Here is a 56,665-nt window from a genome sequence, read left to right on the forward strand (position 1 = left end):
GCGCTTCCGGATCGCACAATCGCTCCAACGCTGTCTCAACCGGTTTCATCTCGGTATAGTGCAGCACCACCATATTAATCGGCAGCGCGCGATCGTTAAAATTTGGCGAGAGCTGCTCGCGATGGACCAGCTCGTCACGCATTTTAGCCGATCATCCCTTCAGGCTGCGGCAGCACCGCGCCCATGACCAGGCTAGTATCGGTCTTCTTATACTGAAGCCCACCGCCCATTTCCTCAGCCAGCGTTGCGATCATATGCGCAGCGGCAGTTCGGCTGGAGAGTTCGCCTGGCGCAAGCTCGCCTTGAATCGCGCGACCGATGTTGTCATCGAATGCAAGCCGGTCCCCACTCGCCCGGACAACGATCTCTACATTGCCGCCTTGCAGCTCAGCACCAATATCGAGTGTCCCGCCACGGATGAGCGCATCAAGTGCAATATGCGCGAGATTGAGCATCACCTTTACCGCGGGCTTCGGAAGGCTGGACTCACTGATCGCCCAATTCTGCGTCACGCCTTTGGCGTCCGATACCAGCGCGTCGATTACGCTTTGCGCCTCTTCCACCGGAACAGCTCCGCCAAAACCACCAGCCGCGCCGAACGCGAGCCGGAAGAACTTGAGTTTGTTCGTGCTGATCTTTGCGCTTTGTTCGAGCAGCTCTATGCAGCGCGCGCGCATCTCCGGGTCTTTCTCGTCAGCGAGCAATTCCAGCCCGTTGGAGAGAGCTCCTACAGGTGACAGCATGTCGTGGCACAGCCGCGAGCACATCAAAGCGGCAAGTTCAGTTGAAAAGGTCATCGAGGCCATTAAAGTCCTACAGAATGGAACACTTGGAACGCTGTCCTACTCAGAAAATCGCTACCAGACCAGCCGTGTCGAATCCGAATGCGCGAAAAGGTTATTCGCCAAAGGCAGACCAGTCGAGCACAGGTCGCTTCTAGTCGTCCACCACTGCGTAGGAAACTTCCGTGAATCCGTCTGGATCATCCCGCCACAAGCCAATCTCCTGCCCCGCGATAATCACCCAGATGCTGCCGTCACCAGTGGACATGACCCGATCCGTCTTTGATGGTCGCGCATCACCCACCGGATGCGAATGGTAATAGCCGATGACTTGAGGCCCGCCTTTGCGGGCAGCGCGATGCGCATCGATCAGTGCTTGCGGATCAATTTCGAAATGGGTTGCAGGTGCCGGATGGACATTGCGGGTCGCAACACAATCGGAAATTCGATCGCCCTCGCGCAGCATAATTCCGCATGCCTCGAGCGGATGGGCTTTTCCCGCCTCCCGCAAGATCCGATCGATCACTCCACTTGCCACTTTGATGTCCATCGCGCATGCCTCTAGCATGACCGAAAGCGAAGTCATCATCGGATCAATCGGAACGTCAGACCGCCTCGACAAGGCGTTGGCTGACGCGAGCGATTTTTCGCGAGCGCGAATTCAGGCGCTAATCGCGGAAGGTCGTGTTGCCATTTCCGGTCAGATCATGACGAGCGCAAAAGCCAAGATTCCAGCTGGTGCGCGGTATGAAATCCGCGTCCCGCCTCCCATCGAAGCCGAAGCCCGGCCGCAGGATATCCCGATCAATTTTGTGTTCGAGGATGAGCATCTGATCATCGTGAACAAGCCTGCCGGCATGGTGGTTCATCCCGCAGCCGGAAATCCTGACGGGACTCTGGTCAATGCGCTGCTCCACCATTGCAAAGGCCAGCTTTCGGGCATTGGCGGCGTCGCGCGGCCGGGCATCGTCCACCGGATCGACAAGGACACGTCCGGCCTGTTGGTGGTCGCAAAGTCCGATAAGGCGCACGAAGGTCTTGCCCGGCAGTTCAAGGACCACTCGATCGAGCGGCGATATCTGGCGGTTTGCGGGGGGCATCTGCGCAATTCCGAAGGCACGATTTCCACGCGAATCGGCCGTTCTGATGCCAATCGCAAAAAAATGGCTGTGCTCGCCAAGAATTCCTCGCGCGGCAAAGATGCTGTGACCCATTATAAGCTTTTGAAGAAGCTCAAATCCGCTTCGTTAATCGAATGTCGGTTGGAAACGGGGCGAACCCACCAGGTTCGCGTTCACTTTGCGTCAATTGGTCATCCGCTAGTAGGTGATACGATATATGGACGCACTCCAGCCGAATTACGTAATATTCTGAAGGCTTTGGGTTTCGAAAGGCAGGCCTTGCATGCGGCATCGCTTGGCTTTGAGCACCCGATAAGCGGAGATTGGCTCGAATTCCGATCGGAACTGCCGGAGGATATACAGGAACTAATCGACCAAACCACGCGTTGAAATCGATGAAATACACTGCAAATCTCTGCAAACGCGTGTATGTGTAACCATGTGACCCGCACCAACGGATGCCCATTAGGGGTCCAGATACCGTCGGGTTGACGCAAGAAAGGTTAGGGAAAGAGTGACCAATACCAAGTCTATGAGCGTCCCGGCGCTCGGCGGAGAGCAAAGCCTCAACCGCTACCTCTCGGAAATCAAGAAATACCCCGTTCTCACCGCTGAGCAGGAATATATGCTCGCCAAGCGTTATGAAGAGCATGAGGACCCCGAAGCTGCGGCGCAGCTCGTGACCTCGCATCTGCGCCTGGTTGCGAAGATTGCGATGGGTTATCGCGGCTATGGCTTGCCGGTCAGCGACCTTATTTCAGAAGGCAATGTTGGCCTGATGCAGGGCGTCAAGAAGTTCGAAGCCGATCGTGGCTTCCGCTTGGCGACCTATGCGATGTGGTGGATCAAGGCTTCTATCCAGGAATACATTCTCCGCAGCTGGAGCCTCGTAAAGATGGGCACCACCGCCGCGCAGAAAAAATTGTTCTTCAACCTGCGACGGATGAAGAAGAACCTCGACGCTTACGAAGATAGCGATCTTCATCCTGACGACGTGGCGAAGATAGCGACCGATCTGGGCGTGCCGGAGCAGGAAGTCGTCAATATGAACCGCCGGATGATGATGGGCGGCGACGGTTCGCTGAACGTCCAGATGCGCAATGGCGAGGAAGGTTCTGGCGAATGGCAGGACTGGCTGACCGATGATCGTCCGCTGCACGACGAAACGGTTGCCGAAGCTGAAGAAGCCCAGGTCCGCCACGAAATGCTGGCTGAAGCCATGGATGCGCTGAACGATCGCGAGAAGCACATTCTGACCGAGCGCCGCCTGACCGAAAACCCGCAAACGCTAGAAGAGTTGTCGCAGGTTTACGATGTCAGCCGCGAGCGTATTCGCCAGATCGAAGTGCGTGCATTTGAAAAGCTGCAGAAAGCGATGCAGCGGATTGCCGGTGAAAAGCTCTTGTATGCAGGGGCTTAACTAGCCCGGCAGACGGTCCAAGAGATCATCGAGAACCGAAACATCGAAACGCCGGGGTTTTCCTCCGGCGTTTTGCTTTTCATCTCGCACAGCACATCTCCCGGCTCTGGCCACTGGAATTGGACCTGCTCGGGAATGACACCGACCAGAGCTTCGAACCATGCGATCAGGTGGGGCTGTAGGGCCAGGTGCATGTCAAACCCTCAGCGGCTACGCGTCTTGTCACCTTCCTTTTGCGCGCGGGCAACGTCAGGTTCGATGTGCTGTATGAAATAGCGATCCGCGAAGCCGATCGCCTCTCGAGCCAAAGGCATCGTCTCGTTGAAGACGTCCATCGTTTTGAACCCGGCGCGGGCCATGCACCAGTCAAAGTGTGATTTGAACGGCTCTGTGTCGCAGATCGCGAAACCGTGCTTTGCCTCTATCGCCTGAGCTGGCCTGAACCGCCGGATATTGTGCTGAAACCAGTATTCGGCGTGAACGGCAGGCGCATCAGCAGCGCCCAGAACCTGGCCTTCTGCCTCAAACTCGGGCACGTAATACTGCTCGCCAAAACGGCGCGAATATGTGGTCTTTCCCGCGGCGCTGATGCCTTCGATGACAATAATCATACTACACCAGTCAGTGTCGCCGGGTGACCCGTTTGATTACTCGCTTGGCGCAAGATCCAGCACAGCTGCGATCATCGCTCGGGTGCCCACAGTCACACTCTCGCGCGGGGCGATCTTGAATAGCGGTGAGTGGTGCGAAGGCACTGCAGGGCCGCCATTCGCCGCCGCGTCGAACGCCTCCTGAGGCGTACCACCAACGGCGAAGTAATATCCCGGAACGCCGGTGTCCTCAGCCACGAAGAAAGCAAAATCCTCTGCCCCCATCCCCTGCTGACGGAATGCAGGAGTCGCTTCTTCGCCAAAGGTTTCACGCATCACACCGTTGAGGCGGCGCGCCAGCTCGGGATCGTTGTAAGTCACCGGCGTGCCTTCGGTCACGGTGACCTGCACCGGCATGTCGTCCGGCAGGCCATGGGCCTTGCCGATGTTCACCGCCACCCGTTCGATCGTGGAAAGCAGCTGTTCGCGAACGCGCTCGTCATTGGAACGCACCGTCAATTGCAAGTCAGCGCGGTCTGAAATGATGTTGTGCTTGGTACCTGAGTGGAACGCGCCGACAGTGATGACGGCTGGCGACAATGGCATGACTTCGCGGCTGATGATCGATTGCAGCGCAGTGACGATTTGCGATCCGATATAGACCGGATCACGCCCAGCATGCGGGCTCGCGCCGTGCGCGCCAATACCCGGCACCATGATGTCGACCGAATCCGCGCTGGAGTACTGAATGCCTTCCGACGCGCTGACGGTGCCGGTCGGGATCACAGAAGCGACGTGGAACGCGACTGCGTAATCGGGCTTGCCAAAGCGTTCATACAGCCCGTCTTCCATCATCGCTTTCGCCCCGCCCACACGCTCTTCAGCGGGCTGGACCACGAACATAAGCGTGCCCGACCATTGGTCCTTCATCGACGCCAGCAAGCGCGCCGTGCCGACCATAGAGGTGATATGCACATCGTGCCCGCAGGCATGCATGACCGAGTATTCCTCGCCATCCTGCCCGACCTGCTTGGCCTTGGACGCATAATCGAGCCCCGACTTTTCTTCAACCGGCAGCCCGTCCATATCTGCGCGCAACAGGATCAGCGGACCGTCGCCGTTGCGCAGCATGCCGACCACGCCGGTTCCGCCAACATTCTCTGTTACTTCAAGCCCGGCATCACGCAGTTCTGCCGCCATACGCGCGGCGGTTTTGGTCTCCAGAAACGAAAGCTCGGGGTTCTGGTGGAAATGCACAAACAGATCGTCGAGATAGGCGTCATAATCGGCTTCGACTGCCGCTGCGATCTCGCCGCTATCCGCCATAGCCGGCATTGCCAGCATTGCTGTGCTGAGGGCTAGCGACATTGCTATATTGCGCATGAACTTCATCGATTCTCTCCCAATCCCCGTGTTGATGACTTCCAAGCATCTTCGCGCCCAAGTCGCAAGCGCGTTCCTGATTGCGCACGCGTCACCGCGCGCCTATTTGCACCAACATGCGTCTCGCAATCCTTCCCCGCATCCGTGATGGCTTTGGCAATCTGCGCCGCTCGCCCGGACGCACCCTGCTGCGCTGGACGGCCATGGCGATCCTTGGCTTTGTGTTTCTCAGCTTCGTGCTGGTCATATTCTACAAATGGGTACCCGTACCGATCACCGCGACAATGATCCTTGACGAAGAAGTGTGGGAGCACGGGCTTAGCAAAGACTGGGAATCGCTCGACTCTATCGACCGTAATCTGGTCAGTGCCGTGATCGCGGCGGAAGATGGCAAGTTCTGCAGCCACAACGGGTTCGATGCAGAAGCCATCGCCAAGGCCGCCGCGCGCAATGCCCAAGGGGGGCGCATTCGAGGCGGCTCGACCATCACGCAACAGACCGCCAAGAACGTCTTCCTGTGGCAAGGCGGTGGCTATTTCCGCAAAGGTATCGAAGCCTGGTTCGCGTTCCTGATTGAGCAAATCTGGGGCAAGCAGCGGATCATGGAAGTTTATCTGAATGTCGCTGAAACCGGCATTGCAACCTATGGCGCAGAGGCTGGCGCGCAGCGTTACTTCGGACATTCCGCGGCAAGGCTGCCCCAAAGCGAAGCTGCGCGCATGGCGGCGGCGCTGCCGCTCCCCAAGCAACGCCCGGTTGTCAATCCGACCGGTTTCACAAGGCGTTACGCAAACACGATATCCGCACGAATGGGAGTTGTAAGGCGTGACGGGCTTGATTCGTGCGTCTATGACTAGAAGCCATGGGAGGGGCGCATAGCCATTCACACTCGCATTCGCATGGCCACATCCATGGGGCTGGCGGTCATTCTCATGCACCGGCCGATTTCGGGCGCGCCTTTGCAATAGGCATCATTCTAAACAGCGCCTTCGTTATAGTCGAAGCGACCTACGGCTTTCTGTCCGGATCGATGGCATTGGTCGCCGATGCAGGCCACAATCTGTCAGATGTGCTCGCATTGATGCTCGCCTGGGGCGCAAGCGTCGCGGCGAAGAAACCAGCCTCCCCGCGCTATACCTATGGCTTCAAGAGCTCGACGATCCTGGCTGCGCTGGCCAACGCGATGTTGCTGGCGATCGCCATTGGCGCGATCCTGTTCGAAACAATCCACCGCATTCTTGAGCCTGCTCCGGTCGAAGGCATGACCATGGTGGTGGTTGCCGGGATCGGGATCGCGATCAACACATTCACGGCGCTGATGTTCATGCGGGGACGCAAGAATGACCTCAACATTCGCGGAGCCTTCCTGCACATGGCGGCTGACGCGCTGGTATCATTGGGCGTGGTGATCGCAGGCGTTGCAATCCTCTATACCGGACAAATCTGGATCGATCCGGTCACCAGCCTGATTATTGTTGCAGTGATCGCGTGGGGCACATGGGGTCTGGCAAAAGACAGCATAAAGCTGGGCCTGCACGCAGTGCCCGAAAATGTGGACGAGACCAAGGTGCGTGCTTTCCTTGCGAAATGCGAAGGTGTGAGCGAGGTGCATGATCTGCACATCTGGCCAATGTCGACAACCGAGACCGCGTTGACCGTGCATCTGGTCGTGCCCAATGGCCATCCGGGCGACAGCTTTCTGCACTCAATCAGCCACAAGCTGGAACACGAGTTTGGTATCAATCACTCGACGATCCAGATCGAGCGCGAGCGGGATTGTGCGACCAGCGGCTGCTAGACTAGCGCAGCATCGACTGCTGCCAGCGCATGCAATCCAGTCGTATCGAACAGCGGGATCTCACTGTCTTCCTGTCCAACCAGCAGCATAATCTCGGTGCAACCGAGGATGACCGCCTCTGCGCCGCGATCGACCAGACGCGCGATCACTGCGCGGTATATCTCGCGGGACTCTTCGCGTGCGGAACCATTGACCAGTTCTTCATAAATAATGCGGTGCACTTCGACCCGGTCGGCATGCCGGGGGATCAGGACTTCCAGCCCGTGCCTGTCCTCCAAGCGCCCCCGATAGAAGTCCCGCTCCATGGTGAAAGCGGTGCCCAGCAAGCCGACCTTCGTGAAACCCTGCAGCTTAATCGCTTCAGCTGTCGGGTCCGCGATATGCAGCAGTGGCAGGTCGCAGGCTGCTTCGACTTCGGGCGCTAGCTTATGCATGGTGTTGGTCGCGATAATGAGCAGGTCTGCACCGCCTGCCTGCAATGAACGCGCGCTTTCGCCGATCATTCTCCCCAGCGCTTCCCATTCGCGTGCGTGCTGCAACCTCTCGACCTCGCCGAAGTCGAGCGAGTGCATCAGGATTTTGGCGCTATGCGGCGCACCCAGCCGTTCGCGAACCGCGCGATTGATGATCGTGTAGTACTGGGCCGAGCTTTCCCAGCTCATCCCGCCGATGATGCCGATGGTTCTCATGCTGGTAACCAACGCCGCATTTTCGATTCGATCAAGCGGACCAGTTCAGTGTCCATGAACTGGTACTCGTCGGGAATGCCCAGCACGATGATGCGCATGTCCTTCAACGCCGCGCGGTGCCGGTTTTGCAGCTTGGTTCGATGGGCTCGCTCCATCACGAAGATGAAATCGGCCCATTCGACAAGCTCGTCCGAGAGCGGATATTCAGCGTCGCGTTTGGTCCCTGCCGAGATTGTGGCGATGCCCTGGACTTCAGCGAAGAGATGTTCAGCTGTCGGACTACGCAAGCGGTTCTGGCTGCATACGAACAGATAGTTGCGATCAGCCAAACAGAGCGATGCGGTTGCTAAGCCGCTTCGTCGTTCTTGCCCTTCTTGGAAGAGCTGCTGACCACGCGGACCGGGTCCTTGCGGCCATGGACCACATCGGCATCGACCACGATCTCACTAACATCTTCCATGTCAGGCAGATCGAACATCGTGTCGAGCAGAATGCCTTCAACGATTGAGCGAAGTCCGCGTGCACCGGTTTTGCGCAAGATCGCTTTCTCGGCGATTTCCTTCATCGCTTCGGGCGTAAAGGTCAGCTCGACATCTTCGAGCTCGAACAGTTTCTTATACTGTTTGACCAGCGCATTTTTTGGCTCTTGCAGAATAGTGACAAGCGCATCGACATCCAGATCGTGCAGCGTTGCGATCACCGGCAGACGACCGACGAATTCGGGGATCAGGCCGAATTTCAGCAAATCTTCCGGTTCGCTCTTTTCGAGCAGTTCGCCCACTTTGCGCTTGTCCGGATCGGCGACATGGGCTCCGAAACCGATCGAGCGTTTCTGCAAGCGGTCAGCGATAATCTTGTCCAACCCAGCGAATGCGCCGCCACAGATGAACAGGATATTGGTCGTGTCGACTTGCAGGAATTCCTGCTGCGGATGCTTGCGGCCACCCTGCGGTGGAACGCTGGCCGTGGTGCCTTCCATCAGCTTCAAGAGAGCTTGCTGCACACCCTCACCCGACACGTCGCGCGTGATCGAAGGATTTTCCGCCTTGCGCGTAATCTTGTCGATTTCGTCAATGTAGACGATGCCGTGCTGTGCCTTCTCGACATTGTAGTCCGAGCTTTGCAGCAGTTTGAGAATAATGTTCTCGACGTCTTCGCCAACATAACCCGCTTCGGTCAGAGTGGTCGCGTCAGCCATTGTGAACGGCACATCGAATGTGCGCGCAAGTGTTTGCGCGAGCAAAGTTTTACCCGATCCAGTCGGGCCCACCAGCAGGATGTTCGACTTGGCCAGCTCTACATCGCCAGCCTTGTTCGAATGCTTCAAACGCTTGTAATGGTTGTGCACCGCAACAGCGAGAACGCGTTTCGCGCGATCCTGCCCGATGACATAATCATTCAGCGTCGCAAATATCTCTGACGGCGCAGGCACTTCGCCTTCTTTGCGTCCGGTCAGACCAGCCTTGGTCTCTTCGCGGATAATATCATTGCACAGCTCAACGCATTCATCACAGATGAACACGGTCGGCCCCGCAATCAGTTTACGCACTTCGTGCTGCGACTTCCCACAGAAGCTGCAGTAGAGAGTGCTTTTGCTGTCAGTTCCGCTCAATTCGGTCATTCCTAAGGCTTCCTAGCCCCTGAAAATCAGGGGTTCGCTGACTTTATAGCCGCGTAATGATGAATCAACCTATAGCGCAGCGATTTTGGATGCTGCCCTAGTGAATCTGTGCAGATTCGCGGTTGATGTGGTCTTAATGTCCCGCAAAGGGGCGAAATCCGGCAGAATTCCTTACTCTGGCGCGCCGCCAGAGCCTTCTTCGTCGCCAGTTTCTTCGCTTTCCGGACGGGTTTCGAACACTTTATCGACCAAGCCGAATGCCTTCGCTTCCTCTGCTTCGAGGAAGGTGTCGCGATCCATCGCCTTTTCAATCTCTTCCAGGCTCTGCCCGGTGTATTTGACATAGAGGTCGTTCATACGCGCCTTGATCCGCAGGATTTCGCGCGCCTGGATCTCGATATCCGAGGCCATACCACGCGCCCCGCCAGATGGCTGGTGGATCATGATGCGCGCATTGGGCAGCGCGACTCGCATGCCGGGTTCACCTGCGGCGAGAAGGAAGCTGCCCATCGACGCTGCCTGCCCCATGCACACGGTCGAAACGCGCGGCTTGATGTATTGCATCGTGTCGTGGATCGCCATGCCGGCCGTCACCACGCCGCCGGGCGAATTGATGTACATGCTGATCGGCTTGGACGGATTTTCGCTTTCGAGGAACAGAAGCTGCGCTGTGATCAGCGAAGCCATGCCATCTTCGACCTGACCGGTTACGAACACAATCCGCTCGCGCAGCAGACGGCTGAAAATGTCGAAGCTGCGCTCGCCACGGCTGGTCTGCTCGACAACGACCGGTACCAGCGCGCCCGTTAGTGGATCGTGCGTAAACTGGCCTTGGGTAGAATGGGCGTCTGAGCCGAACAGGTCGATCATAGTGTGTCCTTGTGAATCTGAATGATTCCCTATGTCGGACGCAACGCCGCGATGTTCAAGGGGATTAACCTATGCATCTCGACAAAAAACTGGAACCGATGCGGCGACCAATGATTTCAACCGCAGCGGGCAGCGCATGCACGCCATCGCCGTTCGTCGGATGGCGAGAACTACCGGTCGACGGTGGGTTCAATAAATCTTGTCCTTCGGCAACAGCGCGGCTTCAAGGGAACTGGAATCATCACGTATCGCCTAGATCTTCGCCGGGCCCTGCTTGCTGCCAGTGCGATGCCATTGGCATGGTCGAACGCCGCACTTGCAAGCGAAGCAAACGCTGCCACAGCGCCTTCGCGCGAGCCGGGTGCTCCGGCTGCGACCATGGATGGCCGCGTCTTCGAGCCGGACTATTTCGAACGATTCGCCCCTCGCAACGCACTCGATATGCTGCGACAGGTGCCGGGATTCTTGTTGCAAGGCGGCGGCGGTGGAAACAGCGGACGCGGCTTTGGCCAAGCGAATGAGAATGTCCTTGTCAACGGACAGCGTCTAACCAGCAAATCTGAAGGTGCGCAGGATCAACTCCGCCGCATACCCGCTGGAAAAGTGATCCGTATCGAAATTGTCGATGGGACAGCACTGGATATTCCGGGTCTTACCGGACAAGTCGCCAATGTGATCGTCGAGTCAGGCGGAATTTCCGGCCAGTTTACTTGGGAGGGCGCGGTGCGCACAACCGAAGTCGATCCGGAATGGTATGGCGGAGAAATCTCCATTTCGGGCAGCACAGGCGCGCTCGATTACACATTTGCCTTCGAGAATAACAACAGCCGGTTTGGCGGCACGGGGCCTTCCTTCTTCGCTTATGGATTTGGGGACCTGAGCGAGCGACGCGACGTCGTGCGGGTCGGAGCATCTGACTTGCCGCGTGTTTCAACCGCGCTTGGCTATGATTTTGGCAATGGGACAATCGCAAACGTCAATGCCTATTTCGGTCATACCTTCTTCGAGCGTGTCGAAGACGAAGATCGGCAATTAGCCGATGGTTCGCAGATTGCGCGCATCAACTCGCGTCGCGGTTCCACGCCGGAGTATGAAATCAGCGGCGATATCAGTTTCGACTTGGGCGCCGGTCGGCTCAAGCTGATCGGACTCGAAGCCTACGACACCGAAGAGATCAAAAGTGTTGTGATCGATACATCGCTAGCGATCGGGGGCACATCTGGCAGTCGTTTTGTGCAGACTGGCGGTGAAGGAGAGCGGATCGCCCGGTTTGAGTACAACTGGCCGATGCTGGGCGGGGACTGGCAGCTTGCCGGCGAAGCGGCCTTCAACCGTCTCGACCGGGTTTCGCGACTGTTCGAAATCGATGACGAGGGCGACTTCAACGAGATCGCCTTTCCAAACGGAACGGGCGGCGTCACGGAAGAGCGCTACGAAAGCATACTCAGCTATAGCAAGCAATTGACCGGCAAGCTTGCACTGCAGATATCGGCTGGCGGCGAATACTCCAGGATCGAGCAAACCGGTAGCGCGGCAAATTCTCGCACGTTTCAGCGGCCCAAAGGTGCATTTTCGCTCGCGTGGCAGCCCGAGACCGGATTGGATATCTCGCTTGGAATCGAGCGACGCGTCGGGCAACTGGATTTTGGTGATTTCCTCGCTGAGATCGAACTCGATGAAGACAATGAAAACACAGGCAACAATCAGCTTGTCCCGTCCCAGACATGGGAGGTCGTTGCAGAGATCAGCAAGACCTTGGGGCCGTGGGGCACGACCACGTTGTTCTTCGAAAAGCGCTGGATTGATGATTTCACCGACATCATCCCGCTAGCCGGCGGCGGAGAATCCCGCGGCAATATAGCCAGCGCCCGTCGCACGGAGATTGAATGGACAACGACACTGCAGCTCGACCCTATCGGGTGGCGCGGCGCACAGCTTGATATCCGGCTGGAGTATGAAGAAGGCGAAGTCCGCGACCCTCTGACAGGCCGACTGCGTGACTTTTCCGGCGGACGTGACCGCGAGGTGGAGATTGATTTTCGCCACGACGTTCCCAGTAGCAACTGGGCCTATGGCGGCGGGTTCGAATATAATCGCGATCGGCCAAGTTTCCGCCTTTCCCAAGTGCGCCTTCAGCGCGATCTGCCTAATCGCCTCAGCGCCTTTGTAGAGCACAAGGATGTCTTTGGTTTGACCGTCAATCTGGAGGCCGCGAATCTGCTTGGCGCTCGAGACGAGGAATTTCGAACCGTCTTTGATGGCCCGCGCACCAATGGCATTGTGCAATTCACCGAAGACCGAAGTTTTCGCGAAGGCCCGATCTTGCGCTTCAACGTCAGCGGGAATTTTTAGACGCTCGCTCTTGCATCGCCCCGCGCACGTGGCAGTGTGCCGTACATGAGACATACAACCGCCGCCGCGCTGGCGCTCGTACTCCTTGCTTCTCCCGTCCTGGCCGACGAGCCATACGATGCAGCTGCCGAAGCGCAGCAGCAACTGGCGCGCATAGCGGCGCTGGATGATGCTGGGCCGCAACTGAATGCTGTCATCGTTTATGAGCCAGAGGGGCCCAATTATGCCAACGAGGCGAGCGAAGCTGGCATGCCACTCGACGGGCGCACAGTGCTGGTGAAGGACAATATCGAAACATTCGAATGGCCGACCACCGCAGGATCGCTGGCATTAAGAGACAATGCGACTGGCCGCGATGCTCCGCTGATTGCCAATATCCGCGCAAATGGCGGCGTGATCATGGGCAAGACCAACTTGAGCGAATGGGCAAACATTCGCGACAACCGTTCCACCAGCGGATGGAGCGCGATTGGCGGGTTGACGCGCAATCCGCACGCAACCGACCGCAACGCCTGCGGCTCGTCGTCGGGCAGCGGCGCAGCGATTGCCGCGGGCTTTGCCTGGGCCGCGATCGGAACCGAGACCAATGGCTCGATCACTTGTCCCGCCAGCGTTAACGGCATTGTCGGTTTCAAGGCGACCGTGGGAATGGTCAGCCGCACGCATGTTGTGCCGATCAGCGCGACGCAGGATACTGCCGGACCGATGACGCGGACAGTGCATGACGCGGCGCTCTTGCTAAGCGCAATGGCGGGCAGCGACCCGCTTGATCCCGCGACAGCAGAAGCAGACACGCACAAAACAGACTTCACCACCGGCTTGGACGATTTCTCGCTCGCCGGCGTACGCATCGGCGTGATGCGCAATCAGGTGGGCAATGTGGCGGGAGTGACGGCGCTATTCGAGCAGGCACTCTCTGACCTCGAATCGCAAGGCGCAGTGCTGATCGATATCGAGTACGACTGGCCCGACGGTTTCTGGGGCCGCTCTTTAACGGTGCTGTTATTCGAGTTGCAACGCGACATGGCGGCCTATCTCGGCACGCTCGAAGACGGGAGTATGCCCGATACGTTGGCAGACATCGTCACCTTCAATCGCGAAAATTCAGAAAAGGAGCTGCGCTGGTTCGGGCAGGATCTGTTCGAACAAGCGCTCGAAACAACCGATGAAGCGGCTTATCGCGAGGCGCTTGAGACCAATCTCAAAGCGACGCGCGAGGACGGCATCGACCGCTTGCTGGCAGAGCATGGCGTCCAATTCCTGGTCGCCCCGACCACCGGGCCCGCGTGGTCGACAGATCTTGTGAACGGCGACAATTTCGGCGGCGGCGTGGGCGCAGGATCATTGCCCGCCATTGCAGGCTATCCCCATATCACTGTGCCAATGGGTGCGGTCGAGCGCTTGCCCGTGGGCTTCAGCATCTTTGCCGGCAAGTGGCAGGATCACGAAGTGCTGAAAGCAGGCGCTGCATATGAAAAGGCGCGGACAGCCGAGCTGCCCACGCCTTCATTCGATCCGTGGAAACCAGCAGAGTAATCCCCCGCCGGCATTCCGGTTGATTACTTCTTCGCTGCCTTCTTGGCCGGTGCCTTCTTTGCTGGCGCTTTCTTGTCAGCAGCCTTCTTGGCAGGAGCCTTCTTCGCAGCTGGCTTGTCGTCCGCCTTTTTCGCCGGAGCTTTCTTGGCAGGCGCCTTCTTGGCGGCTGGCTTCTTGTCGTCAGCTTTCTTAGCCGGAGCCTTCTTAGCGGCTGGCTTCTTCTTGGCTGGCTTGGCTTCAGCAGTTTCTTCCGCTTCGATCGCCGCTTCCAGCTCTTCTTGCGTTACTTCGCGTTCGGTCACCTCTGCCTTGTCGAACAGGAAGTCGACGACTTTATCTTCATAAAGCGGAGCGCGCAGTTGAGCGGCAGCCATTGGCTCGCTCTGAACATACTGCATGAACTTTTCGCGATCTTCCGGGCGATACTGCTGTGCAGCCTGCTGCATCAGCATGCTCATTTCCTGCGCGGAAACCTCAACTTTGTTCGCCTGGCCGATTTCCGAAAGGAGCAGACCCAAACGCACCCGGCGCTCGGCGATCTTGCGATAGTCGTCCTTCTCGGCTTCGATTTCCTTCAACGCCGCAGCGGGATCTTCTTCCTGCTGAGCTTCCTGCAAAAGCTGCGCCCAGATCTGTTCGAACTCGGCGTTGACCATGCCTTCCGGCACTTCGAAATCATGACCAGCAGCCAGCGTATCGAGAAGCTGGCGCTTCATCTGCGTGCGGGTAAGGCCGGCGGTCTGCTGCTCCAGCTGGCCGCGCATCAATTCCTTGAGCTTGTCGAGGCTGTCGAGGCCGAGATTCTTAGCGAACTCGTCATCAACCTTGGTCTCTGTTTCGACCTTCACCTGTTTTACAGTGATGTCGAACTCGGCGTCCTTGCCTGCCAGATTTTCGGCCTGATACTCTTTCGGGAAAGTGACTGTGATGGTTTTCTGGTCACCGGTCTTCACGCCAACCAGCTGCTCTTCAAAGCCGGGTATGAACTGGCCAGAGCCAATCACCAGAGCCGCATCTTCCGCCTTGCCGCCTTCAAATTCGACACCGTCGAGCTTGCCAACAAAATCGATGATCAGCTGATTACCTTCTGCCGCCTTCTTGCTCTTCGCAGCATCCTTGTAGCTCTTGTTCTGGCCTGCGATGCTGGCAACGGCTTCATTAACCGCTTCATCGGCAACCGGAACAACCAGACGCTCAAGCTTCAGGCCATCGGTTGATGGCACTTCAACAGTCGGCAGCACTTCCAGCTCGATTGCGATTTCAGCGTCCTTGCCTTCTTCGTAACCTTCGCCCAGCTCGATCTTGGGCTGCATCGCCGGACGCAGCTCTTTGTCTTTCATCAACTGATCGACCGATTCGCGAATAACATCGTTCACGGTTTGCGCATGCAGCTGTTCGCCATGCATCTTCTTGATGAGATTCGCAGGAACCTTGCCAGGGCGGAAGCCGGGCATCTTTACCTGCGGGGCGATCTTCTTGACCTCAGCCTCGATTTTAGCTGCGATATCCTTAGCTGGAATGGTCAGCTGATAGGCGCGCTTGAGGCCTTTATTGGTGGTTTCCTTGATCTGCATGGGATTAAAACTGAAGCCTTTTCAACAATTTCGCTGTGTCTATGCGACGTAATTGGCAACGTTCAGGCGAATTGGTGCGGGCGAAGGGACTCGAACCCCCACATCTTACGATACTGGTACCTAAAACCAGCGCGTCTACCAATTCCGCCACGCCCGCTAGCCCGAACGAAGCCGTGCGCGCAGTAACCTGCGACGCATGTAGGGGTGCGCCATTAGTCGGGCGGGCGCAAAAGGGCAAGCGGAACTGGCTTGTTAGTAGGGCAAGTCGGCTTTAAAGGCGCGCAGCATGACTGAAGAGACACAGAACAATACCCCGCCTGACCGCATGTCGGTCAATCCCCACAGCGAGTATTTCGACGGCGAGCAATTGCAGCGCGGCGTCGGCATCAGGTTCAAGGATCGCGTACGCACCGACATTGAGGAATATTGCATTTCCGAAGGTTGGGTCCGCGTGCAGGCAGGCAAGACGGTCGACCGCAAAGGTAACCCGTTGACGATCAAGCTGACCGGTCCGGTCGAAGCCTGGTTCGAGGATCTGGGCGACAATCCGCCGGTGGCCCGAAAAGACGAAACACAAGATTAAGCACGCGCTCTTGCTTGTCATTGCGGCCGGCAAGGGCCAATTGGCAGTAGCGCAATGAAACCCGAAGTCATCATCATCGGCCGACCCAATGTCGGAAAGTCCACGCTGTTCAACCGGCTAGTGGGAAAGAAACTCGCGCTGGTCGATGACCAGCCGGGCGTCACGCGTGACCGGCGCATGGGTGATGCAGAAGTCGCGGGAATGACTTTTACTGTGGTCGATACCGCTGGGTGGGAAGACGAAGACCCGGACACCCTGCCCGGCCGGATGCGGATGCAGACAGAGGTCAGCATCGAAGGCGCAGACGCAGCGATGTTCGTGATTGATGCGCGTGCAGGCCTGACCCCGCTCGACGAAGAGATCGCACGCTGGCTGCGCGAACAGGAAGTGCCTGTGGTGCTGGTGGCCAACAAGGCTGAGGGCAAAGCTGGCGAGGCCGGCGTCTATGAAAGCTATTCTCTGGGACTGGGCGAACCGGTTCCCCTGTCTGCTGAACATGGCGAAGGTATTGCAGACCTGTTCGGCGCGCTGTGGCCCATTATCGGAACCAAATCCGAGGCGGCTGAGGAAGCTGCCAAATTCGCCGCGAGCGAGGGTGAGGAGACACCGCTCGGCCCGCTCAAGCTGGCGATTGTGGGGCGGCCGAATGCAGGTAAATCCACTTTGATCAACCGGTTGTTGGGCGAGGATCGCCTGCTGACTGGTCCGGAAGCAGGGATCACCCGCGATTCCATTGCGATCGACTGGAAATGGACCGACCCCAAGGCAGGGCCGGACGATCCGGGCGAGCGCGAAATCCGGCTGATCGACACCGCCGGCATGCGCAAGAAGCGCAATGTAACCGAAAAGCTGGAAAAGCTCTCGGTGGCCGACGCGCGCCGCGCGGTCGATTTTGCCGAAGTGGTCGTGTTGCTGCTCGATGCGACTCAAGGCCTGGAGCACCAGGATCTGAAGATCGCGGACATGGTGCTGCAAGAAGGCCGCGCTTTGATGATCGCGATCAACAAGTGGGATATCGCGGAGAACCCTTCGTCCCTGTTCAACGGTATTCGCGGAGCGCTGGACGATGGCTTGGCGCAGGTACGCGGCTTGCCGCTGTTTGCAGTCAGCGCGAAAACCGGCAAGGGCTTGGACGACATGCTGCGCGCGGCGTTCGAGATCCGCGAAAGCTGGTCCAAACGTGTACCCACCGCTGCGCTTAATCGCTGGTTCGACGATGCGATGGAGGCAAATCCGCCGCCAGCACCAGGCGGCCGCCGGATCAAGCTGCGTTACATTACGCAGGCCGGTACGCGACCTCCGCGCTTCGTGGTGTTCGGTACGCGGCTGGAATCGCTCCCCACCAGCTACGAACGCTATCTGGTGAACTCCATCCGCAAACATTTGGGCTTTGATGCGGTTCCTGTTCGGGTCGTGTTGAAGAGCCCCAAGAACCCGTATAACGCCAATCGCGGTGGCGGCGGCAATTACAGCGGCAGCTCGGGGAAAACATGATTGTATTTGACCTGCTAGCCTCGGGCGGCGGCAATATCGCAAGCGATTTGCTCGAGCGCACATCAAGCACGCTACGGGTGCAGGAAATTGTGCGGCTAAGCCTTGCGCCGGCATTCTTGCTCGCCGGTATTGGCGCGATCATGAATGTGATGATGACACGGCTGATCTGGGTTGCAGAGCGGATCGAACGGCTCGAAGCGCGCATGCGCGGAAAAGAGAACCCGACCGCCGAACACGAATTGAAATGGCTGCGGCATCGCCGCCAACTGGCGCAGCGCGCAGTGATGTTCAGCACCTCTGCCGCGCTGACGATTTCGGTTGTGATTGCGCTGTTATTTATCAGCGCTTTCATCAAGCCTCAGATCGGGACATTGGCCGCGCTGGCCTGGATCCTGACGATGGCCCTGCTGTTCACAGGCCTAGTCAACTTCGCGCGCGAGACGATGGTAGCAGCGAAAGGCCACCGTGTGGCCCGCAGTCAACCAGGGCAGGAACAAGACGAGCCCCATACGTAAAAAGGGCGGAGCATTGCTGCCCCGCCCGGATTGATCGGTATTACCGTTCAGTCGTTCATTACAAGCTCACGCAGGATGTAAGTGCCTCTAATCTTGCGGATATTGTTGTACAGCTCCCTTACGGTTTCGTTGCTGCTTTCCATGTTGGTGTCACCCCAGGCTTCCATGAACTTTTCATACTCGGCCTTGTCGGGATCAAGCGACGCCATGTTGGGATAGTTGATCCGCAGCACGAGGTTCACCTCGTTCGCGCCATAAGGAACGGTGTAGATACCGTAATCGGTTATTTGGCCGAGCTGCTTGGCCACTTCGTTCGCTTTCACCCAGGTCTGCTGCAAGCCTTCTAGGTAATAGGGTAGCTGCCCCTCATCCACCTTCACATAGGTCAGCTCAATGACAGTTTCCTGAGGGGTATAATCCTCCCAAGCTTGAAGCTGAGCCGCAGCAGGTGTCGCAAACGCCACGGCGGACGCGGCAAGCAGTCCAAGACCAACTGATTTAAATTTTCGCATGTGTGTACTCCAATCATTAACAGGTTGAGCGACCCAGAAAACTGAAGGGGCGCTACCCAAGCTATCACCCCTCTCCACACTTGAAGGTGACAGGATAACCAATCAAGTCAACGGAAAAGGGCTGATGGATTCCAATCTGGTTTGCCGAAAGAAGCCTTCAGGTGGCATGCATGAAAGCCTGGGAGAACCGCCGGAGGACCAACTCTCCTTAAGCCTCGCCAGCCGCCTGACTTTGGAGCTGCACATAATTTTCCAGACCCATCCGCTCGATCATGTCGAACTGGGTTTCAAGGAAATCTACGTGCTCTTCTTCAGCGTCGAGGATCTTCGCAAATAGATCGCGGCTCACATAGTCGCGCACCTTCTCGCAATATTCGACCGCATCGCGCAGCAGGGGGATCGCGTCTTCTTCAAGCGCCATATCCGCTTTCAGAATTTCTTCGACGGTTTCACCCACGCGCAGCTTGTGAACCGCTTGAAAATTGGGCAGCCCGTTCAGGAACAACACGCGTGCCGCCAGTTCATCGGCGTGCTCCATCTCTTCGATCGATTCCTTGCGTTCGTAAGCGGCAAGTTTCGTCACGCCCCAATCGTCAAGCACGCGATAATGCAACCAATATTGATTGATCGCGGTCAGCTCGTTCGTGAGCGCCTTGTTGAGATATTCGATGACTGTTGCGTCGCCCTTCATGGCGATACTCCTGTTTGAGACCGATTGCGCGCTTATATGCCCCAACCGCGCCTCGCGGACAAGGCGATACCATGAAAAATTGTCGGATTTCCGCTACTTGAGAGCGATAATCACTAGCACGCAGTCAGCTTATGCTGCGACTGATTTGCAACTAAGCTCGCGCTCTTCAAAGAGGATCGCATCCGCATCGCTCAGGCAGGTTCCGCAATTGGGCCTTTTACCCAATGCCGCATAGGCCGCTTCGGCATCGCCGGACGTTTTGCGCGCCATCTGACGCAAGTCGGCCTCTTTAATCGCATTGCAGATGCAAACGTACATCGGACAGCAATCTCCTGCGAGTGATTCGCAAGAACGAGAATATGCGAATTATTCTCAATAGCAAGGAGAAAGGTGCTTGCCTGTGGACTAGGGTCACCTCTTCAACGGAAACATCTTCCTATAGTTCAGACATCTCCACAGCCACTCAAGCGGACCGTAGCGATAACGCTCAAGCCACGGCTTGGACCACGCCAGGATGACAATCCATGCGGACAGAACGACCAGATAGAGCTGCGGTCGATTGAGCTCACCAAAAAGACCCAGCGCCCAGCCATGGAATACAAGCAGCATCAGAATCGATGTGCCGAGGTAGTTTGTGAACGCTGCGCGCCCGGCCGCAGCAAAGCGTTGCGCGAGCCAACCCTTCCAGCCTGGCCCGTAGACGGCCAGCAAGGCCATGATCCCGAGCACCATCATCAGGCGCGGTAGTGGACTGACCCCCACGAATGCCGCGAGCGTGCCATAATAGGTAAATCCGATCGATTGGACCCATAGGCCGATCAAAAGGTGCAGTAGACTGCCTCCTAAAAAGCCGATCCAGCCCCAGAACCGCATCCGGCCTGGATCAATGCCTCCATTGAAGAACCCAAGCCGATAAAGCCCCATCCCGATCAGCATCAGCGGCAGCGATTCCAGTCCAAAGAACAGCACGTTGGTCAGCGGCTCGAGCCAGTGCTCTGAAAAGCGGTGCTCGACAAACCCGATGTAATCGCCTGATTGCTTCAACCCGGATTCGATCACATCATCCGCAAGCGCCTCTTGCTTACCTTCTTCAAGCCCGACGCGGGTTTCAGCCATCGCCACATTCTGGCCGAATGACGTGTCGGCAATAAAGTGCAGCGGCAACATCATGAGCGCATAAAATATTGCGCCGGCAAAATAGCCGAGCAATCCCACCTTGAGCTGGTCCTTGGGGCTCCAGCCCAAACACAATAGCGCGATGAACCCAATCACAGCGTAGTAGAACAGAATGTCACCGCGCCAGATGAAGAAGAAATGCACCATTCCGAACAACATTAGGAAGAATAGCCGCCGCGCTTGCAGCCAGCGCGTTTGCCCCCTTGCCCAGGCCCGCTCCATAAACAGATACAGCCCCACGCCGAACAGGACTGTAAATATCCCGCGCATCTTTCCGTCGATCAGCACAAATTGTGCGATCCACATCCAGCCGCCATCGTCTCCAGCGGGAACAAGGAATGTTTCAGGGAACATGTAAGCGCTAAACGGCTGCCCGAAGGCAACAATGTTCGCAGCCAGAATGCCAAGCACGGCAATCCCGCGCATCAGATCAAGGCTGCCGATACGCTCTGCAAGCCGGGCGTGCGCAGCCCCCTCCAAATCCGGTGTTACCGCTTGATCGGCCACAAGGATCTCCCTTTGCCCCTTTTTCGGAAGCCAACTTAACAGGCTTTCGGCACAAGCAAAGAGCCAACCAATCGGTCAAAGTTAACCTAAAAATAACGGTATCCTGCGATCCCCGTATCCAGAAGTCGCAATTGCGGCACCAACCTAAGGGGTAACCAGGGGGATTAAGGCGTTGCGAGTACTAACATTAGCATCGCAGAAAGGCGGATCGGGTAAAACTACCCTGTCAGGGCACCTTGCCGTACAGGCACAGCGCGCAGGCGCTGGGCCAGTCGTACTTATCGATATCGATCCACAGGGCTCGCTGGCTGATTGGTGGAACGAGCGCGAAGCGGAATATCCTGCTTTTGCTCAAACAACAGTAGCGCGTCTTGCCAACGATCTTCAGATTCTGCGCCAGCAGGGCTTCAAGCTTGCAGTGATCGACACGCCGCCAGCGATTACCATGGCGATCCAGTCAGTGATTAGCGTTGCTGAACTGATTGTTGTGCCAACTCCCCCAAGCCCGCACGATCTGCACGCTGTTGGTGCGACGATTGATCTGTGTGAACGTGCCGGCAAACCGCTGGTATTCGTAGTCAACGCAGCAACCCCGAAAGCAAAAATCACTTCGGAAGCTGCGGTTGCCTTGTCACAGCATGGCACAGTCGCTCCGATCACTCTGCACCACCGCACAGACTTTGCTGCATCAATGATTGATGGCCGCACAGTCATGGAAGTCGATCCGGAGGGCCGCAGCGCTGCAGAAATGACCGCGCTTTGGAAATATATCTCGGATCGTCTTGAGAAGAACTTCCGTCGCACCGTATTCGCAGCGCCCGGCACACAGCCGCAAGTTGCAAGCGCACATCGTCCGGCTGGCGGTTTCAGCCGCCGCGTAGCACAGTAAGCGGAGGCGCTGGCCATGTCTGAAGCCACATTAGCCTCTCTCAATCAGTCGCTGCTTGCACGCAAAGGTGGCGCAAAACCCGCCATGCGTCGGCAATCAGGACTGCCGATCGCAACTGCCACCGCAGAAGCGCTCGAAGATCTGGGCTGGAACGATATGGGCGGCGATGAGCTGTCCAATGTCGTGCCGATTTCACCGGCCTCGGACGATGCAGATGACGCACCGGTTCTGACGCTAGCCAAGAAGATCGCCGCGCCCGCCAATACAACAGCCGTTCGCAAGAGCGCTCTCAAGCAAGGCAAACGCGCTGCATTCACGCTGTGCCTGGATGCTGAGCGTCACCTCAAACTGCGCCTGGCTTCGACCATCAAGGGTCAAAGCGCACAGCAGATTGTGACTGATGCTCTCGATTCGCTTCTGAACGAGATCAAGGAACTGGACGCTCTTGACGCGCAAATGCCGCAGCATTGAGTGATTTGAGCAAGAGCAAGGGAAAGCCCTCATGAGCAAGACCGCACACAACACGCCAAAGATTGCATTCGCACTCAGCACCGCGCTGGTCAGCGTCGCACTTGCCGGTTGCACGACTTCTGCCGCGCCGCCCGCTTCTGCTTCGCTTGCAAAGGCGCAGGCTGCGATTGAAAAGGGCAAGGCTGCCAAAGCGGTTGAGTATGCGGAAGCCGCTGTCTTGGCCGATCCACGCAATGCGTCAAACCGTGCCCTGCTTGGTGCGGCCTATCTTGAAGCCGGCCGGTTTCAGGCTGCGGCGACAAGTTTTGGTGACGCGCTTGCTCTTGGCGACACCGACAACCGCACGGTTCTGAGCTATGCGCTGGCGCAGACTGCACTAGGCAACAATGCCGAAGCGATCCGCATTCTGGACCAGTATGAAGGCCAGCTCGATCACGCTGACCGCGGTCTGGCACTTGCTCTGGCAGGCGAACCACGTGATGGCGTTCGCGTTCTCAGTAATGCACTGCGCGGTGGTCAGAACACAGCCAAGGTTCGCCAGAATCTGGCCTACGCCTATGCGCTGTCGGGCGACTGGCGCGCGGCTCGTGTGATGGCTGCCGAAGATGTGCCGGCCAATCTGGTTTCCGAACGCATCGCCGAATGGGCAGAACAGACCCGCTCGCAAGCTTTCCAAACGCGCGTCGCAAAACTGCTTGATGTCACGCCAACATATGATGCTGGTCAACCCATTCAGCTCGCTTTGGGCAACTTCCCGAGCCAGGATGTGATGGTTGCACAAGCTGCACAAGATGCAGTCGAACCTCAGGTGGCGGTTGCAGACACACAAAGCACCGAACTGGCCGCAGTTGACGCGGACGTTGTTTCGACTCTGATCGCAGCACCCGCTCAACCGGAGAAGGTTGCAGCTGCTGAGCAAGTTCAGGTGGCCTATGCGCCAACACCTCAGGTCGCTACCGCACGCGTGGTTTCGAACCCGGTGGTTCAGGAATTGCCCGCCAACTATCAAGCGGCAGGTCGCAAACCTGCCTCGCGTTGGGCGGCCAACACCTCACAACGCCCTATGGCAGCGACAAGCAACGCCACCGATGGCACGCATCTTGACCAGCTTGGCAGCTTCTAACCAGTGACGCAGCCGAGCGTGCATGGTCGATCTATCAAAGCCGCCATTCACAGCTTGACGGCCGCGATCTCGTGATCACCCAGGCTGAAGTCGATGGCAAAACCTACTACCGTGTAGCCGCCGCTGGATTCAGCGCGCGTGGTGCGGCTTCGATGTGTGCAACTTTAAAGGCCGGTGGTGCCGGCTGCATCGCACATGCCGAAAGCAGCCCGTTGCCAGGCGCAATTGATCGCGGTGTTCGCTTGTCTTCACGCTAACCAAGAGCTTCTCTCTCCAGCGAGAATGACCCCCGGGTGCGAAGGCGCTCGGGGGTTTTGCTTTGTTGGCTAGAACAGCCGCTTCCCGCCTTTCCAAAGCGCGGTTGCGCGGCCTTGCATCGGCTGTTTGTCAAACGGCGTATTGCCGGCGCTAGCAGACATTTTGGCGCTATCGACAATCCAGGGCTTCTCAGGATCGATTAACGCGATGTCCGCCTGATTTCCGGGGGTAATTTCGCCCGCATCAACGCCCAGGATCTTCGCCGGATTGCCGGCCAGAAGCGCAAAAGCGCGACCAAGATCAATCACTTCATCGCGCACCAATGTCATGGTCAGCGGCAAAAGGGTCTCCGCCCCCGCCATGCCGGGTTCGGCATCGGAAAACGGCAGGCGCTTGTCCTCGGGCCCGCGCGGATCATGCCCTGAAGCGATCACGTCAATCGTCCCGTCTGCAATCGCCGCTATGACCGCCTGACGATCAGGCTCGCTGCGCAAGGGAGGCGAAAGCCGCGCAAACGTGCGAAATTCAGCGGTCGCCAAGTCTGAGAGCATAAAGTGCGCCGGTGTTACACCTGCGGTAACGGCAACGCCGCGCGCCTTCGCCGCGCGCACCAGATCAAGCGCAGCTGCGGTGGTAACCTGGCGGATATGCAGTCGCGCGCTGCTCATCTCGGCCAGCGCGATGTCGCGCGCCACCGCCAGCACTTCGGCTTCGGCGGGCGCGCTGGGCAATCCCAGCCGGCTCGCCATTTCGCCAGCCGTCGCAGCGGCATCTCCGGCCAGTCCGCTGTCCTCGGCATGACTTACCACGACCAGGTCCAGCATGGCGGCATATTGCATCAACCGCAGCATCACGCCGCTGTCTGCGATCCAGCCGCGACCGGTCGAAAGGCCGCGCGCGCCGGCCTCTTTCATCAGGCCCAGTTCTGCCAATTGCTGACCGCCCAAGTCACGTGTGGCTGCCGCGAGCGGATGCACCCAAAGGTCAGGCTTCCCGCTCTTCGCGATATAGCTGACCCGGCTCGGCAAATCGAGCGGGGGGGATTGGTCTGGCATCAAAGCCGCGCGTGTAATCCCGCCGAAATGGAACGCGGGCTTGTCGATAGCGAATACACTCAGATCGACCAGCCCCGGAGCGATCACCCGTCCCCTCGCATCGACGATCTCGTCGCCATCTTGCGGTGCGATATCGCCTAGCGCATCGATCAGCCCGGCCACCAGGCGAACCACCCCCTCTTTCACGCCCTCGCCAGTAACGACGCGTCCGTTTGTAATTGTGATGGGTGAAGCCTGCTTCATGCCCAGCTCTCCACACCGCGCGTCTCGCGCGTCAGGATATCAAGGCATGCCATGCGTACCGCAACGCCCATTTCAACCTGCCGTGTGATGATTGAACGATCGATCATGTCCGCTACATCGCTGTCGATCTCTACACCCCGGTTCATGGGCCCCGGATGCATCACCAGCGCATCTGGCGCCGCGCGCTTCAATCGTTCCTCGGTCAGGCCGTACAAATGATGATATTCGCGCGCGGAAGGGATGAACTGCCCCTGCATCCGCTCAGTCTGCAAACGCAGCATCATCACCACATCACTGCCCGACAGCGCTGCATCGAAATCATGAAACGGCTCTGCTCCTATCGCCTCGACATTTGCCGGCATAAGCGCGGGAGGAGCGCACAAGCGTACAGTCGCTCCGAGAGCTTGCAGACACAGAAGGTTGGACCGCGCGACACGGCTGTGCAGAATGTCCCCGCATATCGTGATCGTGAGCCCGGTGAAATCCTCCGCCGTCTCACCGCGCGCCTGCAAGGCATGTCGCAGCGCGAGCGCATCCAGCAGTGCCTGCGTCGGGTGTTCGTGCTGGCCATCACCGGCATTGAGCACCGGGCAATCGACCTTGTCAGCAATCAACTGGGTCGCGCCGCTGGAAGCATGGCGGATAACAATTGCATCGGGGCGCATGGCATTCAAAGTGATTGCCGTGTCGATCAGCGTCTCACCCTTCTTCACGCTCGATTGCGCGGCATGCATATTGACAACATCCGCGCCCAGGCGCTTGCCCGCGATTTCGAAGCTCAGCAGCGTTCGCGTTGAATTTTCGAAGAAGGCATTGATAATGGTCAGGCCTGACAGCAGATCGCTGTGCTTGCTCCGCTGGCGGTTCAGACGGATCCATTGTTCCGCCTGATCCAGCACATAAAGAATCTCGTGGCGCTCCAGGTGTCCGATGCCCAGCAATCCGCGATGCGGAAACGCCATTCGCCCGGCCGGAAACCTGCCCGAACTGTGAGCCGCGGCAGGTTGATTTGCCTCGTATCCCGCCATGAATTCGCGCAACTTCGTGGCTGTGCTGCCGCGCAAATCACGGCCTGCCTTCAATTGCGATACGAACGGCTTGTCGTTCATCGCCAGCTCGCCGAAACGCGTTTCCGACATGTCATTTCGCTGGCAGAATTGTTCAATTTCAAAGAGCAAATCGTGCATATGGCGCCCTTTAAGTTGGATTTATCCAACCGTCCAGCCTGAATCGGCACAATCCACCGCTCAAGCTGTTGAACGAACCATATTGCGCACTCGACGGCATATTCGGCGAAAGAAGGTGGAAATTTGCAGCGCGCGCCCTAGTTTATGTACACAGCACCCGATTGAAAGATGACAATATGAGTTTTGCAGGCAAGGTTTGGCGGCTTCTGGTCGGGATCAAGGATGGCTTGGTTCTGCTGTTCATGCTGCTGTTCTTTGCGATGCTGTTTGCGATCCTGTCTGCGCGCCCTAGCCCCGGCATGGTTCACGATGGCGCATTGCTGCTTGAACTGGACGGCTATGTTGTCGAGGAACGCGCAGTCATCGATCCGATCCAGGCGTTTATCAACCAGCAGGCGCCTGTCACCGAATTTGAAGTAAACGAGCTTGTCCGCGCGATTGACGCAGCCGCGGGCGATGATCGTATCAAAGCGGTCGCGCTTGATCTCTCGCGTTTTCTGGGCGGTGGACAGGTCCATATGCAGGAAATCGGCGACGCGCTGGCGCGGGTTCGCGCGGCGGAAAAACCGGTTGTTGCCTATGCGCTGGCCTATTCAGACGACGCGTTGCATCTGGCTGCGAACGCGAGCGAGGTATGGGTTGATCCATTGGGTGGCGCCATCGCAGCGGGGCCTGGCGGGTCCTTTCTGATGTTTGGTGATCTGCTCGAAGAGTATGGCGTTAACGCGCGGATCTACCGCGTTGGCACATTCAAGGCCGCGACAGAGCCTTATTCACGCAATACTCTATCTCCCGAAGCACGCGAGAACATCGGCGGCCTGCTCGCATCCTTGTGGGAAGAGTGGCAAGCCAATGTGAAGAAAGCGCGGCCAGCGGCTGACCTTGAACGCGTGACGTCGGACCCCGTAGAGTGGATCCAATCAGCCAATGGAGATCTTGCCACAGCGGCGCTGAACGCTGGTCTGGTCGACAAGATTGGCAGCCGAGTTGAATGGGGAGACCGCGTAGCGGAATTGGCCGGCAAGGACAGCTGGAACGACATGCCGGGCGCCTTTGCATCGACCGGCCTCAGGCCATATCTCGCTGATGTTGGTGAGGATCGAAGTGGCCGGGCGATCGGCATCGTTACAATCGCCGGTAATGTTGTTGACGGTGAAGCGGGCCCTGGAACCGCCGGCGGAGACCGGATTGCTGAACTGCTCGACAATGCCTTGAATGATGATCTGGCGGCGCTGGTTGTCCGCATCGACACGCCGGGCGGCACCATGACCGGATCTGAGCAGATCCGTCGCGCGATTTTGCGTCACAAGGATAAAGATATTCCCATCGCGGTATCAATGGCGAACATCGCAGCGAGCGCTGGCTATGCGATCGCTTCAACCGGAGACCGGATTTTCGCTCAGCCAGAGACAGTAACCGGCTCAATCGGTGTATTCTCGGTTATTCCGACGTTCGAAGGCACAGCCGAACGGTTCGGCATCAATGCGGACGGAATCCGAACCACGCCGCTGTCTGGCCAGCCGGATATCTTCGATGGCTTCACGCCAGAGGTGGATGCCATTCTGCAAGCAAGCGTAGAGGACAGCTACCGCGATTTCCTGAACCAGGTCGCTGAGGGACGCGGAATGGACGCTGCGCGGGTGGACGAGATCGGGCAGGGCCGCGTCTGGGACGGCGGCACTGCACGCCAGCTTGGGTTGGTCGACCAGTTCGGCGGGCTGCAAGAGGCGCTCGAATGGGCCGCCAAAGAAGCGGGTCTGGAAGACAATGGCTGGCATGCCAAACGGCTGGGAAGCGCGGAAACGAGCTATGATTCGCTGATCCGGCAGATACTGACGAACAATTCGGAAGCTCGCGCGCCTGCCGGCGATATGTTCGCCGTGTTCGCGCGGCAGCAGACCGGCCAGGTCTCACGCGCGCTTGGAGATCTTGAACGATTGACAATGGTGCAAGGGGTTCAGGCCTATTGCCTGGAATGCCCGCGTGAAGTGCGCGGAACCGATGGCGCTGCGATCAAAGGATGGCTCGCAAGGCTCAGGGCAATCCTGGCAAACTAACCGTTGTCGAAACAGCCTAGCTCTGGCCTTTTCGGGCAATCCCGTTGGCTAGCATGTCATTGACAGTCGCAGCGACCTCTTCCGGCGTTCGATTGCCTTTGTGCCATATTGCAAAGCGCAGGCCAACAAAGACATTCATCCCTATCAAGGCCCAGGCGTGAATTTCGCCCAAACCGGTGCGGCATTCGCCCGCTGCGGAACAAGCGGAGCGCCCCTCGCGTCAACGCTGGGCCTCGAAGGAACGCTGACCGGCTTCTATGGCGATCCGCGCCCGGTCTTCGTGACTGGCGAGATCCGCTTCTAAGCGAGTCCCAATACCACCAGCTTTCCCTGTGGCCCTGACCTGCATCTTGCGGGTCAGCGCCGCAATCTTTGTGCAGCAAGTCCGGTTCGCGCGCTAATCACTGGAAATGCATTCTGGCCTCGTGCATAGGCGCTGCCCATGCATGATATCCGATTTATCCGAGAGAACCCGGAAGCCTTTGACGCAAAGCTGGTGCGGCGCGGGCTAGAGCCTGTATCCGCTAAGCTGATCGAAGCCGACGAGGTTCGCCGTGCCTCCGCGACGCGCCTGCAAGAAGCGCAGAACCGCCGAAACGAAGCATCAAAGCTGATCGGTCAGGCCATGGGCAAAGGCGACAAAGAAACCGCCGACGCGCTTAAAGCCGAAGTATCCGAGCTGAAGGAGACGCTGCCCGCCCTTGAAGAAACTTCACGCGCCGCAGAAAAGCAGTTGGAGGATATGCTTGCAGTCATTCCAAACCTGCCGGCTGACGATGTGCCCGATGGCGCTGACGAGAGCGACAACGTCGAAGTATCGACCTGGGGCGAAAAGCGCAGCTTTGACTTCGAGTCGAAGGAGCATGCGGATATCGGCCCCAATCTCGGCATGGAGTTCGACACCGGCGCAAAGATTTCCGGCGCGCGGTTCACATTCCTGCGTGGCGACATGGCACGGCTGCACCGCGCACTGGGCCAGTTCATGCTCGACCGGCAAACCCGCGAATATGGCTATACCGAATGCAATCCTCCCGTACTCGTCAAAGACGATGCCATGTACGGCACCGACAAACTGCCAAAGTTTGCAGAAGATAGCTTTCGCACAACGGATGATCGCTGGCTGATCCCCACGTCCGAAGTCAGCCTGACAGCTTCGGTAATGGGCGAGATTCTCGACGATAGCGCCCTGCCCATGCGACTAACTGGCCTGACGCTTTGCTTCCGCAGCGAAGCCGGTGCGGCTGGCAAGGATACGCGCGGCTTCATCCGTCAGCATCAGTTCGAAAAATGCGAACTGGTCAGCATCGTTCGTCCGGAAGATAGCGAAGCCGAACATGTACGCATGACCGAAGCTGCCGAGGCCATCCTGCAAGCGCTTGACCTGCCCTATCGCAAAGTTTTGCTGTGCACCGGCGACATGGGCTTTGGCGCGCGCAAGACTTACGATCTGGAGGTCTGGCTGCCCGGACAGGGCGCCTATCGCGAAATCAGCTCGTGCTCGAACACTGGCGATTTCCAGGCGCGGCGGATGAAAACCCGCTATCGCCCCGAAGGCGAAAAGAAGACCGAATTCGTACACACATTGAATGGATCGGGCTTGGCAGTCGGGCGGACGCTGGTCGCCGTGCTGGAGAATTACCAGAACGCCGATGGTAGCATAACAGTGCCCGACGCATTGCACCCCTACATGGGCGGCTTGACCAAGCTGGAGCCAGCGGCCTGATGCGCATATTAGTCACCAATGATGACGGGATCCATGCCCCCGGCCTCGTGGTGCTGGAAGAGATCGCGCGTCAATTCAGCGACGATGTATGGGTCTGCGCGCCTTCGGACAATCAGACGGGTGCGGGGCACTCTCTGACGCTGTCCATGCCGGTCCGCTTGCGCAAGCACAGCGCGCGACGCTGGTCAGTCACCGGCACGCCGACCGATGCGATCTCGATCGGCCTCAAGCAAGTACTCGACAGCCCACCCGATCTGATCCTGTCAGGCGTCAATGCGGGCGCCAATCTGGGCGATGACCTTACCTATTCAGGCACAGTGTCCGCTGCGATGGAAGGCGCGCTTGCTGGCATCAAGTCGATCGCGATGAGCCAGGTGATGAAGCAGGAACGCCCCGCTTGGGATGACCGTTTTGCCGCCGCGCGCCACTGGGGCCCGAGAGCGATTCAGCCGCTGCTTGATGCGCCGTTCGAACTGCGCACTCTGGTCAGTATCAACTTTCCCTGCCGCGCGCCGGAAGATGTCCAGGGAATGCGCGTGGTTCGCCAAGGCTTTCATGACTATGATCGCAGCAGTGTGATCGAAGCGCGTGATCCGCGCGGCCAGCGCTATTACTGGTTTGGGCTGGATGCGATTGAACACACTCCCGATCATGGCACAGATCTGGAAGCGATCGCCGATGATTGTATCTCCATCACTCCGCTACAGCTTGACCTGACCCATCATGCTTCGCTGGCAGGGCTGGCGCAGCGCTTCGAAGGGCATTAGATCTACGACAGGAATGAAAAAGCCGCTCGACAGAATTGTGCTATCTCACCCGCAACGGCGCGTTCGCGGCAAGGGATTTAAGCCCCTAAGGCGTGCGGTCAATGTGCCGGTGTGGGGCGACCTTAGCATCCGTCTGGGCCTTGCCCTTCTGCTGCTTTCGATTGTTGTCCTGATCCATTGGTGGGATCGCGGCGGACTTCAGGATGCAGTCGATGGCGATGTCAGCTTCCTCGATGTCGTCTATTTCACGATGATCTCTGTCACAACGACCGGTTTTGGCGATATCACACCGGTTACAGATCGTGCGCGCATGGTTGAAGCGATCATCGTGACACCGATCCGCTTTGCAGTGTTCTTCATTTTCGTTGGCACAGCCTATAATTTCATCATCAAGCGCAGCTGGGAGAAGTGGCGCATGGCCCGTATTCAGGAAAACCTCGAAGGTCACATCATCGTTCTGGGGTTCGGTATCTCCGGCTCTGAGAGCGTGAATGAACTGATTGAACGCGGCACGGACGCGCGCAATATCGTGGTTGTGGACCCAAGCGAAGAACGGCTGAAAGAGGCGGAAAAGCTCGGCTGCAACGTCATTGCGGCAGACGCAACCCGCGATTCCACTTTGGAAGCTGTACGTATCCGCCAGGCGCAGAACGTCCTGGTTTCGGCAGGCCGCGATGACACTTCGATCCTGATCGTGCTGACGGTGCGCCATCTTGCGCCGGACGTGCCGATCAGCGTTGTCGTGCGTGCGGACGATAACGAGATACTCGCGCGGCAAGCCGGCGCGAACAATGTGATCAATCCGGTGCGCTTTACCGGGTTGCTGCTGGCCGGAAGCGCCAAGGGCGCGCACATCGCAGATTATCTGGCAGACCTCGCCTCAGTCACCGGCCGCGTCCAATTAGTAGAACGCAAGGTCACATCCGAAGAGGCCGGCAAATCCATCAGCGAACTCAGCTCGGGCGGGCGCGGTTTGCGGGTCTATCGCGGCGGCAAAGTTCTCGGCTTCTGGGAAGACGAGTGCCAGCAACTTGAGGCAGGCGATGTCGTGGTCGAGATTGTCCCGACCACGAATGGCGAAACAAACGGTGATGGCGCCTAAAGCCCTAGGGCAGATAAGCGTGCATCGTTCCCATCGCGATATAGAACAATAGCCAATAGCTCGCGTCGATAAAGAACAGCCCTTTGCTTTTCTGGCTGAAGAGATAATTCGTGCCGATAGCCGGGACAATGAACCCCAGCGCCGCACCGAATGCTGTCATGATCTTTGCGACAACTGACAAATCAGCGCCGACATCAGCATAGCTATGAAAAGTGTGTGCCAACGTCCAGCTGGCGAGCAGCGAGAACAGTAACGCACCGCCATAGATCAGCGGCATATTGCCTTCCTTGATCTGTTCTTCGGTCAGGCCAACCGCGCCCATCCACTTTTTGCCCATGACCGGGCCATACCATATCCCGCCAACAACAAACCCTGCGAAGGCTGCGAGAAAAACACCAATCCAATTGACGGCAAACAGATCCATAACATCCTCCCCGAAATCCGGTCCGATAGAGACTGGCTAGCGCGTTTGCGCGCGCTCGTGTAGTGGGCGCGCCAACTATGAACAAAACTGCCACGCAATTACCCGAAGCCAAGAAAGTTGGCATGGTCTCACTCGGCTGCCCAAAGGCGCTGGTCGATTCCGAACGTATTCTCACGCGCCTGCGCGCCGATGGTTATGCGATGAGCCCGGATTATACCGGGGCTGACGTGGTGCTGGTCAACACTTGCGGCTTTCTCGATTCCGCCAAGGAAGAAAGCCTGGCCGCGATTGGCGAAGCGATCGCTGAAAATGGCCGTGTGATTGTGACAGGATGTATGGGCGAAAAAGCTGACGCGATCCGCGCTGCTCACCCGCAAGTTCTGGCCGTAACTGGCGCGCATCAATACGAACAGGTCGTGGAAGCAGTGCATAAGCATGCGCCACCAAGCCAAGGCCCATTTGTAGACCTCATCCCGCAGCCGGATGTAAAACTCACTCCGCGTCACTATAGCTATCTGAAGATCAGCGAAGGCTGCAATCACTCCTGTGCATTCTGCATTATCCCGGACCTGCGCGGAAAACTCGCTAGTCGGCGGGTCGATGCTGTCCTGCGCGAAGCAGAAAAACTGGTGGCGGCGGGCACGAAAGAACTGCTGGTGATCAGCCAGGATACGTCTGCCTACGGTGTCGATACACGACATGAGGCCCGGACGTGGAAGGGCCGCGAAGTGCGCGCGCATATGACCGATCTGGCGCGTGAACTGGGGCAACTCAAAGCACCGGATGGCGAACAGCCGTGGGTGCGCCTCCACTATGTCTATCCATACCCGCATGTCGATGCGGTGATCCCGCTGATGGCGGAAGGCTTGCTTACGCCATACCTCGACATCCCTTTCCAGCACGCTTCGCCCAAAGTGCTCAAGGCAATGAAGCGCCCCGCGAACGAAGCAAAGGTGCTTGAGCGGCTGAAGGGTTGGCGCGAAATCTGCCCCGATATCGCCGTGCGTTCGAGCTTCGTCGTCGGCTTTCCGGGCGAGACCGAAGAAGATTTCCAGTATCTGCTCGATTGGCTGGAGGAGGCTCAGCTCGACCGCGTTGGCGCGTTCCGTTTCGAGCCGGTCGAAGGTGCGCAGGCCAATGCGCTGCCCGATCACGTGCCTGAGGAGGTCAAGGAAGAGCGCTATGCCCGCGTGATGGAAGTGACCGAGCAGATCAGCGCGGCTAAACTTGAGGCAAAGATCGGCAAGACCTTGCTCGTGATCATCGATGAGGTGGGCGAGCCAGACGAAGATGGCGACATCGGCGCAACCGGCAGATCACAGGCCGATGCGCCAGAAATCGATGGTGCGGTTTATCTCCGCAATGTCGCGGCGACGCTCAAGTCAGGTGACATTGTACAGGTCGAAATCGAAGATGCCGACGCGCACGATCTGTTCGGGGTGATTGCCTAGCCTAAAAGGGCCGCCCTAACTACTTGCCCGCTCCAGCAAGCGCACCCGTACACGCCGTATGCTGGGATGTTCTACCTCTTCACCAGCTGTCACCGCTTCAACCAGCAAGCGACCCGCCTGATCAAGATCGGGCTCAATGGTCGAAAGAGGCGGATTTGAGAGCTCGCCAGCAGGGATCCCGTCGAAACCGACGACTTTGACCTTGCCCGGCATTTCGATTCCTGCGGCCTGAAATGCTTCCAGAACTCCAAACGCAATGGCGTCACACACGGCGAACACGCCGTTAAACGCCTTGCCACTGTCGATCAGCGCTTTGGCCGCAAGGCGCCCCTGTTCGCGGCGTTCCCGACCGTGTTCGATTTCAATCAGTTCCGCAGATTTGCCGAGCTTCCTGGCTTGATCGAGAAAACTGTCCGTGCGTTCGGCAAACTGGCGCTGAACCGAATCGTGCGACCCGATGCACACGAGATTCTTGCACCCGCGCTGCACAAGGTGGTCAGCTGCCAGCCGCGCACCAGCATCATTGTCCGAACTGACCCAGTCGAGATCACCCAAGGGCGAGCCCCAATAGGCGATCGGCTGGCTCGTCTCGCCCACTTTGCGGAAATAGTCCCAAGCTGCGCGATTTGCGGTGGTGCCGATCACGATCAGCCCTTCTGCCTGCCCGCGTTCGACATAGTGGCCGAACAGCTTGTCTTCGTCGGCTTGCAGAGAGACCAGGACTTCCAGCCCGCGATCCGCGGCAGCTGCGCAGATGCCCCCCAGCAAGGCGTAGGAGAACGGATTGACATCGCGCGCACCGCCGCCCGGCTTTGATATCACAACTGTCGCCAACGTGCCTGTATGCCCGCGCCGCAGTCGCGCTGCGCGTTCGTCAACGAAATAGCCCAGTTCGCTTGCGGCTTCGAGAACGCGGGTTCGCGTTGCCTCTGTAATAACAGCGGAACCAGACAATGCGCGCGAAACTGTCGACTGGCTGACGCCAGCCTTTTCAGCCACGTCAAAACTTGTGACGCGCATAGGCTTGCGGGTCGCGTCCATTTCTCTCCCTTTCATGGCCGAAATTCTTGTTACGGTCCGTGCATAGCTATGCGATGCTATGGCCGAGAATTGTGCGGTGCGCTAGATGGTGGTGAGACCATCCTTGGGAGAAGCGTTTAGATGGAAGTGTCTTCGACAGGCAGCGAACAGTTTACCGCTGACCGAATCTTGCTGTTCGGGGCCACAGGTGACCTCGCGCAGCGTATGCTTTTGCCTTCGCTCAGCGCGCTGCATGCTGACGGCCTGATCGCTCCTGATTTGAAGATCATTGGCACAGCTCGGTCTGAAATGTCCGATGCGGAATTCCGCAACTTCGCCCGCGAAGCTTTGGAAAAGTATATGCCCGCCAAGCGACGCGGCGGAATGGCAGAATTCCTGAACCGACTCAGCTATCAACCGCTTGATGCAACTTCGCTGGATGGGTTCAAGGAACTGGCGGAAAAGGTCGGTGAGCCCAAGCAAGGCCTGGCAATCTTCCTGTCGACAGCACCCAGTCTGTTTGAACCAACCATAAAAGGCTTGCAGCATGCCGGGCTCGACGGCGCAAACGTGCGCATGTGCCTAGAAAAACCGCTTGGCACCGACCTTAGTTCAAGCTGCGAGATCAATGATGCAGTCGCGACCGCATTTCCGGAGGACCGGATTTTCCGGATCGACCACTATTTAGGCAAGGAGACGGTCCAGAACCTGCTCGCGCTGAGGTTTGCGAACCTCATGTTCGAACCGATCTGGAATGCAGCGCATATTGACCACGTCCAGATCACTGTCGCTGAGACTATCGGTCTGGAATCGCGCGTCGGCTATTATGACGACAGTGGCGCACTGCGCGACATGGTACAGAACCACATGCTGCAATTGCTTGCATTGGTAGCCATGGAGCCGCCCAGCGACTTTGACGCAACTGCCGTGCGCGACGAGAAGGTCAAAGTCCTGCGTGCCCTCCGAAAAGTTGCAGTCGGAGATACTGTAATCGGACAATATCGCGCTGGCGCAATCAGTGGCGAAGCCGTGCCGGGCTATGATGACGAACTCGGCAAGGATTCCGGCACCGAGACGTTCGTTGCGATAAAGGGCCTTGTCGACAATTGGCGCTGGAAAGGCGTGCCGTTTTACCTGCGTACCGGCAAACGCCTGCCTGAGCGTGTGACCGAAATCGTAGTTCAATTTCGCTGCGTGCCGCATTCGATCTTTGCTGGCAAAGGCGCGACGATGCAGCCCAACCGGCTGGTGATCGGAATCCAGCCGGAAGAGAATGTCACTTTGTCACTTATGACCAAAGTGCCCGGGCTTGACCGCGAAGGCATTCGACTTCGCCAGGTTCCTTTGGATATTGCCATGCCTGATGCCTTTGTAGGGCAACACCGCCGGATCGCCTACGAACGGCTGCTGCTGGATCTGATCGAAGGTGATCAGACGCTATTCGTTCGTCGTGACGAGGTAGAGGCGCAGTGGCAGTGGATCGATGCCATTCGCGAGGTTTGGCAATCGAGCGGGCAAACACCGAAAACCTATACAGCGGGCAGTTGGGGCCCAAGCGCCGCCATAGCGCTGACAGAACGTGACGGAGTAAGCTGGCATGAGTGAATTGAACTCAACTATTGCCAAAGTGACCGCGCGCGTGATCGAAAAGTCGCGCGATAGCCGTCAGTCCTACCTGGATCTGATGGATCGCGAAGCGGACCGCATGCCCGATATGAATGCGGTATCCTGTTCGAATCTCGCGCACGCTTTTGCCGGTGCGGTCGAAGATCAGGAGACGCTCCGCCAAGGTACGAGCCCCAATATCGGCATCGTGAGCGCTTACAACGATATGCTGTCCGCGCATCAGCCCTATGGCCGCTACCCTGAACGACTGAAGGTCTACGCCCGTGAAGTTGGCGCTACCGCGCAAGTGGCAGGCGGCACGCCTGCCATGTGTGACGGTGTGACACAGGGCGAGGACGGGATGGAACTCTCGCTCTTCAGCCGAGATGTGATCGCGCTGTCGACCGGTGTCGCGTTGAGCCATCAAATGTATTCGGGCGTGGCGCTGCTGGGCATTTGCGACAAGATCGTGCCCGGCCTGATGATAGGTGCGCTGCGTTTCGGCCATTTGCCCGCCGTTTTCGTGCCATCTGGCCCGATGCCTAGCGGGATTGCCAACAAGGAAAAACAGCGAGCCCGCCAGCTTTATGCAGAAGGCAAGGCGACCCGCGCCGAACTGCTCGAAAGCGAAAGCGCCAGCTATCATTCGCCCGGTACTTGTACCTTCTTCGGCACCGCTAATTCGAACCAGATGATGATGGAGATGATGGGGATGCACATCCCCGGCAGCGCCTTCATCCAGCCCGGCACAAAATTGCGCCAAGCGCTGGATCGCGCCGCGGTGCATCGCTTGGTCGAGCTAGCCGGGACGCGTGAACGCAAGATGGCAAAGATGGTTGACGAAAAAGCGATCATCAACGCTGCCGTCGGCCTGCTCGCCACCGGCGGATCAACCAACCACGCGATCCATATCCCCGCAATGGCTCGTGCAGCGGGCGTTCAATTCGATTGGAATGATCTCAGCGAGCTTTCCAGCGTCGTGCCGCTGATCGCGCGCGTCTATCCCAATGGCGAAGGCGATGTGAATCATTTCCATGCCGCAGGCGGGATGGGATATGTGATCCGCGAATTGCTCGACGCAGGTCTGGCGCACCGCGACATCCTGACCGTGTGGGATGGCGATCTTTCGGCATACGGTAAAGAACCAGGCCTCGACGAGAATGACGAGCTCGTCTGGCGCGAGGTCGGGTCAAGCGGCGATGAAACCATGCTCAAACCCGCCAGCGATCCGTTTCAGGCCGATGGCGGCATGCGGCTGGTACAAGGCAATCTGGGCCGCGGCTGTTTCAAGTCCTCCGCAGTTGCCAAAGAACGCTACACTGTCGAGGCACCGTGCCGCGTATTCGAAGATCAGCCTTCTGTCGCAGCGGCGTTCAAAGCGGGCGAGCTGGACAAGGATGTTGTGGTCGTGGTCCGTTTCCAGGGACCGCGCGCCAATGGCATGCCCGAATTGCACAGCCTGACGCCGCCGCTCGGCGTCTTGCAGGATCGCGGGTACCGCGTTGCGCTGGTGACTGATGGCCGCATGTCGGGCGCATCGGGCAAGGTCCCCGCCGCGATTCATGTCACACCCGAAGCGCTCGGCGGCGGACCGCTGGCCAAACTGCGCGATGGAGACATTGTGCGTGTATGCGCAACGACCGGCGAGCTTTCGACCACCGCCGATCTCGACAGCCGGGCACCCGTGCCCGATCCAGCGGCGGATGTGGGCGTAGGGCGTGAGCTTTTCGCCATGTTCCGCAATCTGGCAGACGGCGCGGAGCAAGGCGGCAGCGCGATGCTGAAAACAGCGGGGCTTTGATGAGCGGCGGCGTAACCGAGATCGTTACCGTCGATATCGGCGGCACACACGCGCGCTTTGCCTTGGCTCAGATCGCCGCCGATGGCGCGATTACGCTGGACGAGCCCGAAACACTAAACACCAGTGATCATGCGAGCTTTCAGACTGCATGGGAGGATTTCCGCAAACGCAAGGGCGGCTCGCTTCCGTCTGCTGTCACTATGGCTGTCGCCGGGCCGGTAAAGCACGATCTGATCCGCTTCACCAACAACCCGTGGATCATCCGCCCGCCATTGATCGAGGAAAAGCTGGGCTGCACGCATTTCACGATCGTGAATGATTTTGCTGCTGTTGCGCACGCTGCAGCACGCGCACCGAACGAACAATTCCTGCATCTGGCGGGACCCGAAGAGGATCTGCCTGCTTTCGGAACCATTAGCGTTGTCGGCCCTGGCACCGGGCTTGGCGTGGCGCACTTCTACCGCGATGAAGACGGAAGCTACCGCGTCCAAGCCACCGAAGGTGGGCACGGCGACTATGCCCCGCTCGACAGCATTGAAGACGCCATCCTCGCGCGGCTGCGCAAGCGGCACAATCGCGTGTCTGACGAACGCGTCGTATCGGGCCCTGCAATTGTCGACATTTATCAGACGCTTGCCGCCTTGGAGCACCGCTCGATCGATCCCGACCTTGATGACCGCGCGATCTGGACACGTGGCACGACAAACAAAGACAGCTTAGCATCGGCGGCTGTGGATCGCTTCTGCCTGGCTTTGGGCTCGGTCGCAGGTGACATCGCATTGGCCCAAGGCGCCAGTGGCGTCGTGATCGCGGGCGGCCTCGGCTATCGCATCCGCGACACACTGCTCGCGTCGGGCTTTGCTGACCGTTTTGCCGCCAAAGGGCGCTTTGCCGGAATGATGGCGAACATGCCTGTTAAACTGATTGTGCACCCGCAACCCGGCCTGTTCGGCGCGGCAGCGGCATTTGCAAGGGAACATTCGAAATGATGGACGTGGAAAGCGTCATGCGCTTGGCACCTGTTGTGCCCGTGATCGTGATCGACGAGCTAGAACATGCTGTGCCGTTGGCCGAAGCACTGGTCTCAGGCGGACTGCGCGCACTTGAAGTCACCTTGCGTACCCCTGTGGCACTCGATGCGATCAAGGCAATGAAGCAAGTGCCGGGTGCGGTAGTGGGCGCGGGTACTGTGACGAATGCAGACGAATTGGAAGACGCGCTGGAAGCAGGCGCGGAATTCATCGTCTCGCCCGGACTCACAGAACCACTTGCACGCGCAGCAATCGCTTCGCAAGTCGCCTTCCTGCCCGGAACAGCGGACGCCAGCGATATCATGCGCGGGCTGGATCTGGGCCTGAGGCATTTTAAATTCTTTCCCGCTATGGCGGCGGGTGGCTTGCCCGCGTTAAAGGCGCTGTCCGCGCCATTCGGCCATGTAAAATTCTGCCCAACAGGCGGGATCGGGCCAGACAATGCGGCAGAATGGCTTGCCCATGACGCTGTGCTGTGTGTGGGCGGCAGCTGGGTTTCGCCGCGGGGCGTGCCGGACAAGGCCATGATTGAAACGCTCGCCCGCGATGCGGCGCAGCTTGGTTCATGAAGAACGTCAGCGATCTTCTTGAACATCTGAGCGGCCTCCATGCGCGTACGCGAGAGACGCCACTGTTCAATCCTGTCTTTCAGCTGGGCCTTGATCTCTCTCGCAAACTTGAATCGAGCGAGATCAATCTTGATGCGATCGAGGCGCTGGTCGCGGAACTGGAATGCCAGAGCATGCAAAGCCGCGCCAAGCGCTTGCGGCGATTGGTCGCACCGGTTTCGCCAGCAAAGAACCATGCCGCGCTGGCGGCCGCGCTGACGGAAGAAGATTTCGACGCCTTCCGTGCGCGCTGGGAACGCCCGCAACTGCACGCGGTGTTCACCGCCCATCCAACCTTTCTTCTAACGCCGGCGCAATCGGCAGCGGTTGCCGATGCTGCGAGCAGCGAAGAAGATATCGGCGCGAACGCCTGTGTCGCCAATGCCGACCGCCCAGCAGTGACACTGGAATACGAACATGGTCGCGCCATGCGCGCGATTGCCAATGCGCAGGATGCGCGCGATGCCATTGTTGGTGAAGTGCTAGAGCAAGCCGCAGACAGGTTTCCCGACCAGTGGCACGACTTTGCGCCGCTGCCTTTCCGTTTTGCAAGCTGGGTCGGTTACGACATGGACGGACGAACCGACATCAAATGGTTCGATTCGATCGGCTTCCGCTTTTCTGAAAAAGTTGCGCGATTACAGCGCTATACAGCATCTCTTGAAGCTATCGACGAGCAGCACGCGCTACTTGAGACACTGCGCCCTGCCCGCGCCTATGCTGAAGCGAGAGCTGCCGATTTCGCGGAAGACTTGAGCGAGCCCGAGGCATTGTCGAAAGCGGCAAACACGCTGACAGCGGATCATCCGCACAAACTGCTCAGCCTAGCGCCGATCATCACATCGCTGGAAGAAGAAGCGGCTGGTGCTGACGTGGCGCGCGCAGTGCAGCTCAAAACGCTTGCTGCAGGGATGCGTGCCGACGGACTTGGCATGGGCTGGATCCATTTCCGGGTAAATTCAAGCCAGCTCCACAATGCGATCCGTCGCCGGATTGACCCGAACAACACGCTCGACCTGGCCAGCAAAGGCGCCATGGTGGCGCTGCGCGACATTCTTGCCCGGGTTAAGCCGCTGCGGACCAACTTTGCCGCACTGGCGATCGAGAGCTCGACCGCGATCCGCCAATTCATCGCGATGGCGCAGATCATCGAGCATATCGATGGGGACGCACCGATCCGCATGCTGATTGCGGAATGCGAGCAGCCCTCCACGATTCTGGCGGCGCTCTATTTCGCCAAGCTGTTCGGGATCGAGGACAAGGTTGATGTCTCCCCCTTGTTCGAGACAGAGGGCGCGCTTGAGCATGGTGGGCGTTTCCTGGATGCCCTGTGCCGCGAAGAAATCTATCAAGACTACGTGCGCAAACGTGGCCGGCTGGCAATCCAAACGGGCTTCTCCGATGCGGGACGGTTTGTCGGGCAATTGCCCGCCAGTCTGGCGATCGAGCGGCTGCAGGGTCGCCTGAGCGAAGCGATGGACAAGAATGGTCTGAACGATGTTGCAGCGCTGATCTTCAACACTCACGGCGAGAGCATGGGCCGCGGAGCGCATCCGGACAGTTTCGAAGACCGTCTGACCTGGCCGCTAAGCCCGTGGGCCAAGCGACGCTTCGCGCGCGCAGGAATCAAGCTTGAGCCTGAAGTCAGCTTCCAGGGCGGCGACGGCTATATGTTCTTCGCAACGCCAGAGCTGGCGCGCGCCACACTGACCCGGATTGCCGAGTTGCAACCTGCCCATACTGATCCAGATGCGCCGGCTGATCCATTTTATCGGCGCACTGATCTCAGCTTGGACTTTTATCGCGCAATTCGCCGCCATCAGCACGAGCATCTGGAAAGCCAGACCTATTCGCGCGCGCTGACGGCCTTTGGCCTTGGGCTACTGAATTCCACCGGCAGCCGCGTTTCCCGCCGCCAAAGCGATATTCGCGCTGACCGCGAGATGAGCCTGCGCCAGATCCGCGCCATTCCGCACAACGCGATCCTGCAGCAGCTGGGCTATCCGGTGAATATCATTTCCGGCATCGGCAGCGCGGCAGATGGCAATTATGAAGAGCTTGCAGCGCTGATCATGGAAAGCGAGCGCGGGCGCCAGCTGATCCGGCTGGCGCGAAGCTCCAACGCGCTGGCAAGCATCAAGACGGTTGCTGCGCATGGCGAGCTGTTCAACAGCGCTTATTGGGCCAGCCGCCCTTATCGCGGCATAGAAGGCCACCTGTCCGATGCCTGTGAGGCGCTGGCAGAGTATCTGACCAAGGATGACCGTGCGGGCGTGTATCGCCGGCTGGCATCGCGGCTGAGGGTTGATGCGCTGAAGCTGCATCGCCTGCTCGATCTGATCCCGGACGAGAATCCGTTAGAGGATCGTGAGAATATCCGCCGCACGATCGGCGCTGCACAAGCGCTGCGTTTGGCGTTGCTGCAGCATATGTTCCTGCGCGCTGTATCGGTGCCGGTTTTCAGCCGGGCAAACGATATCAGCCGCGATGATGTGTTGGAGATGGTATTCTCGCTGCGCGTCGACGATGCTTTGGCGCAAATGCGCCGGGCCTTCCCAACGCACTTCCCGCAGATGACCGATTTCGCGGTCGATGCCCCCAGCGACTATCCCGACAGCACCGGCGAAAGCTACGCCAATATCGCGCGCGACTATATCGATCCGATCGAGCGCGCATACGGGCTCTGTTTGAGGCTATCTACCGCTATTGCAAACGTGTTCGGCGCGCACGGCTGAGCCTAGGATCGACGCGGCGGCTCGGGTGAAAAGTTGAGGAACTGTCCATCATCCTCAGACCGCAACTCGACCATCACGCCCGCCACATTGCCCTTGCGTTGATTGGAGAATTTGTCGTCGAGACTGGCAATGTCGCTACCCCGTGGGTCACCGCCCAGCTCCTTGATGGCGCGGGTCATCAGACGCAGTCTCGTCTCACGCATCGGGTGTAATGGTAGCCGGATAGCATTGCGTGTGCGCTGTGCATTCTGTTCCCAGAACCGCTGAACCTCATAATCCAGAGCTTCATCCGCATCGGCCAGATGTTGCGCGGATTGCGCAATCGCCAACGGGTCAAGCCAGTCGGCGTCAGCCAGCGCCTGCCGGATCCGCACTCTGTCGAAACGATCATTCTGGTTTGATGGATCTTCTACCGCGTCCAGCCCGGCTGCCGAGACAACGCTTTCCAGCTCTGCTCGACGAAAGCCAAGCAAGGGCCGGACAATGCGCAGCCCTCCTGCTTCGGTCTCATTAACCCGGCGCACGCCTGCCAAACCGGCAACGCCGCTTCCACGGTTCAACCGCATCAGCAGGGTTTCGGCCTGATCGTCCGCATGATGTGCCGTCATGATAGCCGCCAGACCGCGATCACTCACCCAGTGCTCAAGCGCTGCGTATCGTGCTTCACGCGCTTGAGCCTGCAAGTTGCCCTCGGGCACCTGAACGGTCAGCACAGTGCACGCAATATCCCGCTCAGAGCACACCTGCTCGACGAAGGCGCATTCGCTTTTCGCTTCTGCCCGCAGGCCATGATCGACGGTAGCCACCTCGAATTGCTCCGCATACACAGCATGGGCCATAAGCAGCATCGCCAAGCTGTCTGGACCGCCAGACACAGCCAAGCCGAAGCGTTGATCACCCAGACCCGCGCGTTCGACCTCGGCGCGAAACCGCCGGGTCAGTTCCGGATCGAACGCCGTATCAATTACAGGTCACTTTCTGGCGGCTTGCTTCATATTGATCTTGAAGCCGCCCGCTCGCCAGCGCCGGATAGGTGTCGCCGAATTCGGCGAGCGCGATGCACGCGCGATTGGTATCTTCCAGAGCAATCATCGCGTCTGCGAGAAACAGCAAGCTGTCACCGGCCCGTGCTGCCTGCTTGTCCACCTGGTAATTGCGCAAGAACCAAGGCGCGGCCTCGCGTGCCTTGCCATCATCCAGATAGGCGCGACCAAGCAGGTTGCGGCCATATGTAGCGCGCCAGTGATCGGGATGCTGATCTACGAACAAGCGCAATTGCTGCTGCGCTTCCGGATAGAAGCCCGCGTTCCATAAACGGAATCCATAGGTATATTCATCATCTCCCGCATCGTCGGTTTGCGGCTTCATGATTTCTTGAACACCGGCGAGCCGTTCCTCGCTTGGTCCCGCGGTCTGCGCCGGCGCAGGCTCTGCTGTTTGTGCTGGCCGCGCTGGTTCGACGGTCGATGCGCCGCCGGTCATGGCTGACAGATTGCTCTGCGTCGCCGGAGCTTCCTCGGCTGCCGGTTCCACAACTGGTGCCGGATTGTTGGCAGCTTCCAGCGCTTCCAAACGTTCCTCAAGCAGCATCACGGCATTTCGGTTCTCTTCACCAGCTGCTGTCAATCGCTGCATTTGCGCTTCGATTGCATCAAGCCGCGCGAGAATGTCTGTCACAGCGGTGGTCGAAGTCGCGCTGGATGGATTCGATGGAGTGCCTTGCTGCGTGTTGATCTCTGGTTCGAAAAACCGTGCATCCCCGCCCGGAAACACCTGGCGTTGCAAAGCCCGGATCTCTGCTTCGATCTTGCGCACACGCGCTTCTGATACATCGTCCTGCGCCAGCGCAGGTACCGGCGTGGTCGCAATAACAGCACCGGCCAGAGCCAAACCAGCTAAATTCTTCAATTGGGGCAATTTCACTTCGAGAGCTCCTCGATCTTCAATGTTCTGCAAATAATGGTTTGCAGATGAACCTCAGGCGAAACTTGCATCACCCGGACGACAATTGTCGACCCGACAGCATGCCAAAATGGTGGGAATCCTTGCGTAAGCTCTTATTCGGGAGCCTCTGATGCGGCCCCGCTATCTATCGCATCCGGTTCCGGCGCTTCCGTCATTCGATCACGAAGGGCGTTCGCTGTAATCGGTATGTCGCGAATGGTGACCTGTTCTTCCGCCAGTGGTTCAACATCTTGCCCGCCGATTGTGACGGCAAAAGCATCAGGCCGGCCAGTCCATATTCGCGGGTCTCGCGCGTCAGCGGGAACAGCAAAGCTCTCGCCCATTGCCATCAGCTTTTGCTGAAGCCTGCGTCCGCCCGCCTCGTAAAAGCTAACCCATATGCCGTCTTCCAAGGCTGTAAACACCACCTGATCGGGCGCCGTACCATCAACCGAAGCGCCAGATGTCGTTTGCGCATCCGACAGCGTCGCGACGTCGGCACCGGTGACACTGTCTTCTTCAGCGACCAGAGGTGCGGGATCAGCGCCCGGCGCCATAAACCGGGCGTAAAAGGCGTAACTACCTGCTGCCAGCAGCAGCACCGCGATAGCCGATGCCCATACTAAAGCGCTGGGCGGAGCTTTGGCTGGGTCACCAGGCTCAAACGCAGGCGTGTAACGAGGGCGTTGCTCGGTTTGATTGTCCAGCTCAGCGCGGAGCGAAGCGACTATTTCGGCTTCGTCCAAGCCCAGTGCGCGTGCGTAAGTCCGTGAAAAGCCAAAAACATAAGTACGTGCCGGTAACTCAGAAAACTGATCTTGCTCAATCAGTTGCAAGTGCCGTTCAGAGATGCGCGTGCTTGCGGCAACCTGAGCAAGCGAAAGACCCTTTTCCTCGCGCGCTCGGCGCAATCGGCGTCCGACGCCCTCTAATGGGAGTTCGTTATCCGGCTCGATATTTATTTCCTCAACCATTAGGTGCGACCCGATTTTCGTGTTGGCTACATGACTGTCATGGCTCTTTCGTGTCAAGCAGCCCGCCATACAGACAGACCTAAATCAGATGAAGCGAGCGAGATGTCAGAGCGACTACTGTTTGCAGCCTCGTAGGCAGCGCTTAATCGGTCTCAATACCGCGCTCAGCCGCCCATTCCTGAAGATTTTTCCGCAAGTCGGTTTGCGGGTCGGACAGCCAGCCGGTCATTGCTTCGGTAATCTCTCCAAGATCCACCCTGCGCACCAATTCTTTGATTGGACCTACAGCCGCAGGCGTAATCGACAAACGCCGGTATCCGAGGCCGAGCAAGGCGACTGCTTCCAAACGCCGTCCACCCATCTCGCCGCAAACGCCCAAGTCAACCTGATGCCCCACCATACTCGACGAAATCCGGCGCAGAAAACGCAGGATCGATGGGCTTAGCCAGTCATAACGCTCTGCCAATTTTGGATTGGCGCGGTCTGCTGCAAACAGGAATTGTGTCAGATCATTGGTTCCAACCGACAGGAAATCGACCCGTGGAAGCATCAAATCCAGGACCTCTGCCAGTGCGGGCACTTCCAACATCGCCCCGTAGCGGATCGTATCCGGCAAATGCTTCTTCTGCTTCCGCATATGCTGGATTTGCGCTTCGAAAACCTCCTTGGCCGCATCGAATTCCCACGGCTCGGAGACCATCGGGAACATCACATGCAATTCTCGCCCGGCGGCCGCTTCAAGCAGCGAGCGCGCTTGCACTTTCATCAGCCCGCCGCGCTCGAGCGCGAGCCGCAATGCCCGCCACCCCATCGCCGGGTTTTCATCATGTTCGGACTGTTCGGACTGAAGGTAAGGCACAGCTTTGTCACCGCCGATATCGACAGTGCGAAAAACTACAGGCTTGTCGCCTGCTGCTTCTAGAACATCGCGGTACAAACGGGTTTGTCGTTCGCGCTGAGGCAAAGTAGCCGAAACCAGAAACTGGAACTCAGTTCGGAACAGCCCCACGCCATCAGCGCCAGTCATCGCGAGTGCAGAGATATCGTCGCGAAGACCAGCATTTATCATGACCTGAATGCGCGTACCGCAACGGGTGAAGGGCTCTACATCGCGCAGCTTGGCGTACGCTGCCTGTTTCTCACGCGATTTCTCGAACCGCGTATCGAATGCGTCTGCAACCTGCTGTGATGGCCGGATCGTGGCTGTCGCCTGGTTCGCATCGAGCAGAATTTGATCTCCGTCGCGCACAATTCCGCGAATACCGCGCGCACGACCCAACACCGGCAGCCCCATCGCACGCGCGACAATCACCACATGCGATGTGAGCGAGCCTTCCTCCAGGATCACGCCCTTCAAGCGGCGCCGATCATATTCGAGCAATTCGGCCGGGCCCAGATTTCGCGCGATCAGGATAGTATCTTTGCGCAGACCTTGCGATGCTGCGGTGCCCAGCTGGCCAGACACGGTCCGAAGCAGCCGATTGGAAAGATCCTCAAGATCATGCATCCGGTCCGCGAGCAAGGGATCATCAATTTCCCGCATGCGCATACGCGTGCGTTGCTGCACGCGTTCGATCGCAGCTTCCGCAGTCAGGCCGGAATCGATCGCTTCGTTGATGCGACGCCCCCACCCTTCATCATAAGCGAACATCTTGTATGTTTCGAGCACCTCGTCGTGCTCTCCGCCCACGCCGAACTCGGCCTGGCTTGCCATATTGTCAATCTGCTCGCGCATCTTGTCAAAGGCGCGATAGACACGCTGCCGCTCTGCTTCGATGTCGTCTGCAACAATATGATCGATTGTGATGCGGGGTTGGTGATAAACGGCGAAACCGCCGGCCAACCCTTTGACCAAAGCTAGGCCGGTAATGTTCTGCGTGCCTGTCTGCGCTCCGCTAAGGCCGCGTGCGTCTTCCTCGTCGACCAGTTCTGCATTCGAGATAAGCTCTGATAGAACCATGGCCGTGGTTTGCAGCGCTTCGATTTCGACGTCTTCGTATTTGCGGGGATCAACATGTTGCACGCACAATGTGCCCACTACACGTTCATGGTACACGATTGGCACCCCGGCAAAGGAATGGAATTTCTCCTCACCGGTTTCCGGGCGATATTGAAAGTCGGGATGTGCCTTTGCCTCGGCCAGGTTCAGCGTTTCATTGTTTGCGGCAATGGTCCCGGTAAGCCCTTCTCCAATCGCCATGCGTGTGACGTGGACAGCGCTTTTGTTCAAACCGCGGGTCGCGAACAGCTCCAGCATGCCTTCGCGCAGCAAATAGATCGAGCAGACCTCGCTATCCAGGCTTTTGCCAACAATCTCGACCACACGGTCAAGCTTGGCTTGCGCATGCAAACGCGAAGCCATGACCTCGTGTAAACGAGTCAGGATCTGACGGGCCGAAGCTGCTGCTGTCATATGAAAACCGCTATAGCAGGTTGGTAGCGAAGCGAAATCCCGCCCAACAACAATTTTATCTCAGTTCGGCGACTATCCGTTCCAAAACGGCAGTGGAGCGATAATGCTCAGGCTTCGGCGAGCTCTTGCTTGATTTGCAGCTTTTGTTTCTTGAGCATCTGGATCGTACTTGTGTCCGGAGCTGGTCGGTTCATTTCCTCGCGCAATTGCGCTTCGAGACCTGCGTGCTTGTTCTGTAAAGCTTGGACATGTGTCGATACCATCAAGGCTCTCCTCTTCGCGTGATTACCGCAAAGCGACTCGCCTACGCGCGGACGAGCCGCGAAAGAGCATGAAACCATAGAATCGCTATCTTGAAAAGGCTGTGGCGTTACGTATGCGTTGCGCAACAATGTAAAAACGCCGAACCGATAACGAAGGAGTGGGGCAAGTGAACGAGCAAGAGCTTAGAAAACGGCTTGAATTGCTTCGTTCGGAGCACCGCGATCTGGATGCTGCGATTACCGCGCTGACGGAATCCGGTTCGCAAGACCAACTTCAGATTGCACGCTTGAAGAAACGAAAATTGCGCCTGAAGGACCAGATCGCAATCTTCGAAGATCAATTGCTGCCTGACATTATCGCCTGATTTTTCATCAACCTAAGTGTTTATCCTGGATAATTTGCCTCAATCCGTTCCGGTTTGGGACACGCATAGGCAAAGGCGCGGAAAACATGGTTGCCAGACTGGACGCAGGACGAAACTCCATCTTAACCCAGTTTCATGACGCGCCCTTCAAACCTTTCCCGCCCGATTATTGAATCGCTCTACAGCGAGGCATTGCTGCTGGCTGATGAAACGCGCGCCGTGTTCGCGATGGGGATGGGGGATGCCGCACCCGACGCAAGCGACCGCTTGCGACTGGCGCTTTCGAGCGAAGGGCTGAAAGCCACGACACGCATGATGCATGTGCTGGCGTGGCTGCTGAACCAGCGTGCTTTCTTTTCCGGCGAGTTGAGCGAGAATCAACTTCGCCATCACGGGCGCCTGCCCGATGACAGGCCAAGCAATGCAGACGATCTTGAACTGCTCGAGACTGAGACCCGCGCGTTGATCGAAGAAACGATTCAACTGCACCGCCGCATTGCACGTTTGGATCAAGCGTGGGCTGACGAGTTCGAAACGCAGCCGGTCGTACACGCGCTGCGCGCGAGGCTCGACCGCGCCATCAATATGCGCTGACCCGTCCTAGGCTGCGATCAAAGCCTTCTTCCAGGCTGCCAATCGACCTTCGCGCACGTCGCTATCCATTGCGGGGGTAAAGCTTTGCAGATTGCCGCGCAGCGCCGTTGCCGCTTCGTTCAAGTCGGCGTAAATGCCAGCGCCAGCTGCTGCGAGCATGGCTGTACCCAGAGCTGTCGTTTCCACGAATTCAGGGCGCTCGACAGTCAAATCGAGCATGTCGGCCAAATCTTGCGCCATCCAGTTGTTCGCGCTCATCCCGCCATCGATACGCAACGTTTCCCAAGGTGTGCCATCGGCGGCAAAAGCCATTGCCAGATCGTGGGTCTGATGGGCCATCGCCTCCAGTGCCGCACGCGCCAGCTCAGCCTTGCCAGTTGAAAAACTCAGACCGTTTATCACGCCGCGCGCCTCTGCCTGCCAATGCGGCGCACCAAGGCCGCTCAGCGCTGGCACAATCGTAACCCCGCCACTGTCGGGAATAGACCGCGCAAGCTCTTCTGTCTGACTGGCGACCTCAACGATGCCAAGCGAATCGCGCAGCCATTGGATCAGGCTGCCCGCCACGAATACGGAGCCTTCCAGCGCGTAGGTACGCTGGTCATTGATCTGATACAGGACAGTGCCCAGCAAGCGGTTGGTCGAGCGCGGAATCTCGCCGCCTTTGTTGGTCAGCACGAAAGCGCCAGTGCCATAAGTTGACTTGGTCTCGCCCGGCGAGAGGCAAGCCTGGCCAATGGTGGCCGACTGCTGGTCACCTGCAAGGCCAGTGATAGGGATCTCGCGCCCTAGCCATTCGGCGCTTGCGACCGCGACCTCCCCCGCATTGTCGACAACTTCAGGCAAGGCCGCATGCGGAACGCCGAACAATTCGCAAAGTGCCGGATCGAACAACGCGCCGCCTAGCTCCAGCAACAAGGTTCGGCTGGCGTTGCTCGCATCCGAGATGTGCGCTCCGCCTGAAAGTTTGAAGATCAACCAGCTTTCGATAGTGCCAAATGCCAAAGTGCCCATTTCCGCAGCTGCGCGAACCGCGGGTTCATTTTCGAGCATCCAGCGCATTTTCGTGCCAGAGAAATAGGGGTCAAGCAGCAATCCTGTTCGTGCCTGAACATCACCTTCGTGCCCCGCTTGGCGCAATTCCTGACATGATGGTTCCGTTCTGCGGTCCTGCCATACGATCGCCTTGCAGAGCGGTTCGCCCGTGGTCTTATCCCATGCGACCACCGTTTCACGCTGGTTGGTGATCCCAATACACGAAATGCGATCAGCTCCGCCCGCCTGCTCAGTAACGTCGCGCACACAAGCGAGCGTCTTGTCCCATATTTCCGATGCGTCATGCTCAACCCAGCCGGGCCTTGGATAATGCTGTTCCAGCTCGCGCTGCGCCACATGATGCAGCTTGCCCGCAGAATCGAACAGCATCGCGCGCGTCGAAGTGGTCCCTTCGTCCAGCACCATAATGAAGTCTGACATAATTCTCCCCAAATTCGCTGGCGTGACATGTGCACGACCATCCTTCATATGCAAGTCATGGCTTTACCACCCGAACCATGGCCCACGGGCATCGCCGAACAATGCGAACCGCTGGTGCGGCGCGTCCTCGCCCCTAACCCGTCACCTTACACCTATACCGGCACGCAGACCTATATAGTGGGCAGTGCTGGCGATGTGGCGGTGATTGATCCGGGTCCAAACGAACCTGACCATATTGACGCGATAATGGCTGCGATTGGTGATGCCAAAGTCGCCGCGATCATGTGCACGCACACACACCGCGATCACTCGCCTGCGGCCGCCCCCTTGGCAGAGCGCACCGGCGCGCCGATTGTGGGCTGTGCTCCGCTTGTGATCGACAGCGATCTGCCGCGCAGTGACGAAGCTTTCGATACTACCTATGCGCCAGACCGCGTGTTGGAAGATGGCGAAGCAATGACCGGCGAAGGTTGGACTTTGCGCGCGGTGCATACGCCGGGGCACACATCAAACCACCTCTGCTTCGCGCTGGAAGAGAGCGGCGCGCTGTTCACTGGAGATCATGTGATGGGCTGGTCAACCAGCGTGGTGATCCCGCCTGATGGCGATATGGGCGACTATATGGCGAGCCTTGAACGGCTGCAGGCACGCGAGGACAGGGTGTATTATTCGGCGCACGGGGCGCCGATCGAAAAGCCGCGCCAGCTGGTACGCGGGATGATGGGGCATCGCCGCCAGCGCGAGAACCAGATTCTGCGGCTATTGGGCGAACAAGCTCGCACGATCCCGGACTTCATTCCGGTGATGTATAAGGGCTTGGACGAGCGCCTGCATAAGGCCGCGCAAATGAGCGTGATGGCGCATCTGCTCGATCTGGAGAAACGCGGGCTCGTTGCTCAGGGTGAGAACGAAGTCTGGCAGACAAACTAGCGAGATTTAACTGCGAGCCGGAAAGTCCGAAACTGGGGTGGAAAGCGGACAATATCTGTTCGACCGCGCGCTGATCACAAAAACGGGTAACGACGAAGCCAGCGCTCCTCCCTACAACGGTCTCTGCAAAAACGGGGGTCGGAAATTGGTCACGACACTTCGTAAGTCCGAGGCTGCCGCGTAGGCTGCAGGGACAACCAGCAGAGTCAGGAAAGTGGAAGTGGTCAGCCCGCCGATGATGATGAAGCCCATAGCATTGCGCCACTCTGCTGCATCTGACTGCGCCAGCGCTACCGGCAGCATGCCGAATACGGCAGCAAGCGCGGTCATGAGGACGGGTCGTAAGCGTTTTGGCGCGGCGTTGCGCATTGCAGAAGCCGCATCCTTATCAGCTTCGCAATACCGGTTGGCGAGATCGACAAGCAAGATACCGTTTTTCATCACGATCCCCATCAAAGCGATCATGCCGATTTGCGCGAACAGGCTCATTTCCTGGCCCGCCGCCCACATCAGGAAGTAGGCGCCGGAGAACGACAGTGGTGCCGTAAGCATAATGATGATGGGTTGCCCGAAGCTATTGAACTGGCTGGCGAGCACGATGTAGAGCGCGACGATTGCGAGCGCGAATGCAAAGATAATCGCCTCGCTGGTTTCGGCGAGGAGACGGGCAGTGCCTTCCATTCGCGTCGCCAAGCCGGCAGGTGGCGGATTGGCGGCAAGCAACTCTTCCACATCAGCCACGGCAACGCTCAGCGCCACACCGGGAGCCGTATTGGCGAGCACTGAAATCTGGCGCGATCGATCGATGCGCTCAATTTCCGCAGCGCTCAATGCAACGTCAACATCGGCAATCGCAGCAAGATCGACCAGGGTGCCCTGTCCGGTCCTGAGCGGAAGTGCCTCGACGTCGCCAAGCCCCTTTCGTCCACTTTCCTCGAGGCGCACGCGAATGTCATAGCGACGTCCATCAGCCTCGAATGTGCCTGCATCGCTTCCGCCGACCAGCGTTCGCGATGCGGCGGCCAGGTTGCGCGCCGAAATCCCGAGATCGGCGGCCCGGTCGCGGTCGAAGGCGATCTGCAGTTCCGGCCTGCCACCTTCGTAGGACGAGCGCACGTCGACAAATTCGGATCGTGCGGCCAGCTCGCCCTCCAGCCACCGCGCGTAGTCGTTGATGGCTGCGGTGTCCGGTCCGGTTATTATCAGTTCAATTGCAGTCTGTCCGACCCCGGCACCCGATACCCACGGAACCTCCTCCACGGACACCTCCTGTGCTGCCGGAACATCTCCCATTATCTCGTTCCGTGCGAAGGTCATCACGTCGTCCTGCGTCGCCTCGCGCGACCGCTTGGGCCTCAACCCGATATAGACTTCCAGCTCATTGATCTTGGGATTGGTTCCGCTGCCCGCACTCACGAAAACGAGTTCGACTTCCGGATTCTGGCGCAGTGAGGAATCGACCTGCTCTGCCGCCTTCTTCGCTTCGGAAACCCCTGTCCCAAGAGGAAGCTTGATCGTCGCAAGGAATTCGGATCGATCCGTTGTGGACATGAAGGTGCTTGGAACGAGCGCTGCAAAAAATCCGCCGATCAGGACGCTTGCGAGCGCGCCGCCAAGCACGAGATAACGGCGGTTGATCGCCCAAGACACGAGCCTTTCGTAGAGTTGACGCATCTCGATATGGAACCGTTCAATGCGTCCGAACCAGCCACTTTCCGCGTGTTCGGGGCGAAGCAACCTCGCCGATAGTGCAGGTGCAAGCGTGAAGGCGACCAGCATCGACACGCTGACCGAAAAGACGATTGCCAGACCGTATTGAAAGAAGAAACGACCAACAATTCCTTCCATGAAGGCGATCGGCACAAACACCGCCAGCGTTGCGAATGTGCCTGCCAGCACGGCCAAGGCCACTCGTCTGGTTGCGGTGTGGGCGGCTTCGGTCGCATTTTTCCCTTCATCAACGTCGTTCTGGACCGCCTCAACCACAACGATGGCATCGTCGACCAACAGGCCGATAGCGACTGTCAGCGCCAGCAACGTGACCATGTTAACGGTAAAATCGAAAGCCGCGAATGCAACAAAAGTTGCGACAATCGAGGTCGGAATAGCAAGCAGCACGATGACCGTCGCGCGCCAGCTAAGGAGAAACAGGAAGGTCACCGCCACCACCAGCACCACGGCAATGAATAGGTCGAACAGCACGTCGCCGATGGCCTGCTCAATAAAGCGAGACGTGTCGCGAGCGATGATGAAATTGATACCCTTGGGAGCGGTGGTCCGGATGCTTTCGATTTCTGCGCGGATCTGTTCTGCCACCGCGACCGTGTTCTCTCCGCTTTGCTTGCGGACTTCGAGAACAACGCCCGGTTCCCCATCGAGCTGGGCATAGCTCTCCTCGTCCTCAATGGAGTCCTCGACCCGCCCTACATCGCCGATCCGAACAGTCTGTCCATTGGGCCGGTAAAGGATCGGTATTGCGGCAAATTCCGCCGCCGTTCGTGCTTGGGCAAGGGTGCGGATGCCGAACTGGCGCGTACGCCCCTCGGTAACCAGGCGCCCGCCCGGCAGCTCAGCATTCTCGCGTTGGATTGCGCCGAGCACATCCTCTGCCGTTACTCCGCGCGCGCGCATCGCAGCCGCATCGAGCCATATGCGCATTTCGCGTTCTCGCCCGCCAACCAGCTCGACCGAACCGACGCCGGGCACTCGCTGCAATCGCTCTTTCACCTCCTCATCTGCAAAAGTGGTCAGGTCGCGGATGGGCATGTCGCCTGACAACAGAACCGACAGGATCGGCGCGGCATCGGGATCGACTTTCTCGATGACCGGCGGTTCGGAATCGTCCGGCAGATCGGCCGCGAGCCGCGACATCTTGTCGCGTACTTCCTGCGCCTTGAGATCGGCGTCCTCCTCCAGCTCGAACTCGAGATTGACGATGCTTACACCCTCGGCGCTAATCGATCGCATCTGGCGCAAGCCGGAGATCGTGTTGAGCTGTTCCTCTATGACGTCGGTGACTTCGGTTTCCATGGTGCCCGGCGAAGCGCCGGGCAGAGCTGTCGTTACAGATACGTATGGAAACTCTACCTCAGGAAAGAGGTCGACCCCGAGCCGGTTGAACGAGACCAAGCCAAGTACGACGAGCGAAGCGATTAGCATCGTCGCGAATACCGGTCGCCGGATCGAAACGTCTGCAAGCCACATATCAGCTTGCGCCGCGGGTTCGGCGTGATTTGAGCGGCTCGTCATTCCGCAATGTGGCCGGAGGATCGAGAATAACCTCGTCGCCCGGTTCCAGCCCTGAACGGATACGCACCTGATCGAGATCGATACTCTCAAACGCCACTTCCCGGCGCTGTGCCTTTCCGTTTACGACCACGAAGACGTAGGCCGCAGCACTGTCGCCGAGTATTGCTGGGCGGGGCAAAACGATCGCTTGCACTGGCGGCACCGAGATCTCGGCTCTGACTGCCAGCCCTGAACTGATGCGGTAATCGGGATTGGCGATCGGCAGCCGCAGTTCGACCATCCGGCTTTCAGGATCGACCCGGTCGTTGATGATGTACACGGTACTGTCGAATGGCTGCTCGAATCCTTCGATGAAGACCCGCGCTGGCATGTTGCGTCGAAACGCGTCGACATATTCCTGCGGCGCGTTGACGATGGCGGCAACGATCCCGAGCTCTTGCAATTCCAACGCGGCTGATTGCCGTCCCATCGAAAAGCGATTGTTCAGGTATACACCTTCATCGACCATCCGCGCGGTTACAACCCCATCGTATGGCGCGCGCGTGATTGTGTCGGCCAATGCCTGCTGTGCGGTGCCAAGGGCCGCCTGAGCCTGTGCCTTCTGCGCCCGCGCTACAGCCAGCTCCGTCTCAGCCGCGTCAACCTGTGCTTTCGAAACGAAACCTCTTGGGGCAAGGGCCATAACGCGATCGTAACGCCTTTCAGCCTCAATCGCTTGCGCGCTTGTCAGATCGACTGCTGCCTGCGCTTCAACTACGCTTCGCTGATAGTCGGCCTGGCGGATACGAAAAAGCGGTTGTCCGCGAGAAACCCTGTCGCCGACCTTGACGAAAATTCGTTCTACCGGCCCTTCGGTAAGCGCACCAATTGCACTGCGCTGTTTGGCTGCAATCGTGCCGAATGCCTTAACTGGTTCAGCGAACGGTTGGGGTTCGACGATTGTCGTCGTAACTTCGCGCGGCTCTGTCTGAGCTTCTGGCGCAGCCTCATCCCCTTCAGTTTCACCCGAACAGCCAGCCAGGGTCAGCGCAAACACAGCCACCCCACCAAGAGCAAGACGCGCTAGCATATGTAGGCACCTCTACCGCTGGCAAGCAGGACGGGCAACGCGCTGTCGTCACCGACCATTTCTGTGGCAAGGGAGAGTCCTCCCGATCCCTCGATTCTAGTGGTCACGTTCTCCATATCGCGACCCACTATATTGTAAGTTGCTTTACAGTAAATAGCTTTATCTAAATCGATGCTGTGTTAAGGTGCTCCGCATGGCAACCAAGCTCGAAAATGATGCCGACGAAAAGGCAGCAGCCTTCCTAACCGATCAAGACCGATTGGTTTTTCTCTTGGAAGAGCTGACAAGACGATTGCGTCGCACCTTCGACACCTCACTAGAACAGTTTGGCCTCACTCGTACCCAGTGGCGTGCATTGGCCTATCTCTACCGCACACCCGGCATGACCCAGACCGAACTGGCTGGGCAACTGGAACTGGAGCGGGCAAGCATCGGGCAAGCAATCGACCGGCTGGAAAATCTGGGCTTGGTCGAGCGGCGCAGCGCCGAAGACGACCGGCGCGTGTGGCAGGTGCACCTCCAGCCCGATGCAATCGACTTGCTTCCAAAAATGCGGGTCGAGGCGGATCAGGTCTATGAGCGCTTGCTTGAGGGAATAAAGGACGAGGACTTGGAAGCATTCAA

Annotated in this window: 55 protein-coding genes and 1 tRNA gene (2 of these 56 cut by a window edge); 28 read left to right on the plus strand and 28 right to left on the minus strand. The window is 58.3% G+C overall.

What is annotated here, in order from left to right:
- The 3 genes from QQX03_RS10480 to QQX03_RS10490 form a co-directional block, all read right to left on the minus strand.
- On the minus strand, window positions 1–142 hold the 5' portion of the coding sequence (locus QQX03_RS10480; protein ID WP_285975677.1) for an N-acetylmuramoyl-L-alanine amidase. It extends 566 nt beyond the left edge of the window; the window shows 142 of its 708 coding nt (coding positions 1–142); the start codon lies at window positions 140–142; its stop codon lies beyond the left edge, outside the window.
- A 1-nt stretch (window position 143) separates the two neighbouring features.
- Window positions 144–797 carry a histidine phosphotransferase family protein gene (locus QQX03_RS10485; RefSeq protein ID WP_285975678.1) on the minus strand — a complete coding sequence of 218 codons (654 nt, stop codon included), beginning with the start codon at window positions 795–797 and terminating at the stop codon, window positions 144–146.
- Window positions 798–936: 139 nt separating this feature from the next.
- Window positions 937–1,371, minus strand: a complete 435-nt coding sequence (locus QQX03_RS10490) for a M67 family metallopeptidase (protein WP_285975679.1) — start codon at window positions 1,369–1,371, stop codon at window positions 937–939.
- Between QQX03_RS10490 and QQX03_RS10495 the strand changes: the two genes are divergently transcribed.
- Window positions 1,349–2,293, plus strand: a complete 945-nt coding sequence (locus QQX03_RS10495; RefSeq protein WP_285975680.1) for an RluA family pseudouridine synthase — start codon at window positions 1,349–1,351, stop codon at window positions 2,291–2,293. The genes QQX03_RS10490 and QQX03_RS10495 overlap by 23 nt on opposite strands.
- A 142-nt stretch (window positions 2,294–2,435) precedes the next feature.
- Window positions 2,436–3,323 (plus strand): RNA polymerase sigma factor RpoH, encoded by an 888-nt coding sequence (gene rpoH, locus QQX03_RS10500; protein WP_285977008.1) that lies wholly within the window; start codon window positions 2,436–2,438, stop codon window positions 3,321–3,323.
- Here the strand turns inward: rpoH and QQX03_RS10505 are convergent.
- From QQX03_RS10505 to QQX03_RS10515, 3 genes are read right to left on the minus strand one after another with little or no spacing between them, the layout of a single operon-like run.
- A complete protein-coding gene (locus QQX03_RS10505) occupies window positions 3,320–3,517 on the minus strand; it encodes a hypothetical protein (protein ID WP_285975681.1) in 198 nt (65 codons plus the stop codon). The genes rpoH and QQX03_RS10505 overlap by 4 nt on opposite strands.
- 9 nt (window positions 3,518–3,526) lie before the next feature.
- Window positions 3,527–3,934 (minus strand): hypothetical protein, encoded by a 408-nt coding sequence (locus QQX03_RS10510; RefSeq protein WP_285975682.1) that lies wholly within the window; start codon window positions 3,932–3,934, stop codon window positions 3,527–3,529.
- 36 nt (window positions 3,935–3,970) lie between these two features.
- A complete protein-coding gene (locus QQX03_RS10515; RefSeq protein WP_285975683.1) occupies window positions 3,971–5,305 on the minus strand; it encodes an amidohydrolase in 1,335 nt (444 codons plus the stop codon).
- Window positions 5,306–5,499: 194 nt separating this feature from the next.
- Between QQX03_RS10515 and mtgA the strand changes: the two genes are divergently transcribed.
- On the plus strand, window positions 5,500–6,153 hold the full coding sequence (mtgA, locus tag QQX03_RS10520; RefSeq protein ID WP_285977009.1) for a monofunctional biosynthetic peptidoglycan transglycosylase: 654 nt from the start codon (window positions 5,500–5,502) through the stop codon (window positions 6,151–6,153).
- A gap of 5 nt (window positions 6,154–6,158) precedes the next feature.
- A complete protein-coding gene (locus QQX03_RS10525) occupies window positions 6,159–7,094 on the plus strand; it encodes a cation diffusion facilitator family transporter (protein WP_285975684.1) in 936 nt (311 codons plus the stop codon).
- On the opposite strand, the gene QQX03_RS10530 is transcribed toward QQX03_RS10525, so the two are convergent.
- From QQX03_RS10530 to clpP, 4 genes are all read right to left on the minus strand, one after another.
- Window positions 7,091–7,783 carry an aspartate/glutamate racemase family protein gene (locus QQX03_RS10530; protein ID WP_285975685.1) on the minus strand — a complete coding sequence of 231 codons (693 nt, stop codon included), beginning with the start codon at window positions 7,781–7,783 and terminating at the stop codon, window positions 7,091–7,093. The genes QQX03_RS10525 and QQX03_RS10530 overlap by 4 nt on opposite strands.
- Window positions 7,780–8,112: a low molecular weight protein tyrosine phosphatase family protein gene (locus QQX03_RS10535; RefSeq protein WP_285975686.1), complete on the minus strand. Its 333-nt coding sequence runs from the start codon at window positions 8,110–8,112 to the stop codon at window positions 7,780–7,782. The genes QQX03_RS10530 and QQX03_RS10535 overlap by 4 nt, the downstream gene beginning before the upstream one ends.
- A gap of 17 nt (window positions 8,113–8,129) precedes the next feature.
- Window positions 8,130–9,404: an ATP-dependent Clp protease ATP-binding subunit ClpX gene (gene clpX / locus QQX03_RS10540; RefSeq protein WP_285975687.1), complete on the minus strand. Its 1,275-nt coding sequence runs from the start codon at window positions 9,402–9,404 to the stop codon at window positions 8,130–8,132.
- Between the two features lie 171 nt (window positions 9,405–9,575).
- A complete protein-coding gene (gene clpP, locus QQX03_RS10545; protein ID WP_285975688.1) occupies window positions 9,576–10,274 on the minus strand; it encodes an ATP-dependent Clp endopeptidase proteolytic subunit ClpP in 699 nt (232 codons plus the stop codon).
- A 288-nt stretch (window positions 10,275–10,562) separates the two neighbouring features.
- Between clpP and QQX03_RS10550 the strand changes: the two genes are divergently transcribed.
- Together QQX03_RS10550 and QQX03_RS10555 are read left to right on the plus strand one after the other, a co-directional pair.
- Window positions 10,563–12,626 carry a TonB-dependent receptor plug domain-containing protein gene (locus tag QQX03_RS10550; protein WP_285975689.1) on the plus strand — a complete coding sequence of 688 codons (2,064 nt, stop codon included), beginning with the start codon at window positions 10,563–10,565 and terminating at the stop codon, window positions 12,624–12,626.
- A gap of 45 nt (window positions 12,627–12,671) precedes the next feature.
- Window positions 12,672–14,162, plus strand: coding sequence for an amidase (locus QQX03_RS10555; protein WP_285975690.1), 1,491 nt, complete (start codon window positions 12,672–12,674; stop codon window positions 14,160–14,162).
- Window positions 14,163–14,185: 23 nt separating this feature from the next.
- On the opposite strand, the gene tig is transcribed toward QQX03_RS10555, so the two are convergent.
- Together tig and QQX03_RS10565 are read right to left on the minus strand one after the other, a co-directional pair.
- Window positions 14,186–15,736: a trigger factor gene (gene tig / locus QQX03_RS10560; RefSeq protein ID WP_285975691.1), complete on the minus strand. Its 1,551-nt coding sequence runs from the start codon at window positions 15,734–15,736 to the stop codon at window positions 14,186–14,188.
- A 72-nt stretch (window positions 15,737–15,808) separates the two neighbouring features.
- Window positions 15,809–15,893: transfer RNA gene (locus QQX03_RS10565), tRNA-Leu, on the minus strand.
- A gap of 129 nt (window positions 15,894–16,022) precedes the next feature.
- Between QQX03_RS10565 and QQX03_RS10570 the strand changes: the two genes are divergently transcribed.
- From QQX03_RS10570 to QQX03_RS10580, 3 genes are read left to right on the plus strand one after another with little or no spacing between them, the layout of a single operon-like run.
- Complete coding sequence (locus QQX03_RS10570) at window positions 16,023–16,319, plus strand: DUF3297 family protein (protein WP_285975692.1); 297 nt, start codon at window positions 16,023–16,025, stop codon at window positions 16,317–16,319.
- A gap of 54 nt (window positions 16,320–16,373) precedes the next feature.
- Complete coding sequence (gene der, locus QQX03_RS10575) at window positions 16,374–17,813, plus strand: ribosome biogenesis GTPase Der (RefSeq protein ID WP_285975693.1); 1,440 nt, start codon at window positions 16,374–16,376, stop codon at window positions 17,811–17,813.
- The gene (locus QQX03_RS10580) at window positions 17,810–18,328 is read left to right on the plus strand and encodes a DUF2721 domain-containing protein (protein ID WP_285975694.1); all 519 of its coding nucleotides are present in this window, start codon (window positions 17,810–17,812) and stop codon (window positions 18,326–18,328) included. Before der ends, QQX03_RS10580 begins: the two co-directional genes overlap by 4 nt.
- A gap of 47 nt (window positions 18,329–18,375) precedes the next feature.
- Here the strand turns inward: QQX03_RS10580 and QQX03_RS10585 are convergent, their stop codons facing one another.
- The 4 genes from QQX03_RS10585 to QQX03_RS10600 all read right to left on the minus strand — a co-directional run bounded on the left by QQX03_RS10585 (window position 18,376) and on the right by QQX03_RS10600 (window position 21,214).
- Complete coding sequence (locus QQX03_RS10585) at window positions 18,376–18,840, minus strand: hypothetical protein (RefSeq protein WP_285975695.1); 465 nt, start codon at window positions 18,838–18,840, stop codon at window positions 18,376–18,378.
- A 208-nt stretch (window positions 18,841–19,048) separates the two neighbouring features.
- Complete coding sequence (gene bfr, locus QQX03_RS10590; RefSeq protein ID WP_285975696.1) at window positions 19,049–19,531, minus strand: bacterioferritin; 483 nt, start codon at window positions 19,529–19,531, stop codon at window positions 19,049–19,051.
- Window positions 19,532–19,660: 129 nt separating this feature from the next.
- Window positions 19,661–19,849 carry a (2Fe-2S)-binding protein gene (locus QQX03_RS10595; protein ID WP_285975697.1) on the minus strand — a complete coding sequence of 63 codons (189 nt, stop codon included), beginning with the start codon at window positions 19,847–19,849 and terminating at the stop codon, window positions 19,661–19,663.
- A 93-nt stretch (window positions 19,850–19,942) separates the two neighbouring features.
- A complete protein-coding gene (locus QQX03_RS10600; protein ID WP_285975698.1) occupies window positions 19,943–21,214 on the minus strand; it encodes a DUF418 domain-containing protein in 1,272 nt (423 codons plus the stop codon).
- A gap of 172 nt (window positions 21,215–21,386) precedes the next feature.
- Between QQX03_RS10600 and QQX03_RS10605 the strand changes: the two genes are divergently transcribed.
- The 4 genes from QQX03_RS10605 to QQX03_RS10620 are packed head-to-tail and all read left to right on the plus strand — an operon-like array spanning window position 21,387 to window position 23,954.
- Window positions 21,387–22,103, plus strand: coding sequence for a ParA family protein (locus QQX03_RS10605; RefSeq protein WP_285975699.1), 717 nt, complete (start codon window positions 21,387–21,389; stop codon window positions 22,101–22,103).
- Between the two features lie 15 nt (window positions 22,104–22,118).
- On the plus strand, window positions 22,119–22,574 hold the full coding sequence (locus QQX03_RS10610; protein WP_285975700.1) for a hypothetical protein: 456 nt from the start codon (window positions 22,119–22,121) through the stop codon (window positions 22,572–22,574).
- Window positions 22,575–22,605: 31 nt separating this feature from the next.
- The gene (locus tag QQX03_RS10615) at window positions 22,606–23,697 is read left to right on the plus strand and encodes a tetratricopeptide repeat protein (RefSeq protein ID WP_285975701.1); all 1,092 of its coding nucleotides are present in this window, start codon (window positions 22,606–22,608) and stop codon (window positions 23,695–23,697) included.
- A gap of 29 nt (window positions 23,698–23,726) precedes the next feature.
- Window positions 23,727–23,954, plus strand: a complete 228-nt coding sequence (locus tag QQX03_RS10620; protein WP_285977010.1) for an SPOR domain-containing protein — start codon at window positions 23,727–23,729, stop codon at window positions 23,952–23,954.
- Window positions 23,955–24,023: 69 nt separating this feature from the next.
- Here QQX03_RS10620 and QQX03_RS10625 read toward each other — a convergent pair whose 3' ends face one another.
- Window positions 24,024–25,253, minus strand: a complete 1,230-nt coding sequence (locus QQX03_RS10625; protein ID WP_285975702.1) for a dihydroorotase — start codon at window positions 25,251–25,253, stop codon at window positions 24,024–24,026.
- Window positions 25,250–26,281, minus strand: coding sequence for an aspartate carbamoyltransferase catalytic subunit (locus tag QQX03_RS10630; RefSeq protein ID WP_285977011.1), 1,032 nt, complete (start codon window positions 26,279–26,281; stop codon window positions 25,250–25,252). The genes QQX03_RS10625 and QQX03_RS10630 overlap by 4 nt, the downstream gene beginning before the upstream one ends.
- Before the next feature lie 335 nt (window positions 26,282–26,616).
- Here QQX03_RS10630 and sppA point away from each other — a divergent pair, with 335 nt between their 5' ends.
- The 5 genes from sppA (at window position 26,617) to QQX03_RS10655 (ending at window position 32,089) form a co-directional block, all read left to right on the plus strand.
- Window positions 26,617–28,497, plus strand: coding sequence for a signal peptide peptidase SppA (gene sppA, locus QQX03_RS10635; protein WP_285975703.1), 1,881 nt, complete (start codon window positions 26,617–26,619; stop codon window positions 28,495–28,497).
- A 157-nt stretch (window positions 28,498–28,654) separates the two neighbouring features.
- A complete protein-coding gene (locus QQX03_RS10640; RefSeq protein ID WP_285975704.1) occupies window positions 28,655–28,801 on the plus strand; it encodes a hypothetical protein in 147 nt (48 codons plus the stop codon).
- A gap of 138 nt (window positions 28,802–28,939) precedes the next feature.
- On the plus strand, window positions 28,940–30,220 hold the full coding sequence (gene serS / locus QQX03_RS10645) for a serine--tRNA ligase (RefSeq protein ID WP_285975705.1): 1,281 nt from the start codon (window positions 28,940–28,942) through the stop codon (window positions 30,218–30,220).
- A complete protein-coding gene (surE, locus tag QQX03_RS10650; RefSeq protein ID WP_285975706.1) occupies window positions 30,220–30,987 on the plus strand; it encodes a 5'/3'-nucleotidase SurE in 768 nt (255 codons plus the stop codon). Before serS ends, surE begins: the two co-directional genes overlap by 1 nt.
- Window positions 30,988–31,000: 13 nt before the next feature.
- Window positions 31,001–32,089, plus strand: coding sequence for a potassium channel family protein (locus tag QQX03_RS10655; protein WP_285975707.1), 1,089 nt, complete (start codon window positions 31,001–31,003; stop codon window positions 32,087–32,089).
- A gap of 4 nt (window positions 32,090–32,093) precedes the next feature.
- Here QQX03_RS10655 and QQX03_RS10660 read toward each other — a convergent pair whose 3' ends face one another.
- Window positions 32,094–32,513 (minus strand): DUF1761 domain-containing protein, encoded by a 420-nt coding sequence (locus tag QQX03_RS10660; RefSeq protein WP_285975708.1) that lies wholly within the window; start codon window positions 32,511–32,513, stop codon window positions 32,094–32,096.
- A 77-nt stretch (window positions 32,514–32,590) separates the two neighbouring features.
- Between QQX03_RS10660 and rimO the strand changes: the two genes are divergently transcribed.
- Entirely contained in the window at window positions 32,591–33,964 is a 1,374-nt protein-coding gene (gene rimO, locus QQX03_RS10665) for a 30S ribosomal protein S12 methylthiotransferase RimO (RefSeq protein ID WP_285975709.1), read from the plus strand.
- 15 nt (window positions 33,965–33,979) lie between these two features.
- Here rimO and QQX03_RS10670 read toward each other — a convergent pair whose 3' ends face one another.
- Window positions 33,980–35,020 carry a LacI family DNA-binding transcriptional regulator gene (locus QQX03_RS10670; RefSeq protein WP_285975710.1) on the minus strand — a complete coding sequence of 347 codons (1,041 nt, stop codon included), beginning with the start codon at window positions 35,018–35,020 and terminating at the stop codon, window positions 33,980–33,982.
- A gap of 105 nt (window positions 35,021–35,125) precedes the next feature.
- Between QQX03_RS10670 and zwf the strand changes: the two genes are divergently transcribed.
- From zwf to QQX03_RS10695, 5 genes are read left to right on the plus strand one after another with little or no spacing between them, the layout of a single operon-like run.
- Complete coding sequence (zwf, locus tag QQX03_RS10675; RefSeq protein WP_285975711.1) at window positions 35,126–36,589, plus strand: glucose-6-phosphate dehydrogenase; 1,464 nt, start codon at window positions 35,126–35,128, stop codon at window positions 36,587–36,589.
- Window positions 36,582–38,390, plus strand: coding sequence for a phosphogluconate dehydratase (gene edd, locus QQX03_RS10680; protein WP_285975712.1), 1,809 nt, complete (start codon window positions 36,582–36,584; stop codon window positions 38,388–38,390). The genes zwf and edd overlap by 8 nt, the downstream gene beginning before the upstream one ends.
- Complete coding sequence (glk, locus tag QQX03_RS10685; RefSeq protein WP_285975713.1) at window positions 38,390–39,379, plus strand: glucokinase; 990 nt, start codon at window positions 38,390–38,392, stop codon at window positions 39,377–39,379. Before edd ends, glk begins: the two co-directional genes overlap by 1 nt.
- Window positions 39,380–39,396: 17 nt before the next feature.
- Window positions 39,397–39,990 carry a bifunctional 4-hydroxy-2-oxoglutarate aldolase/2-dehydro-3-deoxy-phosphogluconate aldolase gene (gene eda, locus QQX03_RS10690; RefSeq protein ID WP_432762824.1) on the plus strand — a complete coding sequence of 198 codons (594 nt, stop codon included), beginning with the start codon at window positions 39,397–39,399 and terminating at the stop codon, window positions 39,988–39,990.
- Window positions 39,987–42,764 (plus strand): phosphoenolpyruvate carboxylase, encoded by a 2,778-nt coding sequence (locus QQX03_RS10695; protein WP_285975715.1) that lies wholly within the window; start codon window positions 39,987–39,989, stop codon window positions 42,762–42,764. Before eda ends, QQX03_RS10695 begins: the two co-directional genes overlap by 4 nt.
- Window positions 42,765–42,766: 2 nt before the next feature.
- On the opposite strand, the gene tilS is transcribed toward QQX03_RS10695, so the two are convergent.
- From tilS to QQX03_RS10720, 5 genes are all read right to left on the minus strand, one after another.
- On the minus strand, window positions 42,767–43,729 hold the full coding sequence (gene tilS / locus QQX03_RS10700) for a tRNA lysidine(34) synthetase TilS (protein ID WP_490401897.1): 963 nt from the start codon (window positions 43,727–43,729) through the stop codon (window positions 42,767–42,769).
- A complete protein-coding gene (locus tag QQX03_RS10705; protein ID WP_285975716.1) occupies window positions 43,725–44,672 on the minus strand; it encodes a hypothetical protein in 948 nt (315 codons plus the stop codon). The genes tilS and QQX03_RS10705 overlap by 5 nt, the downstream gene beginning before the upstream one ends.
- 149 nt (window positions 44,673–44,821) lie before the next feature.
- A complete protein-coding gene (locus QQX03_RS10710; protein ID WP_285975717.1) occupies window positions 44,822–45,682 on the minus strand; it encodes a helix-turn-helix domain-containing protein in 861 nt (286 codons plus the stop codon).
- Between the two features lie 142 nt (window positions 45,683–45,824).
- A complete protein-coding gene (ptsP, locus tag QQX03_RS10715) occupies window positions 45,825–48,095 on the minus strand; it encodes a phosphoenolpyruvate--protein phosphotransferase (RefSeq protein ID WP_285975718.1) in 2,271 nt (756 codons plus the stop codon).
- A gap of 107 nt (window positions 48,096–48,202) precedes the next feature.
- On the minus strand, window positions 48,203–48,358 hold the full coding sequence (locus QQX03_RS10720; RefSeq protein ID WP_285975719.1) for a YdcH family protein: 156 nt from the start codon (window positions 48,356–48,358) through the stop codon (window positions 48,203–48,205).
- A 167-nt stretch (window positions 48,359–48,525) separates the two neighbouring features.
- Between QQX03_RS10720 and QQX03_RS10725 the strand changes: the two genes are divergently transcribed.
- Both QQX03_RS10725 and QQX03_RS10730 read left to right on the plus strand, forming a co-directional pair.
- A complete protein-coding gene (locus tag QQX03_RS10725) occupies window positions 48,526–48,723 on the plus strand; it encodes a YdcH family protein (RefSeq protein WP_285975720.1) in 198 nt (65 codons plus the stop codon).
- Between the two features lie 135 nt (window positions 48,724–48,858).
- Window positions 48,859–49,317 carry a DUF1465 family protein gene (locus QQX03_RS10730; protein ID WP_285975721.1) on the plus strand — a complete coding sequence of 153 codons (459 nt, stop codon included), beginning with the start codon at window positions 48,859–48,861 and terminating at the stop codon, window positions 49,315–49,317.
- Between the two features lie 6 nt (window positions 49,318–49,323).
- Here QQX03_RS10730 and glpK read toward each other — a convergent pair whose 3' ends face one another.
- Complete coding sequence (gene glpK / locus QQX03_RS10735) at window positions 49,324–50,793, minus strand: glycerol kinase GlpK (protein WP_285975722.1); 1,470 nt, start codon at window positions 50,791–50,793, stop codon at window positions 49,324–49,326.
- A 57-nt stretch (window positions 50,794–50,850) separates the two neighbouring features.
- Here glpK and QQX03_RS10740 point away from each other — a divergent pair, with 57 nt between their 5' ends.
- Complete coding sequence (locus QQX03_RS10740; protein ID WP_285975723.1) at window positions 50,851–51,723, plus strand: MBL fold metallo-hydrolase; 873 nt, start codon at window positions 50,851–50,853, stop codon at window positions 51,721–51,723.
- Between the two features lie 111 nt (window positions 51,724–51,834).
- On the opposite strand, the gene QQX03_RS10745 is transcribed toward QQX03_RS10740, so the two are convergent.
- Window positions 51,835–54,972 (minus strand): efflux RND transporter permease subunit, encoded by a 3,138-nt coding sequence (locus tag QQX03_RS10745; RefSeq protein ID WP_285975724.1) that lies wholly within the window; start codon window positions 54,970–54,972, stop codon window positions 51,835–51,837.
- A complete protein-coding gene (locus tag QQX03_RS10750; RefSeq protein WP_285975725.1) occupies window positions 54,929–56,041 on the minus strand; it encodes an efflux RND transporter periplasmic adaptor subunit in 1,113 nt (370 codons plus the stop codon). Before QQX03_RS10750 ends, QQX03_RS10745 begins: the two co-directional genes overlap by 44 nt.
- Before the next feature lie 193 nt (window positions 56,042–56,234).
- Here QQX03_RS10750 and QQX03_RS10755 point away from each other — a divergent pair, with 193 nt between their 5' ends.
- Window positions 56,235–56,665 carry the 5' portion of a MarR family winged helix-turn-helix transcriptional regulator gene (locus tag QQX03_RS10755; protein ID WP_285975726.1) on the plus strand. Its footprint extends 43 nt past the window's final position, so only the first 431 of its 474 coding nucleotides appear in the window; it begins with the start codon at window positions 56,235–56,237; its stop codon lies beyond the right edge, outside the window.

Source organism: Altererythrobacter rubellus (assembly GCF_030284385.1).
Classification (GTDB): domain Bacteria; phylum Pseudomonadota; class Alphaproteobacteria; order Sphingomonadales; family Sphingomonadaceae; genus Erythrobacter; species Erythrobacter rubellus.

Coding starts and splice junctions, on each gene's coding strand:
- edd (WP_285975712.1), top strand. CDS start 36,582: ATGAGTGAATTGAACTCAACTATTGCCAAAGTGACCGCGCGCGTGATC.
- QQX03_RS10595 (WP_285975697.1), bottom strand. CDS start 19,849: ATGTACGTTTGCATCTGCAATGCGATTAAAGAGGCCGACTTGCGTCAG.
- QQX03_RS10510 (WP_285975682.1), bottom strand. CDS start 3,934: ATGATTATTGTCATCGAAGGCATCAGCGCCGCGGGAAAGACCACATAT.
- serS (WP_285975705.1), top strand. CDS start 28,940: ATGCATGATATCCGATTTATCCGAGAGAACCCGGAAGCCTTTGACGCA.
- zwf (WP_285975711.1), top strand. CDS start 35,126: ATGGAAGTGTCTTCGACAGGCAGCGAACAGTTTACCGCTGACCGAATC.
- tig (WP_285975691.1), bottom strand. CDS start 15,736: ATGCAGATCAAGGAAACCACCAATAAAGGCCTCAAGCGCGCCTATCAG.
- QQX03_RS10695 (WP_285975715.1), top strand. CDS start 39,987: ATGAAGAACGTCAGCGATCTTCTTGAACATCTGAGCGGCCTCCATGCG.
- glk (WP_285975713.1), top strand. CDS start 38,390: ATGAGCGGCGGCGTAACCGAGATCGTTACCGTCGATATCGGCGGCACA.
- rimO (WP_285975709.1), top strand. CDS start 32,591: ATGAACAAAACTGCCACGCAATTACCCGAAGCCAAGAAAGTTGGCATG.
- der (WP_285975693.1), top strand. CDS start 16,374: ATGAAACCCGAAGTCATCATCATCGGCCGACCCAATGTCGGAAAGTCC.
- QQX03_RS10740 (WP_285975723.1), top strand. CDS start 50,851: ATGGCTTTACCACCCGAACCATGGCCCACGGGCATCGCCGAACAATGC.
- QQX03_RS10750 (WP_285975725.1), bottom strand. CDS start 56,041: ATGCTAGCGCGTCTTGCTCTTGGTGGGGTGGCTGTGTTTGCGCTGACC.
- QQX03_RS10660 (WP_285975708.1), bottom strand. CDS start 32,513: ATGGATCTGTTTGCCGTCAATTGGATTGGTGTTTTTCTCGCAGCCTTC.
- clpP (WP_285975688.1), bottom strand. CDS start 10,274: ATGATCGACCTGTTCGGCTCAGACGCCCATTCTACCCAAGGCCAGTTT.
- QQX03_RS10670 (WP_285975710.1), bottom strand. CDS start 35,020: ATGAAAGGGAGAGAAATGGACGCGACCCGCAAGCCTATGCGCGTCACA.
- QQX03_RS10570 (WP_285975692.1), top strand. CDS start 16,023: ATGACTGAAGAGACACAGAACAATACCCCGCCTGACCGCATGTCGGTC.
- QQX03_RS10630 (WP_285977011.1), bottom strand. CDS start 26,281: ATGGCGGGATACGAGGCAAATCAACCTGCCGCGGCTCACAGTTCGGGC.
- QQX03_RS10485 (WP_285975678.1), bottom strand. CDS start 797: ATGACCTTTTCAACTGAACTTGCCGCTTTGATGTGCTCGCGGCTGTGC.
- QQX03_RS10495 (WP_285975680.1), top strand. CDS start 1,349: ATGACCGAAAGCGAAGTCATCATCGGATCAATCGGAACGTCAGACCGC.
- QQX03_RS10730 (WP_285975721.1), top strand. CDS start 48,859: ATGACGCGCCCTTCAAACCTTTCCCGCCCGATTATTGAATCGCTCTAC.
- ptsP (WP_285975718.1), bottom strand. CDS start 48,095: ATGACAGCAGCAGCTTCGGCCCGTCAGATCCTGACTCGTTTACACGAG.
- bfr (WP_285975696.1), bottom strand. CDS start 19,531: ATGAAGGGCGACGCAACAGTCATCGAATATCTCAACAAGGCGCTCACG.
- eda (WP_432762824.1), top strand. CDS start 39,397: ATGCGCTTGGCACCTGTTGTGCCCGTGATCGTGATCGACGAGCTAGAA.
- clpX (WP_285975687.1), bottom strand. CDS start 9,404: ATGACCGAATTGAGCGGAACTGACAGCAAAAGCACTCTCTACTGCAGC.
- QQX03_RS10720 (WP_285975719.1), bottom strand. CDS start 48,358: ATGGTATCGACACATGTCCAAGCTTTACAGAACAAGCACGCAGGTCTC.
- QQX03_RS10530 (WP_285975685.1), bottom strand. CDS start 7,783: ATGAGAACCATCGGCATCATCGGCGGGATGAGCTGGGAAAGCTCGGCC.
- rpoH (WP_285977008.1), top strand. CDS start 2,436: ATGAGCGTCCCGGCGCTCGGCGGAGAGCAAAGCCTCAACCGCTACCTC.
- QQX03_RS10555 (WP_285975690.1), top strand. CDS start 12,672: ATGAGACATACAACCGCCGCCGCGCTGGCGCTCGTACTCCTTGCTTCT.
- QQX03_RS10710 (WP_285975717.1), bottom strand. CDS start 45,682: ATGGTTGAGGAAATAAATATCGAGCCGGATAACGAACTCCCATTAGAG.
- glpK (WP_285975722.1), bottom strand. CDS start 50,793: ATGTCAGACTTCATTATGGTGCTGGACGAAGGGACCACTTCGACGCGC.
- QQX03_RS10610 (WP_285975700.1), top strand. CDS start 22,119: ATGTCTGAAGCCACATTAGCCTCTCTCAATCAGTCGCTGCTTGCACGC.
- QQX03_RS10655 (WP_285975707.1), top strand. CDS start 31,001: ATGAAAAAGCCGCTCGACAGAATTGTGCTATCTCACCCGCAACGGCGC.
- mtgA (WP_285977009.1), top strand. CDS start 5,500: ATGGCGATCCTTGGCTTTGTGTTTCTCAGCTTCGTGCTGGTCATATTC.
- QQX03_RS10580 (WP_285975694.1), top strand. CDS start 17,810: ATGATTGTATTTGACCTGCTAGCCTCGGGCGGCGGCAATATCGCAAGC.
- QQX03_RS10745 (WP_285975724.1), bottom strand. CDS start 54,972: ATGACGAGCCGCTCAAATCACGCCGAACCCGCGGCGCAAGCTGATATG.
- QQX03_RS10585 (WP_285975695.1), bottom strand. CDS start 18,840: ATGCGAAAATTTAAATCAGTTGGTCTTGGACTGCTTGCCGCGTCCGCC.
- QQX03_RS10525 (WP_285975684.1), top strand. CDS start 6,159: ATGGGAGGGGCGCATAGCCATTCACACTCGCATTCGCATGGCCACATC.
- QQX03_RS10505 (WP_285975681.1), bottom strand. CDS start 3,517: ATGCACCTGGCCCTACAGCCCCACCTGATCGCATGGTTCGAAGCTCTG.
- sppA (WP_285975703.1), top strand. CDS start 26,617: ATGAGTTTTGCAGGCAAGGTTTGGCGGCTTCTGGTCGGGATCAAGGAT.
- QQX03_RS10515 (WP_285975683.1), bottom strand. CDS start 5,305: ATGAAGTTCATGCGCAATATAGCAATGTCGCTAGCCCTCAGCACAGCA.
- QQX03_RS10490 (WP_285975679.1), bottom strand. CDS start 1,371: ATGATGACTTCGCTTTCGGTCATGCTAGAGGCATGCGCGATGGACATC.
- QQX03_RS10625 (WP_285975702.1), bottom strand. CDS start 25,253: ATGAAGCAGGCTTCACCCATCACAATTACAAACGGACGCGTCGTTACT.
- surE (WP_285975706.1), top strand. CDS start 30,220: ATGCGCATATTAGTCACCAATGATGACGGGATCCATGCCCCCGGCCTC.
- QQX03_RS10615 (WP_285975701.1), top strand. CDS start 22,606: ATGAGCAAGACCGCACACAACACGCCAAAGATTGCATTCGCACTCAGC.
- QQX03_RS10550 (WP_285975689.1), top strand. CDS start 10,563: ATGCCATTGGCATGGTCGAACGCCGCACTTGCAAGCGAAGCAAACGCT.